Genomic DNA, 56,894 nt, shown 5'->3' with positions numbered 1-56,894 from the left:
TCGACGCCCACGTTCTCCAGGATGAAGTAGACGGTGATTCCGAGGAACCCGCTCAGGTAGAGCTGCCGCCGCTGCCGCGCGTCCGGCCGGGCCGGGCGACGCCGGCTCAGCCGGACCATGACGCCGAGCAGCACGGCCGCCAGGGTGAACCGGATCGCGCCGATACTGAGCGGCCCGACGTCGTCCAGCAGTTGTTTCGTCACCGCGTACGAACTGCTCCAGAACAGCGCGGCCGCCACGACCGCGACCACCGCCCGCACGCCGGGCCCTCGCTCACGCATCTGCATTCGCCCCTCTCTTCACCGGACACGCCGACTCCCGAACCAACGTCGGCTGACCACGGAGGAGGCTAACAAGATCATCAATGTTTGCGCGTAGAATCCGAATGAGATTCGGAATCCGACAGAGCGAGGCGAGCGTGGACGAACTAGATTCGGCATTGGTACGGATGCTCCAGGAGGACGGTCGGCGCACCAACCGGGACATGGCCCAAGCGCTCGGCATCGCGCCGTCCACGTGTCTGGAGCGCATCCGGTCGTTGCGGGAGCGCGGGATCCTGACGGGGTTTCACGCCGAGGCCGACCTCGCGGCTATCGGCCGGGGGCTGGAGGCGGTCATCGCCGTACGGGTCCGCCCGCCGACGCGCGCGGTGATCGAGGCCTTCCAGGCCTTCCTGGAGCGGATGCCGGAGGTGATCTCGCTCTTCGTCCTCACCGGGAACGACGACTTCCTGGTGCACGTCGCCGTCCGGGACACCGACCATCTGCACGCGGTGGTCCTGGACAAGCTGACGAAGCGTCCGGAACTCGCCGACGTACGGACATCGGTGGTCTACGCGCACAAGCGCAAGACGGTCGTCGGGCCGATGTGAGGAAGCCCCGCGCCGGGAGGCCGGTCCGGCTCAGCCCGGTCCGGCCACGGCCTGTGCGCCGTGCTCGACGGCCTCCTCGCGGGAGGCGAAGCGCGGCAGGTCCTGGCCGGTCCGCTCCCGGACCAGGTCCGGCGGGCCCAGCCGGTCACCCGGGTCGACGACGGCCGCGCGCCACCCCTCCCGGGCGAGCCGGGACAGGCCGGCGTGCAGCAGTGCGAGGGCGAGGGAGTCGGCGCCGGTCACCTCCCGCAGGTCGAGCACCACCGCACCGGCCCCCTCCCGGCCCGACTCGTCCATGGCGTACAGCACGCGCTCGGCGGCGGTGAAGTCGAGCGCCCCCTGGGCGGCGACGACACCCACGCGCTCGTGCAGCGCGCGCTCCCGCCTGCCGGAGGGCGCCGAGGGGAGCACATCCGCGGTGGTGACCAGCGTGACGGTGGAACCGGGTAGCGCCGGGTTCCTCATGAGGTGGAGTCCGAGGCGTTCGGAGAGTTCGCCGAGCGCCGCCCGGCCGCGCACCGACGTGCCCGCCGCGTCGAGCGGGGGGCTGTAGGCGGCCAGGCCGAAGCGGGCCGGTCCGGCTGCGATCAGCCCGCCGGACACGCCGCTCTTGGCGGGCAGCCCGACCCTCAGCAGCCAGTCGCCGGAGCCGTCGTACATCCCGCAGGTGGCCATGACCGCGAGGACCTGCGCCGCGACCTCCGGGGACACGACCCTCTCCCCGGTGACCGGGTTGACACCGCCGTGCGCCAGCGTGGCGGCCATCACGGCCAGGTCGAGGGCGGTGACCCGCACCGCGCACTGCCGGAAGTAGGTGTCCGCCGCGGCCACCGGGTCGACGGGCAGGGTCCCCGTGCTGCGGATGAGGTAGGCGAGCGCCCGGTTGCGGTCCCCGGTCGCGGCCTCGGAGCCGTACACGTCCTCGTCGACGTCCAGCCTCCGTCCGGCGAACCGGCTCAGGCAGGTCAGGATGCGCTGGAAGGCGGGAGCCTCGCGGCTGTCGGGGACCAGGGCGGTGGTGACGATGGCTCCGGCGTTGACCATCGCGTTGGCCGGCCGGCCGGTGCCGGGTTCCAGGCTGATGGCGTTGAACGCCTCGCCGCTCGGTTCCGCACCCACCCAGCGGCCCACCTCGTCGAGGCCGAGGGAGGCGAGGGCGAGGGCGTAGACGAAGGGTTTGGAGACCGACTGCAGGGTGAAAGGGGTGCCGGCCGCGCCCGCGCTGTAGGAGTGCCCGTCCATGCTGACGAGGGCGAGACCGAAGTCGTCGGGATCGGACCTGGCCAACTCCGGGATATAGGTGGCGCACCGCCCTTCGCGTACGCCGGCGAATCGTTCGTGGAGCTCGCGCAGCGCGTCCGTGACGGCCTCGGAGGCACTCATCGGGGGCCCGCCGGATGCCGCCCGGGGCGTCCGGCGGGGGGCCTGAGGAGCAGCCCCCGCGCCGTCATTCCGCTTCGTCGCCGAAGATCTCGCGGAGCTTGGCCTCACGCTCCGCGTCGAGGTTGCTGTGCAGCAGTTCGGCGCCGCCGCCGGGCAGCGATTCGCTGATGCGGCTGGGCACCTCGTCCATGGTGAGCAGGAAGAGCGCCGAGGTCCCCGGCGTCACCTTCTGCTTGACCTCGGCGATGAACTCGTCGTCGATGCCCACGTCCGCGAGCCTTCCGCCGAGCGCACCCGCGGCGGCTCCGACGGCTGCCCCCAGCAGGGGCATCAGAAAGATGAGCCCGAAGAGCATGCCCCAGAAGGTGCCGCTCAGCGCGCCCGCGCCGACGAGGTTGATCAACTGCTTGGTCTTCGGCTTGGAACGCCCGGCCGGCCAGGTCACGACCGCGGCGTCGAGGATCTTGACCAGCCCCTCCTTCTGGAGGGACTTCAGAGCGGTCTCCACACTCTCCGCGGCTTCTGCCGTCCGGAACTTCCACACCGTGAGCGTGGACATCGCATCTACCTCCGAAAACGCAGGGAACGATTCGCCCATATTAGGATCAAAAGGTATGAATTGACTCGTTGAACGACCGCTCCGCACCGAGGGGCGGCTCCAGCACCGCGGACCCCGAACCCTCCGGGAGGGAACGATGGATACGGACGCCCTGACGCCCGGCCTGCTGCAGGAACTTCGCGCGACCAGGCCCTATCCGGCTGTGTCGCTGACGATGCCGACCCACCGACGCGCGCCGGACAACACCCAGGACGCCGTACGGCTGCGGAACCTCGTGACCGAGGCCGGCAACCGGCTGGACGCGGACCCCCGGGTGACACACGAGACACGGAAGGCCGTGAAGGCGCAGCTGGACCGCGCCGCCGCCGACGTCGACCAGCGACGCGCCCTGGAGTCACTGGTCATCCTGGCCGACACGGACGGATACCAGATCTGGCAGCTGCCGCGCACGGCCCCCGAGCGGGTCGTCCTGAGCGATTCCTACCTCACCCGCAACCTCGTCGCGGCGAAGGCCGGGGCGGACCTGTTCTGGGTACTCACCGTCTCCGCCGACCACGCCGCGCTCTGGTCCGGGACGAACGAGGTGCTGCGCGCGGAGGACCGGCACGGATTCCCGTTGAGCCCTCCGCACGAGAACTTCGACCCGGAGCGCCAGGCCCGGAGCGGCGGCGCCCCGAGCCTCTACTCCAGCGAGGACACGCGCAGCTTCTTCCGCACGGTCGACGGCAAGCTGCGCGGCGTGCTGGCGGCGGATCCCCGGCCGCTGTTCCTGGTCGGACTGCCGCAGGCGCTCTCCTTGCTGGAGGACGTGGGCGAGTGCGCGAAGTCGGCCGCCTGCAAGGTCCCGAAGGGGACAACGGCGGAAACGACCGCGCCCGAGCTGGCCGGCGAGCTGAAGGGCGCACTGGACGACTGGCGAGCGCAGTCCGACGCCGCCGTCCGGAACAGGCTCGACACGGCTCGCGGCGCCAAGTCCTTCACAAGCGGCCTCGACGAGGTCTGGACAGCCGCCGGGGAGAGCCGCGTGGCCCTCGTGGCGGTCGAGGAGCACTTCCAGCAGACGGTCAGGGTCACCGACAGCCACCTGCTGCCCGTGGACCCCGCGGAGGTCGCACCCGAGGACGACGGGGTCCGCGAGGACATCGTGGACGAGCTCATCGAGACGGTGCTGGACAACGGCGGCGAAGTGGTGTTCGTGGCCGACGACTCCCTCGCCGGCCACGGCCGGATCGCGGCGGCTCTGCGCTTCTGACCGCGTGTCCCTGCGTGATGATTGTGTGAATTTTGTCTAGGTTTGGCGCTCCGAAGTCGATCTCACCGCGTTGATCGCTCTGGTCACGTCGTGCACGAAGGAGAGCCATTCATGGACCGATTCAGGCGCGCGTCGGCGGCGGCCCTGCTCACAGCGGTGGCACTGGCCGGCGCGGTGGGCGGGGCCGTGGCGTCGTCCGGGGTCCCCGCCCCGCCGTCCGGGGAGCGCGCGCACGACCTGGCGGCGCGTCCGGCCCTCTCCGCACACGCGACCGCCCGCACCGTGACGGCGTGGGAGGAGTTCCGCGTCCACGGCTCCGCCCGCAACGTCGGCGCCGGAACCCCGGTCACCCTCCAGCAGAAGCAGGGCGAGCGCTGGGTGTCCCTGCCCGCCACGATGAGGACCGCCCGCAGCGGCGAGTACACCCTCCGCGTGAAACTGGGCATCAAGGGCGAGAACGCCCTCCGGATCGTCGGCGGCGGCGCTGTCTCGCCCGTCGTCCGCACGATCGTGCACTGAGCCCGCGCGTGAACGCACTCCGGCCGGCCCGCGAGGAAGCGGGCCGGCCGAAGTGCGTCGCCGGGGCGCACCGCCCCAACGCGGTCAGCCCTCCCAGGTCCAGTCGGCCACCTCGGGCAGGTCCGTTCCGTGCTCCCGGATCCAGTCGTGGTGGCGGGTGCGTACGTCCGCCATCGCCTGCCGGACGGCGACCGCGCGGACCCCCAGACCGGGCACCCGGTCGACCACGTCCATGACGAGCCGGTAGCGGTCCAGGTCGTTGCGGACCACCATGTCGAACGGCGTCGTGGTGGTCCCCTCCTCCTTGTAGCCCCGGACATGCAGATGAGCGTGGCCCGCTCGCCGGTAGGCGAGCCGGTGCACCAGCCAGGGATAGCCGTGATAGGCGAAGATCACGGGCTTGTCACGGGTGAAGAGGGCGTCGTACTCCGCGTCCGGCATGCCGTGCGGGTGCTCCTCGTGAGGCAGCAGCCGCGTCATGTCGACCACGTTGACCACACGCACGGCGAGCTCGGGGAGGTGGCGCCGCAGCAGTCCGGCCGCGGCCATCGTCTCCAGCGTGGGTACGTCCCCGGCGCAGGCCAGCACGACGTCGGGCTCGCGGCTGCCGTCCTCGGTGCCCGCCCATTCCCACACCCCGGCCCCCCGGGCGCAGTGCGCGCGCGCCTCGTCCAGGGTGAGCCAGTCGAAGCCGGGCTGCTTGCCGGCGACGATCACGTTGACGTAGTCGCGGCTGCGCAGCACATGGTCGGCGGTGGACAGCAGGGTGTTGGCGTCCGGCGGCAGATAGACCCGGACGACCTCGGGGCTCTTGTTGAGGATGTGGTCGACGAACCCCGGGTCCTGGTGGGAGAAGCCGTTGTGGTCCTGACGCCAGACGTGCGAGGTGAGCAGGTAGTTCAGGGAGGCGATGGGCGCCCGCCAGTGCAGCCTGCGGGAGGTGCGCAGCCACTTGATGTGCTGGTTGACCATCGAGTCGACGATGTGCGCGAAGGCCTCGTACGAGGAGAACAGCCCGTGCCGCCCGGTGAGGAGGTATCCCTCCAGCCAGCCCTGGCAGAGGTGTTCCGAGAGGACTTCCATCACCCGGCCGTCGCGGGCCAGATGCTCGTCGGTCGGGAGGACCTCCGCCTGCCAGGCCTTGCCGGTGGCCTCGTAGAGCGCGCCCAGGCGGTTGGACTCGGTCTCGTCGGGGCCCACCACGCGGAAGTTCCTGCGGCCGGCGGTGGCCGTCATGACGTCTTCGAGGAGCCCGCCCAGGACCCGGGTGGGCTCGTGCAGGACGGTTCCCGGCTTGTCGACACGCACCGCGTGGTCCTCGAGCGGAGGGAGCGGCAGATCGCGCAGCAGCAGCCCGCCGTTGGCGTACGGCGTCGAGCCGAGCCGGGCGGCGCCCTCGGGGATGCACTCCAGGACCTGGGCGGTGGGCCGGCCCTCGGAGTCGAACAGCTCCTCGGGCCGGTAGGAGCGCATCCACTCCTCCAGCTGGCGCAGGTGGGCGGGGTTTTCCCGGACCCCGGGAAGCGGGACCTGGTGAGCGCGCCAGGTGTTCTCGACGGGGAGGCCGTCCACGGCCTCGGGCCCGGTCCAGCCCTTGGGCGTGCGCAGCACGATCATCGGCCAGCGGGGCCGCGCGGAGACACCCCCGGCGCGGGCCGCTCGCTGGTACTCCCCGATGCGGTCCACCGCGAGGTCCATGGCGGCGGCCAGCGCGCGGTGGACGGCGGCGGGGTCGTCGCCCTCGACGTGGACCGGGTCGTGGCCGTACCCGCGCAGGAGCGCGTCGAGTTCGTCCTCGGGCAGCCGGGCGAGCACCGTCGGGTTCGCGATCTTGTATCCGTTGAGATGGAGGATCGGCAGGACGGCACCGTCGTGGACGGGGTCGAGGAACTTGTTCGAGTGCCAGGACGCGGCCAGCGGCCCGGTCTCCGCCTCCCCGTCCCCGATGACGCAGGCGACCAGCAGCTCCGGGTGGTCGAAGGCGGCTCCGTAGGCGTGGGTGAGGGCGTATCCCAGCTCGCCGCCCTCGTGGATGGAGCCCGGGGTCTCCGGGGCGATGTGGCTGGGCACACCGCCGGGGAAGGAGAACTGCTTGAACAGGGCTCCCATTCCGGCGCGGTCGCGGCTGACATCGGGGTACGTCTCCGAGTAGCTGCCCTCCAGCCAGGAGTTGGCGAGGACGGCGGGGCCGCCGTGGCCCGGCCCCCAGACGCAGAGCGCCTCCCGGTTCCGCGCCTTGACGATCCTGTTGAGATGGGTGTGGACCAGGTTCAGCCCCGGCGAGGTGCCCCAGTGGCCGAGCAGCCTCGGTTTGATGTGCTCGGGGGCCAGCGGCTCCTCGAGGAGGGGGTTGTCCATCAGGTAGATCTGGCCGACCGCGAGATAGTTGGCGGCGCGCCAGTGTGCGTCGAGTGCGGCGGTCTCGGTGTCGGACAGGGTGGTCGCCCCGGCCGGCGTTCGGGCTTCGGTCATCAGGCGTCTCCCTGGGGCGTGGCTGGACGGCGTCCGGGCTACCGGGCGTCCGGTACGTCGGGGGCCGAGCCGGGCCCGTACCAGACGGTCTTGGCGTTGCAGAACTCCCGGATGCCGTGCCCGGCGAGCTCCCGCCCGTAGCCGGAGCGCTTCACTCCGCCGAACGGGAGCGCGGGGTGGGAGGCCGTCATACCGTTGAAGAACACCCCGCCGGCCTCGATGTCGCGCACACAGCGCTCCATCTCCCCCTGGTCACGCGTCCAGACGTTGGAACTGAGCCCGAAGGGTGTGTCGTTGGCGAGTTCCACGGCCTCGTCGAGGCCGGCCACCCGGTAGAGGGTGGCGACCGGTCCGAACGTCTCCTCGCGGTGGATGCGCATGTCCGGGGTGATCCCGGTGAGGACGGTGGGCTCGTAGAACCAGCCGTGGTCCAGTCCCTCGGGCCGGCCGCCGCCGCACAGTGCGGTGGCGCCCTTGCCGAGGGCGTCCTCGACGAGCTCCTCCAGATCGGTGCGGCCCTGTTCGCTGGAGAGGGGTCCGACGTCGGTGGACTCCTCCAGCGGGTCGCCGACGGTCAGCGCGCGCATCCCCGCGGTGAACCGCTCGGTGAAGGCGTCGTAGACGTCCGTGTGGACGATGAAGCGCTTGGCGGCGATGCACGACTGGCCGTTGTTCTGGACGCGTGCGGTCACCGCGGTCCCGGCGGCCTTCTCGACGTCCGCGGAGGAGAGGACGACGTAGGGATCGCTTCCTCCGAGTTCCAGCACGGTCTTCTTCACCTCGTCGCCTGCGACGGAGGCGACCGAGCGGCCCGCCGGTTCGCTGCCGGTGAGTGTCGCGGCGGCGACCCGCGGGTCGCGCAGGACGGCCTCGACGGCGCCCGAGCCGATGAGGAGCGTCTGGAAGCAGCCGGCGGGGAACCCCGCCCTGGTGAACAGGTCCTCGATGTACAGGGCGGTCTGCGGCACGTTCGAGGCGTGCTTCAGGAGGCCGGTGTTACCCGCCATGAGGGCCGGCGCGGCGAAGCGCATGACCTGCCAGAGCGGGAAGTTCCACGGCATCACGGCAAGCACGACGCCCAGCGGCCGGTAGTGGACCCGCGCGCCGGAGGCACCGGAGTCCTCGACGTCGGTGTCGTCGGGGTACTCGTCGGCGAGCAGACGTTCGGCGTTGGCCGCGTACCAGCGCATCGCCTTGGCGCACTTCGCGGCCTCGGCGCGTGCGGCCTTGACCGGCTTGCCCATCTCTGTGGTCATGGTGCGGGCGATGTCCCGCTGGTCCTCGTCGAGGAGATCGGCGGCCCGGTTCAGCAAGCGGGCGCGCTCGGCGAAGTCCGTGGTGCGGTAGCTGCGGAACGCGCGGTGGGCGGCGGCGAGCCTGCGCTCGGTCTCCCGCTCGTCCAGCGCGTCGAATGTCCTGAGCGTCTCGCCGTTCGCGGGATTGACCGTCGCGATGGGCATGGCAGTGCCTCCTTGCGTTGTTCTTCGACCGTGCCGCGCCACGCCGCAGCGCGCAACGCGGCCCCCCACGCACACGTACCCGGCCGGCGCGGATCATGCGTGCCTCGGGCACGCCGTCCGCGCCGGCCGGGCCGGCACCGGGCTGTCACACGAGTTCGGCGACCGGACCGCTTTCGACCGCCGGGCTGCCTTCGGTCACCGGGCCGGCTTCGTCCACCGGGCCGCCGAGGAACGTACGTCCGCCGGGGAGGGGCGTACGCGGCAGCAGTCCGGTGGTGCGCGGCGTCTCGGCGTAGCGCGTGAACCACACGACCTTGCCGTCGGTGGTCCGGCAGGTGCCCCAGCTGTCGCTGAGGGCCATGACGCGGCTGAGGCCGCCGCCACCGCCGTCGAGCAGCCGGGGCATCCGCGAATCGTTGTCGGCCACGGACACCGTCAGGTGCCGGCCGCTCCAGCGGAGCTCGACGACGCAGTGGTTGTCGTCGCCGACGTGTCGCTGGACGTTCGTCAGGAGCTCCTCCGCGGCCCGGCACACCGGCCGGACGTGCAGGTCGAGACTCCAGTGACGAAGGTGTGCGGCGACTATGCGCCGCAGCTGGGAAATGCGCTCTGCCGACACCTGCAGTTCGACCAGATAGTGCCGGTCGAGTGGAACGGTCATCGTCGAGGCTCCTCACCGCGAGGCTCACGTGCTTCACCCCGTTCGAACCAACGACCCCCGAACACGAAGCGTGAGCAGTAATCACTTCTGGGTCACTCATCAGGGTGACCCGAGGGGGCCTCTTGCGCAACCGAGGGAGCCGGGCACCGGGCGTCACGGCAGGTAGGGCAGCAGTTTGTCGGGGGTGAGGGGGAGTTCGCGCACCCGGGCGCCGGTGGCGTGGCGCACGGCGTTCCCGATCGCGGCCGCGGTTCCGACGATGCCGATCTCGCCGATGCCCTTGCTGCCCATGGGGTTGAGGTGCGGGTCGTCCTCGTCGATCCAGTGCGCCTGGATGTCGGGGACGTCGGCGCAGGAGGGCACGTGGTAGGAGGCCAGGTCGCGCTCGGTGAAGTCACCGAAGGCGGGGTCCATGGTGCTGCCCTCGGTGAGGGCCATACCGAGGCCCATGACCATGCCGCCGATGAACTGGGAGCGTGCGGTACGGGAGTTGAGGATGCGTCCGGCGGCGAAGACGCCGAGCATTCTGCGCACCCGCACCTCGCCGGTGAGGGAGTCGACCGCCACTTCGGCGAAGTGGGCGCCGAAGGCGTGGCGTGCGTACGGGGATTCCCGCGCCGTCTCCTCGCCGGTGTCGGCGGTGACGGTGACGCCCTCCGGCGGGAGCGGCCCGGTGCGCTCTTCGCGGCGGCGCACCAGCGCGGTGGCCGCCTTGTGGACCGCGGAGCCCCAGGAGGCCGTGCCCGAGGAGCCGCCCGCGACGGGTCCGGCGGGCAGATCGCTGCAGCCGATGTCGATCGTCACGTTCTCCTGAGGGGTGTCCAGCACGGAGGCGGCGATCTGTGCCAGGACGGTGCGGGCGCCGGTGCCGATGTCGGTGGCGTTGACCCCGACGCGGTAGGAACCGTCGGGAGCGGCCTGGGCGAAGGCCGCGGACTTCGAGACCATGACGGGGTACGTCGCCGAGGCGACCCCCGTGCCGAGCAGCCAGGGCCCGTCCTCACGGGTGGCGGGCTGCGGGTCCCGGTCGTGCCAGCCGAAGCGCCGGGCACCCTCGTTCAGACAGGCGGCGAGGTTGCGGCTGCTGAACGGGCGCCCGCTGTCGGGCTCGGTCTGCGGTTCGTTGCGCAGCCGCAGCTCGACGGGGTCGAGGCCGAGGGCGTTGGCCAGTTCGTCCATGGCCGACTCCAGGGCGTACATCCCCGAGGCCTCCCCCGGTGCGCGCATCCAGGAGGGGCTGGGCACGTCGAGGGCCGCCACCCGGTGCTCCGTACGGCTGTGGGGCGAGGCGTACATGATGCGGGCGGGGACGGCGGCCTGCTCGACGAACTCCTTGATCCGCGAGGTGTGCGTGACGATCTCGTGGGAGACGCTGGAGAGGACGCCGTCGCGGTCGGCCCCCAGCCGGACCCGCTGCAGGGTGGGTGCGCGGTGCCCGACGATCGCCGGCATGTACCGCCGGGGCACGGCGAGCTGGACCGGGAGACCGGTGTGCCGCGCGGCCATCGCGGCGAGGACGGCCTGGGGGCGTGGGGTGCCCTTGGACCCGAACCCGCCACCGACGTGTTCGGAGACGACGGTGATGCGTTCCGGGTCGAGCCCTAGGGCCGTGGCGAGGCTCTCGCGGACGGCGGACGATCCCTGGCTGGAGTCGTGGACGGTCAGATGTCCGTCGGCCCACCGCGCGGTGGAGGCGTGCGGCTCCATGGGGTGGTTGTGCAGCCCCCGCAGTGTGTACGTGGCGTCGACCCGCACAGGCGCCGCGTCGAACGCGCGCATGGCGTCGCCGCGTTCGCGAAGAGCCGGAAAGCCGCCGTTCGCCTCCTCGGGGGTGTAGAGGCCGGGGTGGTCCCCGGTGAGGACGACGTCGTGCCCGGTGGAGGCGTATTCGACGTGCACGGCCTCCGCGCCGGCCCGCGCGGATTCCAGACTCTCCGCGAGGACCAGGGCGACGGGCCAGCCGCGGTGCGGCACCCGGTCGTCCTGGAGCACGGCGAGGATCGGGTCGTCGGGTTCCTTCAGCCGCGGCGCGTTGTCCTGGGTCAGGACGGTGTGCACCCCCGGCACCGCGAGCGCGTCGGCGGTACGGATCGCGGTGACGCGGCCGCTCGCGACGGTGGCGGGGACGATCCAGCCGTACAGACAGCCCGGAGCGGTGTGCTCGGCGGCGTAGAGGGCGGTGCCGGTGACCTTGTCCCGGCCCTCGCGGCGGACGACGGGCGCGCCCAGCGCCCGGGGGGAGTCGCTCATGACGGAAGTCCTCGGTTCGTGGGGGTGTGCGGGGCGGCGGCGGGTCAGCCGGCCGCGGCCTCGGTGGTGAGTTCGGCCAGGGTGCCGACGGCCAGCCGCCGGGCCAGCTCCACCTTGAAGCCGTTGTCGCGCAGGGGTCTGGCCGCCGCGAGTTCGGCGTCCACCGCGCGCGTGAAGGTGTCCCCGTTCGCGGGGGCCCCGCGCAGCACGTCCTCGGCCACCCGGGCACGCCACGGCCGGTGCGCGAGCCCGCCGAAGGCGAGCGAAGCACGGTCGACGCGGCCGTCGCGCACACTCAGCACGGCCGCGACGGAGGCCAGGGCGAAGGCGTACGAGGCGCGGTCCCGGGCCTTGCGGTAGAGGGAGACGGCACCGGCGGGAGGCGGCGGCAGCACCACTTCGGTGATCAGCTCGCCCGGACGGATCACCGTGTCCTGGTCCGGGTTGTCGCCCGGCAGCCGGTGGAAGTCGGTCACGGGCACGGTCCGCTCCCCCTCGGGCCCGTGCAGCAGGACGGCGGCGTCGAGGGCGGCGAGGGCGACCGCCATGTCGGAGGGGTTGGTGGCCACGCAGTCCTGCGAGTGGCCCAGCACCGCGAGATCGCGGTGCACTCCCTCCCGGGCCGGGCACCCCGAGCCGGGGGTCCGTTTGTTGCAGGGCTTGGAGACGTCCTGGAAGTACGGGCACCGGGTGCGCTGGAGCAGGTTCCCGCCGGTGGTCGCGGTGTTGCGGAGCTGCCCTGACGCACCGGCCAGCAGGGCCTGCGAGAGGGCGGGATAGCCGCTCCGTACGTCGGGGTGGGCGGCGAGGTCGCTGTTGCGCACGGTCGCGCCGATCCGGAGACCGCCGTCGTCCGTCCGTGTGACGCGGTCCAGCGGCAGCCGGCTGACGTCGACGAGCAGGCCGGGCGACTCCACGCCGAGCTTCATCAGGTCGACGAGGTTGGTTCCGCCCCCGAGGAACCGTGCGCCGGGGTGTCCGGCGCCCGCTCGGACGGCTTCGGTCACGGTGGCGGGGCGCAGATAGGCGAAGGGTTTCACGGGGCCACGTCCTTGATCGCCTCGACGATGTGCGGGTAGGCGCCGCACCGGCAGAGGTTGCCGCTCATCCGCTCGCGGATCTCGTCCGCGTCGAGCGTGGCCGGCCCTCCGGCGGCGATCGCCGGCCGCGGGGTGGCGTGGGAGGGGAAGCCGTCCTCGGCCTCCCGGAGCATGCCGGCCGCCGAGCAGATCTGCCCGGGGGTGCAGTAGCCGCACTGGAGGGCGTCCCTCTCCAGGAATGCCGACTGCAGGGGGTGCAGCCTGTCGCCCTCGGCCAGCCCTTCGACCGTGGTGATGCGGGTGTCCTCCTGGGCGACGGCCAGCAGGAGACAGCTGTTGGCGCGCCGGCCGTCGACGAGCACGGTGCAGGCCCCGCACTGGCCGTGGTCACAGCCCTTCTTCGCGCCCATGAGCCCGAGGTGCTCCCTCAGGGCGTCCAGCAGGGTGGTGCGGTGATCGAGCGTCAGCGTCCGTGCCGTGCCGTTGACGTGCAGGGTGTAGGTGGAACAGTCGGCGGGGGTCGGCACCTGGGCCGCATCCGCGTCGACGGTCCCCGGGGTGGCATCCATGTAGGCGTTACCTTCCAGGTTCGGTTCGTGCGGGCGTCACGCGGGCCGGTGGCTCTCTAGCCGCAGGCGGATCTCCTGCTCCTGGTCGCCCGCCGCTGTTCCCACGAGCCGGACGGTGAACGCGTCCGCCAACTGCTTGCGGAGCCGGTCGACCGCCCAGTAGCCGCCCTGCGCCTCGACCGTCACGGGCTCGGAGAGCCGCGCGGGCCCGGGGCCGGCCTTCGTCTCCGTGACGTCGACGGTCGCCGTCCACACCGTGGGCCGTGTGTCCGACGCGTCCTGCGGGGCGTCGCCCGCCGGACGGTCGGAGACGAAGGAACGGCGCAGCACGTCGAAGACGGTGCGCGCGTCCTCCTTGGGGCAGCCGGTCACCGCCACCACGACATCGCCGCTCTCCTGGTGTTCCTGTGTCTGTTCCTGCGTGCTGTTCACCCTGGATTCCTTTCACTGGGAGGGCTGTGAGCGCTGCTCGGCGGCCTCACGCTGGGGGCCGACCGTGTGTACGGGGTCCTCGGCGGAGGCGATGCCCGCCGCGAAGACCCCGAAGCGTGTGCAGGCCGAGCCCGCGAGCAGCGCGAGTCCCGCGCCTGCGGCGACGGGCCGGCTGCGGTGTCCGAGCACGAGCGCCGCCGCCGCGCCTGCCGCGGTCAGTCCGCGCGCGGCGCGCATCAGCGTCCCGGCACGGCCCTCCCGGCAGGTCACCGCGACGGTGCCGAGGCGGCGTTCCATGGCCCGGCTCGCCGCGCCGTCGGCGACGGCCGCGAGTACGCAGGCGTAACGGGCCGGGGCGTTCTCGTGGACGGGCCCGGCGACCAGGGCCATTCCGGCCGCCGCGGCGGTGGCCGAGGCCGCGAAGAGATAGGGGAGCTCGCGGTGTGCGCCGTGCCAGGCCGGTACGGCGGTGTCGGCGGCCAGGACCGCGGTGTACGTCGCCAGGACGGGTCCCAGGACGGCGGCGGCCGCGGTGGCCGCCGCACCGGTCCTGGGCAGCCGGCCGGTGACTGCGGTGAGGGCGGCCGCGCCCGCCGCCGGGCCGTAGCCGGAGAGCAGCCAGGAGCCCATGCTCATCGGGGAGGTCGGCTTGAAGACGCGGAGCATGTGGGGGAACCGTGACGGGCGGCCCAGGTCGTGGACGAGCGCCGCCGCGGAGAGGCTGACGGCCGCGAGGGAGGACACCTTCAGGGCCTTGGCGGTGGTGTCACGGCCGGTCAGCTGGGCTCCGGCGGCGACGACGGAACCGGCACCGGCGAGTCCGCCGAGGAAGAAGTATCCGGCGATGTCCCGGGCGGACCACGACGGTGCCTTGATGACGGGCCTGCCGTAGTAGGAGGTGGGCCGGGCGCGGTCCGCCCCCTTGCCGGCCGTGCTGCTGGTCATGTCCGGCCGCTCCTTGGGGTGAGTGCGGGAAGGGCGTAGGAGAGGGCGGCTCCCGCGGCCAGCGACAGTGCGGCGATCCCCGCGTGACGCCACATGGCCGGCAGGTCCCGGGTGGTGACCACGGGGTCCGGGGGCAGGCCGTACACCTCGGGCTCGTCCATGAGGAGGAAGAACGCCCCGTCTCCCCCGACCCCGTTGTCCGGTTCGTGGCCGTACAGCCGTGCCTCGGTGACTCCGGCCCCGTGCAGCTGCTCCACCCGCAGGGCTGCGCGTTCCCTGAGTTCGTCGAGCGGCCCGAACTGGATGGACTCGGTGGGGCAGGCCTTGGCACAGGCCGGCTCCTGCCCGGCGCCGAGCCGGTCGTAGCACATGGTGCACTTGAACGCCCGGCCGTCCGCGGGCCGTTGCTCGATCACGCCGTAGGGGCAGGCGGGCACGCAGTAGCCGCAGCCGTTGCAGATGTCCTCCTGGACGACGACCGTGCCGAACTCCGTGCGGAACAGTGATCCGGTCGGGCAGACGTCCAGGCAGGCGGCGTGGGTGCAGTGTTTGCAGACGTCCGAGGACATCAGCCACCGGACGCCGGACGTGTCGTCGGGCTTTCCGGGGTCCGGCTCGACGAGCGGCAGTTCCGTACGTCCGGCGGGCACGGGCTGTTCGATGAAGGCGACGTGGCGCCAGGTGGAGGCGCCCAGGCCGCCCGTGTTGTCGTACGACATGCCGGTCAGCGACAGCCCGTCCTCGGGGAGGGCGTTCCACTCCTTGCAGGCGACCTCGCACGCCTTGCAGCCGATGCAGACGGAGGTGTCGGTGAAGAACCCCACGCGTGGCGGGGCGTTCTCGTGTCCGGCGTCGCCCGCCGGGTCGGGCTCGGGCCCGCTGAAGAGGTTGTTCCTCACGGCGTCTCCTGCGTTCCGGTGGTCTCCGTGATCCCGGCCCGGCGGCGGTACTCCGCGACGAGCTCGGGCAGTGCGGGTCCCCTGGGCCTGCGTCCGGGCCGGATGTCGGCGGTGAGCGCCTTGTCCTCCTGGATCAGGGCGTTGGGGTCGAGTGCGATGGCCACCAGTTCGTTGGCCGCGTCACCGGTGGAGACGCCGTTGGGTCCCCAGTGGAAGGGGAGGCCGATCTGGTGCACGGTCCGGCCGCGAACGGTCAGGGGCGTGATCCGGCGGGTCACCATGACGCGGGCCTCGACGGCGTTGCGCGCCGTGACGATCGTGGCCCAGCCGCCGTGCTCCAGCCCTCTCTCCGAGGCGAGGAGCGGCGACACCTCGCAGAAGAACTCCGGCTGCAGCTCGGACAGATAGGGCGACCAGCGGCTCATCCCGCCCGCCGTGAAGTGTTCGGTGAGGCGGTGGGTGGTGACGACGTACGGATAGACGTCCGCACCCGGTTCGTCGCCGCTCGGGTGGTAGCGGTTGCCCTCGCGGGGGTGCAGGTGCCTGACCGGCGAGCGGGAGTGCGCGGGGTGGAGCGCGTTGACGAAGGGCGAGTCCTGCGGTTCGTAGTGCGTGGGCAGCGGGCCGTCCTCCAGGCCGGAGGGGGCGTAGAGCCAGCCCTTGCCGTCGGCCTGCATGATGAACGGGTCGTCGCCGCGCAGCGCGTCGGGCCCTTCGGCGCCGGGCGGGGGTACGTGGCCGGGGGCGCGGTCGGGGACGAAGTCCGGGACGTCGTACCCGGTCCAGCGGCCTTCGACGTCGTCCCACCAGACGTAGGCCTTGCGGTCGCTCCACGGGCTGCCGTCGGGTGCCGCCGAGGCCCGGTTGTAGAGGATGCGCCGGTTGGCGGGCCAGGCCCAGGCCCATTCGGCCGCCACCCAGTCCTGTTCCGTGTGGGGCTTGCGGCGGGCGGCCTGGTTGACACCGTCGGCGTACACCCCGCAGTAGATCCAGCATCCGCACCGGGTCGAACCGTCGTCCTTGAGCTCGGTGTAGGCGGAGAGCGGGGCGCCGTCCGGGCCGTGCCCGTTGATCTCGGCCAGGACCGCTGCCGACACCGGCTCGTCGAGCGCCCCGTCGACGGGGTAGTCCCAGGTCAGGTCCTGGACGGCGCGGTCCATCGGATCGGCGGACGCCGCGAGGCGCTCCTTGATGCGCCGGCCCAGGTGGTAGGTGAACCAGAGGTCGCTGCGCGCGTCGCCCTCGGGCTCGACGGCCGCGTGGTGCCACTGGAGCCACCGGTTGGTGTTGGTGAAGGAGCCGGACTTCTCGGTGTGCGCGGCCGCCGGGAAGAAGAAGACCTCGGTGCCGATCTCCCCGGTGGTCATCTCGCCGGTCTCGGTCTCCGGGCCGTCCTGCCACCAGGTGGCGGACTCGATGAGGGAGAAGTCGCGGACGACCAGCCATTCGAGCTGGGCCATGCCGAGCCGCTGCAGGCGTGTGTTGGCGGAGCCGACGGCAGGGTTCTCCCCCATGAGGAAGTAGCCCTTGCACTCCCCCGCCAGTTGCGCCATCACCGTCTCGTACGTCCCGTGGGAGCCGGTGAGCCGGGGCAGGTGGTCGAAGCAGAAGTCGTTCTCGGCCGTGGCCGCGTCGCCGTAGTAGGCCTTGAGCAGGCTGACGAAGTAGGCGCGCGTGTTGCCCCAGAAGCCCTTGTCGGTGCGGGTCGCCCGGATCAACGCGTCGAGGTCCTCGTGGGCGTGGGCGTGCGGCATCGGCAGATAGCCCGGCAGCAGGTTGAAGAGGGTCGGGATGTCGCTTGACCCCTGGATCGACGCGTGGCCGCGCAGGGCCTGGATGCCGCCGCCCGGCCGTCCGATGTTGCCGAGGAGCAGCTGGAGGACGCTCGCCGCCCGGATGCACTGGGCGCCGGTGGTGTGCTGGGTCCAGCCCACGGCGTACGCGAAGGCGGTGGTCCGCTCCCGTCCGGAGTTGGAGGTCAGCGCGTCGCAGACCTCCAGGAAGACGTCGCGCCTCACCCCGGTGATCTCCTCGACCATCTCAGGGGTGTAGCGGGCGTAGTGACGCTTGAGGATCTGGTAGACGCAACGGGGATCCTGAAGGGTTTCGTCACGTGGGGGCCATGCGTGGGCCTGGGGTCCTCCCGAGCCGTGGGTCTCCGACCCGGCCGCGGAGTGCACCCGTTCGTGCGCGTCGTCGGCGCCGGCGCGGTCCCCGTACTGCTCGTCCACGTCGCCGGAGGGCGCCTGCACCTCGGTGTCCCGGTACTGCCAGGTGCGGGGGTCGTAGTGGCCCCGTTCCTCGTCCAGGCCGGAGAAGACTCCGTCGAGGTCCTCGGTGTCCCTGAAGTCGTCGCCGACCAGTGTGGCGGCGTTGGTGTAGTTGAGGACGTACTCCCGGAAGTCCTTCTCCTCGCTGAGGACGTGGTTGATGATGCCGCCGAGGAACGCGATGTCGCTGCCGGCCCTGATGGGCACGAAAAGGTCGGAGAGTGCGCTCGTGCGGGTGAAGCGCGGGTCCACATGGATGATCCGGGCCCCGCGCGCCTTCGCCTCCATCACCCACTGGAAGCCGACCGGGTGGGCTTCTGCGAAGTTCGACCCCTGGATGATGATGCAGTCCGCGTGCTGGAGGTCCTGCATGAAGGTGGTCGCTCCGCCGCGGCCGAACGAGGTGCCGAGGCCGGACACGGTGGAGCTGTGGCAGACCCGCGCCTGGTTCTCGACCTGCACGATGCCGAGCCCGGTGAAGAGCTTCTTGATCAGGTAGTTCTCTTCGTTGTCCAGGGTGGCGCCGCCGAGGCTGGCGATGCCCAGGGTCCGGGCCGTACGGAGTCCCTCGTGCTCCCACTGCCAGGTCCTGCGACGGGTCTCGACGACACGGTCCGCGACCATGTCCATCGCCGTCTCCAGGTCGAGCGGCTCCCAGTCGGCCGCGTAGGGGCGCCGGTACAGCACCTGGTGGCGGCGGGCCGGGCCGGTGGTGAGCTGGAGCGTCGAGGAGCCCTTCGGGCACAGCCTGCCGCGGCTGACCGGTGAGTCCGGATCGCCCTCGATCTGGACGACCCGGTCGTCCTTGACGTACACCTGCTGGCCGCAGCCCACCGCACAGTAAGGGCAGACGGACCGGACGACGCGGTCCGCCGTGGCCGTGCGGGGCCGGGTCTCCTCCGTCTCCCGCGACACCACCGCCCTGCCTCTGCCCAGCGGGTCACCGCCGGTCAGCTGCCGGAACACGGGCCAGCGGCCGAGCGGGTTGCCTGCTCCCATCGCATTTCCTCCAGCGGTCCGGGGACTGACTCCAGGCTCGCCCCACGGCTCCGTGTCGGCGACACGAGCGGCGGTCCGACGGGCAGGCCCGCGAAAGATCTCGTACCCGGTGTGCGGCGGGGAAACGTGATCGCCCCGCCCGCGTCGTGTGCCGCCCCCCGGCGCCTACAGCTCGCGGAGCGCCGGCAGGAGCGTGCTCCGGGCCCATTCGATGAAGGGCTGCTGGTGGTCCCCGCCGATCTGGACGAGGGCGACCTCGGTGAATCCGGCCTCGCGGTAGGGGCGTACGGCCTCGACGAACGCCTCGACGTCCGAGCCGCACGGGATCGCTCCGGCGATGTCGTCCTTGCGGACGAACTTGGTCGCCTGTTCGAAGGCGGAGGGGCCGGGGAGCTCCGAGTTGACCTTCCAGCCGCCCAGCGACCAGCGGAACTGGTCGTGGGCGCGGGCGACGGCCGCGTCCCTGTCGGTGTCGTAGCAGACGGGCACCTGTCCCACGCGGGGCTTGCCGGCCCCGCCGTGCCGGTCGAACGAGCTCAGGAGTTCGCTCTTGGGCTCGGTCGCGATGACCAGGTCGCCCAGGGTGCCCGCGATTTCGCAGGACCTCTCCCCGGAGACCGCGATGCCGATGGGGACACGCTCGTCGGGCAGGTCCCAGAGGGTGGCGTTCTCCACGTCGAAGTGGGTGCCGTGGTGGTTGACGTAGCCACCGTCGAACAGGGCGCGGATGATCTGTACGGCCTCTTCGAGCATCTCCAGCCGGACGTGGGCGGAGGGCCGGCCCGCCCCCACGACGTGTTCGTTGAGGTCCTCTCCGGAACCGAGCCCGAGACGGAAACGGCCCTCGGCGAGCAGTTGGAGCGTCGCCGCCTTCTGCGCGACCACCGCGGGGTGGTAGCGGGTGGTCGGGCAGGTCACGTACGTCATCAACGGGATCCGGGAGGTTGCCTGCGCGGCGGCTCCCAGGACCGACCAGGCATAAGGCGCGTGTCCCTGGGAAGCCAGCCAGGGGAAGTAGTGGTCGGAGGTGACGGAGAAGTCGAAGCCGGCCTCCTCCGCCGCGACCACGTCCCGCACGAGGGCGCGGGGGCCTGCCTGCTCGGTCATCATCGTGTAGCCGATCTGAACCATACGAAACTCATTTACGGTGACATCGCCATAAAACATGAATTCATGTCAATGGCTGTCTGTGATCGACTCCCCGGGGTATGCGCCATGCATGGACGTAACGAACGGAGTATGGGAATCGCTCGCCAGCACCAGCGACGGCGAGGGGCCGGGAGCAGTAGGCGTGATCGTCGGCGTCGTCGGCCTGTTCGTGGTGCTGCTGTTGATCGGCGGGTTCTGGCTCGGGATGAGGCGCCGCGACAAGGAGTCACGGCCGCCGCTCCCCGAGGAACAGCCGCCGCGTCCGGAGCACCGGACGGAGATCCAGGAGACCGGACAGCACAGCTCGGACCGGTTCCCCGACAACGGCCGGGCCATGACGCCGTACGAACTCAGTGACCGCGGTAACGAGGTGATCCCGCCCGACAACGCCCCGGACACCGGCCCCGACCCCGAGCGCCCGCGCGACTGACGGCGTCGCCGACGAAGGGGGGGACATGAACCGGTCGAAGTCCGACCGCAGGACCCGGATAACGGTCCTGGTGGCACTGGCCGCCAACCTCGTCATCGCTGTGGCCAAGGGGGTGGGGGGACTCCTGTCGGGATCCCCCGCCCTCCTGTCCGAGGCCGCCCACTCCGTGGCGGACAGCGTGAACGAGGTCTTCCTGCTGGCCGCGCTCAGGCGCAGCCGCCGCCCGCCCGACGCCCATCACCCCTTCGGGTACGGCAAGGAGCGCTACTTCTGGTCGCTGCTCGCGGCGGTCGGAATCTTCGTCGTGGGAGGCTGTTTCTCGTTCTTCCAGGGCTTCGAGGCACTGGGCCGGGACGAGCAGGAGTCACCCGAGGGGTACACCGTGGGCCTGATCGTCCTCGGGGTCGCTTTCCTCGCGGAGGGCGGTTCCCTGGTCCGCGCCCTGCTCCAGCTCCGCGGGGAGAAGGGCGCGGCCCATGACCCCGCGCTGAGGACGGTGATCGCCGAGGACAGCACGGCGGTGCTGGGTGTGCTGCTCGCCATGGCGGGCATGGTGCTGCACCTGGTCACGGGCGACGTCGTGTGGGAGGCGTCGGCCTCGCTGGGGATCGGCCTGCTGCTGGTCTACGTAGCCTTCCGGCTCGGCCGGGACGCGCGCGACCGGCTGATCGGGGAGTCCGCCGAGCCGGAGCTGCGCCGGGGCGTGGAGGAGCTCCTCGCGTCCCAGGCCGAGATCGACAACGTCGCGGCCCTGTTCACCATGGGCCTCGGTCTCGACTCGGTGCTGGTGGCGGCCAGGATCGACCTGGCGCCCGGCATCGACAGCGAGGAGGTCGAGCGGGTCGCCGTCCGGATCAAGCGGTCGATAGCCCGGACCTGGCCGGAGGCGGAGCACGTGTTCCTCGACATCACGAACGCGCCACCCCGGGGCGGGGTGTGACCGCGGCCGTCGCGTGTTGCGGGAGTCGCCCGGGCGGTTGAGGCTGGTCCTGGCCGCGCGGCACCGAAGAAGTCATGCCGCAGAACCGATAAGGCAGTGGACCATGACTCCTAGCGATCCGCGGGGCGCGCCGGAACCGGCAGTGCTGAGCGGTGCGAGCGCCCCCTGCTGGGTCCATCTGGTGACCCGCGATCTCGAGGACGCGCGGCGCTTCTACGGCGCCGTTCTCGGCTGGACCTTCCGTCCCGGCCCGCTGGGCCGGGACTTCCTGATGGCGCGCTCCGACGGGGTGCCGGTGGCCGGCATCGGCGCGGTCGCGTCCGCCTATCAGGTGGGCGTGGCCTGGATGCCCTACTTCTCGGTCCGGGACGCCGGTGTCGTCTCGGGCCGCATCCGGGAGCGCAGCGGCACCGTGGCCGTGGGCCCGCTGACGGTCGGGCAGGGACGCGCGGTCCTGGCCGCCGACCGGGACGGGGCGTCCTTCGGCGTCTGGGAGTGGACGGGCCGCGCGGCCACCCTCGCGCCGTCCGGGAACCGGGCGCACGCCTGGCTGCGGCTGCGCACCAGGGACGCCTTCGACGCCGCGATCTTCTACGGCGAGGTCCTCGGCTGGGAGAGCGGGGAGCCCGGCGGCTGCGAGGTGGCATACGTGAAGGAAGAGGTGCTCGTACGCTGCAACGGCCGCCCGCTGGCCCGGATCAGCTCCGGCGCGGTGGAGGCCGCTCCCGACCCCCAGGTGCGTCCTCACTGGCAGGTGCAGTTCCCGGTCCCCGACGTGGACGCGACCGTCCGGGCGGCGGAGCGGAACGGCGGGACCGTCGTGGAACGGCGGGACGTGCGGTACGGCGACGAGGCGACGCTGAGGGACCCGGACGGCGGGCTCTTCACCGTGACGGACGTACGCGGCCCCGCCGGCGTGGACGAGGACTGAGGAGGTCAGGCACGCGGGTCGTCCCCGCGGCCCTGCTCCCGGGGGTCCGGGGCCTCTCCCCCGGCGGGCCGGTGGCCGTTGTCCCGGGCGATGGCCCAGAGCGGGAACACGAACCAGCAGACCAGGAACCACAAAGCCATTCCGCCGACCAGCCACAGTGCCGCCACGTTGTGCAGCGCCACCCTCAGGATGAGCAGCAGCGTGCTGCACATCGTGCAGAAGAGCAGGCCGAGCCCCAGCTTCGTGATGCGGGAGGCCCAGGTGACCGTCTGCGGCTTCATCCGGCGGCCGGTGAGCAGCCGGTGGTACGACACGGGCCCTATCAGCGTGGCTGCGGTCGCGGACCCCAGCATGACGGTCACGACATAGATGTTCCGGTCGACGGTGGGCAGATCGGCGAAGCGGGGCTGGAAGACCACCGCGAGCAGGAAGCCGAACAGGATCTGCACCCCGGTCTGCGCGACCCGGAGTTCCTGGAGCAGGTCGCTCCACTGCCGGTCCGCCCGCTCCTCGTCGCTCTCGTGGCGTCCGCTGCGGGGGTTCGTACCGCTCCCGCCGCCCACCGGTCCCTGTCCCATGGATGCCTCCCCACCTCGTAGAGGTGGTACTGGTGCCCCGCGGCGCGGCCGTGAATCCTGGCCCACCCGCCCTGCCCGGGCGGCCGGTCAGGGCGGCCGGCGGCTCGCCCGGCCGGTGCTCTCCATGGTGGCAGCCGCCCGGGAAACCACCACATAAGCGACGGGAAGGGCGGCAAGAGCGCAGCCGAAGGGCCAGACCTCGACGCAGAGTGACTGCTCGCTTAGGATCGTCGTACGGCATCGCGCGTCGGTCACCGGCCGGGTGAGGCGTGGAGGTAGCCCGTGAGATGCCTGTTGGAGGCATTCCACAGTGTCTGTCGAGTTGAATCACACCATCGTCCACAGCCGGGACAACCGCGAGTCCGCCGAGTTCCTGGCGCACATCCTGGGTCTCACCGTCGGGACGGAATGGGGACCCTTCATCCCGGTCGTCCTCGCGAACGGCGTCACGCTGGACTTCGCGACCGTTCCCTCTGAATCGATCACGGTGCAGCACTACGCGTTCCTGATCTCGGAGGCGGAGTTCGACACGGCCTTCGAGCGCATCCAGGCGCGGGGGATCACGTACTACGCCGACCCCCACAAGAAGCACCCCGGCGAGATCAACCACAACGACGGCGGGCGCGGGGTGTACTTCCCCGATCCGAGCGGTCACGGGATGGAGATCATCACCCGTCCGTACGGCGGCTGGTCGTAACCGTCTCCGCCGCCCGCCGCGGGTGAGCGGCCCGGCCCCGGTCCGTGACCGGGGCCGGGCCGTCCGGCTCAGGGACCGCCGTCGGTCCTCAGCGTCAGCTCGGGCCGGTCCCACATCACCGCGGGAGGGCGGGCCGCGACGGTGCCGGTGCGTTCGGCGCCGACGCTGCGGTAGAAGCCCTCGGCCGGCGGGTGGGCGACCACACGCACGGCGGCGACACCGGCACGGCGCGCCTCGTCGCACAGGTGGGCGACGAGAAGGCGCCCCACACCCCGTCCCTGGGCGTCGTCGGCGACGAACATCAGGTCGAGCTCGGGAGGGGAGAGGACCAAGGCGTAGAAGCCGAGCACGCGGCCGTCCGCGTCCACGGCGACATGGACGACGTTCGCCTCGATGTAGTCGGGGCCGACTTTGTACCCCGCGACCATGGGCGCGTACGGGCCCTCGTAGGCGCGTGACCTGGTGACCAGACGGGTGAGCCGCTTGGCGTCCCGCGCGACGGCTCGTCTGACGCGGACGGTGGCGGACCAGTCCGTAGTACTCGGTCTCATGTGGTGAGTATTACGCACTTCGGGCGCCGGGAGTTTGCGTGATGGTCAGCGCACGCTTCGTCCCGCGTGCCACTCGGCCACGATCGCGTCGATGTCGAACGGCTCGAGGTTCAGCGGCGGCCCCTCCGGAGGCCTGGCGAGCGCCTCGCGGATCCTCTCGTTCGTCTCGGCCAGGATGCGCCGGACCTCGGCCTCCGACCGCGCCTGCGACGCCTCCAGCCGGGCGTCCTCGGCCGCCTTCCGCAGCGTCAGCGAGGGCGGGAGCGCCGACAGTCCCTCACGCTCCATCTTCGCCTTGATCCACCACATCGGGTCGTACGGCCTCTCCAGGCCGGGGATCGGCTTGCCGGCACCCGGGAGGTCGGTGAAGGCCCCCCGCTCCTCGGCCTCGCGAATCTGCCGGTCGACCCAGGTCTCGAAGCTGACCCCTGCTGGTTTGCGCTCGGTCACCGCACGCCCCTCTCGCAACTCGTCCCGGACGGAACCGCGTCGGCCGGACACGTCCAGGTCCGCCGGGTTCCAGGATACCGGTGGCGTTTCCGCATGAACGGCTCCCAGGGGGTACACGCCTGTTGCACCCAGCCCGGGCACCACACCGAACCGGGCCCGAACCGGAAGGGGTTGACGAGAGTGAAACAGCACGACGCACCGACCGCGAACCGACGGGAGCGTCGGCCATGACGACCGTGGTGATCATCGTTGCCGTCGTCCTCGTGGCCGCGCTCGCCTTCTTCTTCGTCGTCCGTGGCCGTAGGACCGGCGGGCGTGGGCTGCGGCACCGCTTCGGACCCGAGTACGACCGGACGGTCGCCCGTCACGACGGCGACACCGCTGCGGCCGAGCACGAGCTCTCCGAGCGGGTGAAGCTGCACGGCTCGCTGTCCGAGCGGCCCCTGCGGCCGGAAGCCCGTGAGGCGTACGCCCGCCGCTGGACAGAGGTACAGGAACAGTTCATCGACTCCCCCAGGGAGGCGGTCGTCGAAGCCGACGCGCTCCTGGCACAGCTGGCGCACGACCGGGGCTTCCCGGGCGGCGACAGCTTCGAGGAGCAGACGGCCGCCCTCTCCGTCCACCACGCCGAGCAGGTCGACGGCTACCGCAGGGTGCACACGGCCGTGCGGGGCCAGGGCGGTACGGAGGAGATGAGGAAGGCCCTGATCGAGTCCCGGGCCCTCTTCGACGTCCTTCTCGGGGACGCACCGGCCGAGCCGGCCCGGACGGGCCGGCACGAGGCGAAAGGCAGTACAGCAGCATGACGAACCGCACCGAGCACACGACCGATCCCGTCTCCGCCACGGAGCCCCCGCCCGTCGACGCCCCGGGGACCACGTCCGCGAGGACGCCCGGATCCGCACGGGACGCAGCCCCGGCGACGGCGGCCGGGCTCACGGCCGGGGAGAACGTGAACCGTGAGCCGCGGGGCGGAGGCCCGGGGGATCTCAGCGTTCCGCCCGCTCCGCGGGCGGCCCCCGCCGTGCCACGGCCCGAGCGGACCGGCCACCCCGGGACCGCCGCCACCGGACCGCTGGTCCCCCGGGACGACCAGGACAGGCTGGCGCTGCGCATGCAGCAGGCGGTCACGGACTTCGTCGAGAGCCCCCGCCGGGCGGTCGAGGAGGCGGACGCCACGTTCGACCGGATCGTCTCCGGCCTGACCGAGGCCCTCGCGGAACGCCGGCGCCTCCTGCGCGCGAGCTGGCAGGAGCAGGACACCGAGGCCCAGACGGAGGAGCTGCGCATAGCGCTGCAGCGCTACCGGGACATCGGCGAGCAACTGCTGAAGATCTGAGCGGCGCGGCTACCGCGCACCGGCCCGGCCCCACGTCCCCCGGACGCGGCGCCGGGCCGCCCCATGTCCGGGGCAGGTCCGCCGTGCCGGGCGCGGGGGGAACGGTCAGGCCGGGACGGCCAGCTCGGCGCGCAGCCGCTCGGCCACTGCCGGGGGCAGGCGCAGCGCCTTGCCCAGATAGCCGTCGAGTCCGCCCCAGCGCTCGTCCATCGCGTCCAGGGCCGCCTCGAGATAGCGGGGCCTGGCCTCGATCACGGCGGAGGCGATGTCCGGGTCGCCGCCCTCGTCGAGAAAGCGCCGCACCGCGGGCCCGAAGGCGGCGCGCACCGCGCGGTTCACCGCGAGGAACTCGGCGCGTACGACGTCACGGGAGGCGCCCGCCATCATCAGCAGCAGCGCGGTGGCCCAGCCCGTCCTGTCCTTCCCGGTCGCGCAGTGGAAGAGCAGTGGTCTCGCGCGCGGATCCGCGACGGTGTCCAGGAAGGCACGGTAGGCGGCCGCCGCGCCCGGCGAGAGGACCATCCTGCGGTAGGTCCCGGCGAACAGTTCCTCCGCCTTCCCGCCGCCGAGCAGACCGGCTGCTCCGACCGGGTCACTGAGCAGCGCCTTGAGCCGCGCGGGCGTCACGCCCGGGTCGTCGCCGAGGACGTCGGCGACGAAGAGCCTCGCACCCGTCGGCAGCCGGTCCGGCGCCCATCGGCGTTCGTCGGCGGTACGCAGATCGACGACGGTGCGGATGCCGAGCGCGGCCACGGCCATGTCGTGCTCCGCGTCGAATTCGCTCAGCTGGCCCGAGCGCAGCAGGATTCCCTGGCGCAGGCGGCGGTGGCGCCCCAGGGCGATGCCGCCCAGATCGCGCAGGTTGACAACGGTGGAGGCGGGGACGGCCCGGGCGGTCTGCACGATGAACTGCCTCTTTCCCGACAGACTGCAGGTCGGAATCAACGTCGCACGGCGTGCGAATATCGACAAAGGGACGTGAGGTACCGGGACACCGGTGGGGAGTTCAGTCGGCGAGGATCCTTGTCTTCTGTGCCGCGAATTCCGCGTCGGTGAGGACGCCCCGCTGCTTCAGATCGGCGAGCCTCTCGAGCAGCGTGATGACATCGTCCCCGCCGTCCGCCGGCACGCGCTCGTGCGCCAGGAGAAGGCCACCCGCCTCCTGGACCGCCCGGGTGAGGGGCACCGACCAGAGGTCCTCCCACACGATCAGCGCGGCGGAACTCTCCTCGGGCAGACGCCGGAGCACATCGAGATCCGTGATCCGTGGCAGCCCGCCATCCCGGTCGCCCGGTGGTGCGAACGGCACGAGCCCCTGGGGGTCCATCTCCCGCAGCTCGACGTACTCGAGGGTTCCGCCCGCGCCTCTGCGGGCGAAGGCCAGGTCGAGGATGCGTACCGCCTCGGATCCGACGGCGTCGGCCAGTACGGGCGCGATCGCGTCGGAGAAACGGCCGCCGGGAAAGGTGACGACGAGATACTCCACGGGTCCCACGGCCATGGTGCGTCCTTCCCCTGCGGTTCTGGATCGACAGCAGCTTAACTTCGGGCAATCCGTTACGCACTGTGAAAAGAGATGGCAGAGCGGACACGGGGCTCCGGCGGGGCGACCTCACGGTGACGGAGGTCTGCTTCGCGGTCGGCTGTACGTCGCCGGGGTCGTTCAGCTCGGGCTTCACCGAGCTCGTCGGTGAGAGCCCGAGCGCCTCCCGGGCCCGCCCCCATGACGCGGGCGCCGCCGTACCGGCCTGTGTCGCCAAGATCCTCACGAGACCGGTCAGGAATGGAGAAGCGGCAGCTTTCCGCCGCCCGTAGCGTTGTTCGCATGGAAATCAGCCTTTCGACCTGCTTCATCGCCGTCGACGACCACGACAAGGCGCTACGCCTCCTGTGCCGACAGGGCGGCATGCTGCGCTTCAACCAGCCCCGCAGCTGATTCCGCTCCGGGACGGGACCGTCCTCTGATAGACAACGACCGTTGCCGCGACGCGCCGGTGACGCCGCCGGGGACCGCGCAGGCGGCCCGCGTGACAGATGGAGAAACCACAAGCATGGCCACGAGGACGGACAGGCAGCCGCCCGCGCCGCATGTTGCCGACAACCACGACCTGATCCGCGTGCACGGCGCGCGCGTGAACAACCTCAAGGACGTCAGCGTCGAGATCCCGAAGCGCCGGCTGACGGTGTTCACGGGCGTCTCCGGCTCGGGCAAAAGTTCCCTGGTGTTCAGCACGATCGCCGCCGAGTCGCAGCGGATGATCAACGAGACCTACAGCGCGTTCGTACAGGGCTTCATGCCGACGCTGGCGCGTCCCGAGGTCGACGTGCTGGAAGGGCTCACCACCGCGATCATCGTCGACCAGCAGCGGATGGGGGCCGACCCGCGGTCCACGGTCGGTACCGCCACCGACGCCAACGCGATGCTGCGCATCCTCTTCAGCCGGCTCGGCAAGCCGCACATCGGCCCGCCCGGTGCGTACTCCTTCAACACCGCCTCGGTCCGGGCGAGCGGTGGGATCACCGTCGAACGCGGTGCCGCGAAGACCAAGACCGTGAAGGCGACCTTCCACCGCACGGGCGGCATGTGTACGCGCTGCGAGGGCCGCGGCTCGGTCTCCGACATCGACCTCAGCCAGCTCTACGACGACTCCAAGTCGCTCTCCGAGGGTGCGTTCACCATCCCCGGCTGGAAGTCGGACAGCCAGTGGACCGTGCAGGTCTACGCCCAGTCGGGCTTCGTCGACCCGGACAAGCCGATCCGCGAGTACACCGAGAAGGAACTGCGGGCCTTCCTGTACGGAGAGCCGGTCAAGGTCAAGGTCAGCGGCGTCAACCTCACCTACGAGGGGCTGATCCCCAAGATCCAGAAGTCGTTCCTGTCCAAGGACAAGGAGGCGATGCAGCCGCACATCCGGGCGTTCGTGGAGCGCGCGGTCACCTTCACCACCTGCCCCGAGTGCGACGGCACCCGGCTCAGCGAAGCCGCCCGGTCGTCGAAGATCGAGCGGATCAGCATCGCCGACGCCTGCGCGATGCAGATCAGCGATCTGGCCACCTGGGTGAGCGAGCTCGACGAGCCGTCGGTAGCGCCCCTGCTCGCGGCGCTGCGGCACACCCTCGACTCCTTCGTGCAGATCGGTCTCGGCTACCTCTCGCTCGACCGTCCGGCGGGCACGCTCTCGGGGGGTGAGTCGCAGCGGGTCAAGATGATCCGTCACCTCGGCTCCTCCCTCACGGACGTCACCTACGTCTTCGACGAGCCCACCATCGGCCTGCACCCCCATGACATCCAGCGGATGAACGACCTGCTGCTGCGCCTTCGGGACAAGGGCAACACGGTGCTCGTCGTGGAGCACAAGCCGGAGACGATCGCGATCGCCGACCATGTCGTCGACCTGGGCCCCGGCGCCGGTACGGCGGGGGGCACCGTCTGCTTCGAGGGGACCGTCGAGGGCCTGCGTAAGAGTGACACCGTCACGGGCCGCCACTTCGACGACCGGGCCGCCGTCAAGGAGTCGGTGCGCGAGCCCACCGGCGCGCTGGAGATCCGCGGGGCGTCGCTTCACAACCTGCGGGACGTCGACGTCGACATCCCGCTCGGGGTGCTGACCGTCCTCACCGGCGTGGCCGGTTCCGGCAAGAGTTCACTGGTGCACGGCTCGGTCCCCGCCGGCGAGAACGTGGTGTCGGTCGACCAGAGCCCGATCAAGGGCTCGCGGCGCAGCAACCCGGCCACGTACACCGGACTGCTCGACCCCATCCGCAAGGCGTTCGCCAAGGCCAACGGCGTGAAGCCGGCGCTGTTCAGCGCCAATTCCGAGGGTGCCTGCCCCACGTGCAACGGCGCGGGCGTCATCTACACCGACCTGGGGATGATGGCCGGCACCACGTCGACCTGCGAGGACTGCGAGGGCAAGAGGTTCGACGCGTCGGTCCTCGAATACCGCTTCGGCGGCCGGGACATCAGCGAGGTGCTGGCGATGTCGGTGGCCGAGGCCGAGGAGTTCTTCGGCACCGGGGAGGCGCGCACGCCGGCCGCGCACCGCGTCCTCGTCCGGCTCGCCGACGTGGGGCTCGGCTACCTGACCCTCGGCCAGCCGCTCACCACGCTCTCCGGCGGCGAGCGGCAACGGCTCAAGCTCGCCACCCACATGGCCGAGAAGGGCGGTGTCTACGTCCTCGACGAGCCGACGGCGGGTCTGCACCTCGCCGATGTCCAGCAGTTGCTCGGTCTGCTCGACCGGCTCGTCGACTCCGGCAAGTCGGTCATCGTCGTCGAGCACCATCAGGCCGTCATGGCGCACGCGGACTGGATCATCGACCTCGGGCCGGGCGCGGGCCACGACGGGGGCCGGATCGTCTTCGAGGGCACACCGGCCGACCTCGTGGCCGGCCGCTCCACCCTCACCGGCGAGCACCTGGCCGCCTACGTCGGGGCCTGACCTGCGCGCCCCCGCGCCGGCCGGGGTGCCGGCGGGGGGCCGCTCCTCGGGTCCGGGATCCCCGGACAAGGCAGCACCACCCAGCGGATCCGGCACATTTCGGAGAGTGCAAGGTCACAGCAAGTAGCCCTGCTGCTCTCCGGAGTGCTGACCTAGCATCTGAGCATGACGGTCCTGCCTGCTGACGGGCTTTCCCGGGCCGCCGAGTTCCCCGACCCTTCCCACGACCAGTGGCAGAGCCTTGTCGAAGGCGTACTGCGCAAGTCGGGCAAGGAAGTCACGGGCTCGGCCGCCGAGGAAGCGCTGTCCACCGCGCTCGGGGACGGGCTCACAGTCCGCCCCCTGTACACCTCCACCGATGCGTCGGCGGACCCCGGTCTGCCAGGCTTCGCGCCCTTCACCCGGGGCAGCAGGCCGACGGGGAACACCACGGACGGCTGGGACGTGCGCCAGCGCCACGCGCTGGCCGACCCGGTGCGCCTCAACGAGGCCGTGCTCGGCGACCTGGAGAACGGCGTCACGTCGCTCTGGCTGGCCGTCGGCGGGACGGGTGGGGTTCCGGTGTCCGGCCTCGCCCGCGCACTCGATGGCGTCCATCTCGACCTGGCTCCCGTCGTACTCGACGCGGGCGCCGATCCCGGGCCCGCCGTCCGTGAGTTGCTCGGGCTCTACGAGGTCCGGGGCACGGCGAAGGAGACGGCACGGGGCAGCCTCGGGGTGGACCCGCTCGGGCAGGCCGCGCGCACGGGCGCGGACCCGGAGCTGAGCGACGCCGTCCACTGGGCGCGGCTGTGCTCCCATGAGTATCCCGGGCTGCGGTCCCTGGCCGTGGACGCGCTGCCGTACCACGAGGCCGGCGGTTCGGCCGCCGAGGAGCTCGGGCTCTCGCTGGCCACCGGTGTCGCCTACCTCCGGGCGCTGACGGCGTCGGGACTCTCCGTCGAGGAGGCCTGCGCGCAGCTGGAGTTCCGGTACGCGGCCACGGCCGACCAGTTCCTGACGATCGCGAAACTGCGCGCCGCCCGCAGGCTGTGGGCCCGGGTCGCCGAGGTCTGCGGGGCCCCGGACGCGGGGGCTCAGCGGCAGCACGCCGTGACCTCGTCGGTGATGATGACGCGCCGCGATCCGTGGGTGAACATGCTGCGGACGACGCTGGCCTGCCTGGGCGCGGGCGTCGGCGGAGCCGAATCCGTCACCGTACTGCCGTTCGATCACGCACTGGGGCTGCCGGACGCGTTCGCCCGGCGGATCGCCCGCAACACCTCGACGATCCTGATGGAGGAGTCGCATCTGGCCCGGGTCACGGACCCCGCGGGCGGTTCCTGGTACGTCGAGCGGCTGACCGATGAACTCGCCTCTGCCGCCTGGGCGTTCTTCCAGGATGTCGAGCGGGCCGGCGGCCAGGCCGCCGCTCTCCGGTCCGGCATGGTGCGGGAGCGGCTGGCGGCCACGTGGGCGGCCAGGAGCAGGGATCTGGCCCGGCGCAAGGAGCCGGTGACCGGGGTCAGTGAATTCCCGTCCCTCGACGAGCGTCCCGTGGAGCGTGAGCCCCTGCCCGCCGCACAGCGGGGCGGCGGGCTGCCCGAGGTCAGGCGCGATGAGGCGTTCGAGGTGCTGCGTTCCAGGTCGGACGCCCACCTCGCGGCCACCGGCAGCCGGCCGAAGGTGTTCATCGCCGCACTCGGGCCCGCCTCGGTGCACACCGCCCGGGCCTCCTTCGCCGCGAACCTCTTCCTGTCGGGTGGCATCCAGCCGGTCCACGAACCGGCTTCGGTGGACGCGTCCACCGCCGCCGAGGCCTTCACGGCCAGCGGGGCGACGATCGCCTGTCTGTGCTCGGCCGACCCGCTCTACGCCGAACAGGGCGAGGCCGTCGCCTCGGCTCTCAGGGCCGCCGGCGCCGAACAGATCTTCCTCGCGGGACGGCCCGGCGAGTACACCGGGGCCGATGTGCAGGTGTTCGCCGGCTGCGACGTGGTCTCCGTCCTCTCCTCCGAACTCGACCGCATGGGAGTGGCGTGATGCAGACCCCCAAGACCCGCACGGTCTCCGCCGGGACCCCCGTACCGGACTTCTCCGGCATCGCACTGAACGGCGAGCCCCCCGCCGAGGTCTCCGAGGACCGGTGGCGGGCCGCGGTGAAGGAGTCGGCCGACCGGTCCGAGGACGAGCTGCTCTGGGAGACCCCGGAGGGCATCGAGGTCAAGCCGCTGTACACCGGACGGGACCTGGAGGGGCTCGACTTCCTCGGGACCTATCCGGGTGTCGCGCCGTACGTACGCGGCCCGTACCCGACGATGTACGTCAACCAGCCCTGGACGATCCGGCAGTACGCCGGGTTCTCGACGGCCGAGGAGTCCAACGCCTTCTACCGGCGCAACCTCGCGGCCGGGCAGAAGGGCCTGTCCATCGCGTTCGACCTGCCCACCCACCGCGGCTACGACAGCGACCACCCCCGGGTGACGGGTGACGTCGGCATGGCGGGCGTGGCGATCGACTCGATCTACGACATGCGCCAGCTCTTCGACGGCATCCCGCTGGACCGGATGTCGGTGTCGATGACGATGAACGGCGCGGTGCTGCCCGTACTCGCCCTGTACATCGTGGCCGCGGAGGAGCAGGGGGTCGCCCCCGAGAAGCTGGCCGGGACCATCCAGAACGACATCCTCAAGGAGTTCATGGTCCGCAACACCTACATCTATCCGCCCGGCCCCTCGATGCGGATCATCTCCGACATCTTCGCGTTCACCTCCCAGAAGATGCCCCGCTACAACTCCATCTCCATCTCCGGCTACCACATCCAGGAAGCCGGCGCGACGGCCGATCTGGAGCTGGCGTACACCCTGGCCGACGGGGTGGAGTACCTGCGGGCCGGACAGGCTGCGGGCCTGGACGTGGACGCGTTCGCGCCGCGCCTCTCGTTCTTCTGGGCGATCGGCATGAACTTCTTCATGGAGATCGCGAAGCTGCGGGCGGCCCGGCTGCTCTGGGCGAGGCTCGTCAGGGAGTTCGGCCCGAAGAACCCCAAGTCCCTCTCACTGCGCACCCATTCACAGACCTCCGGCTGGTCCCTCACAGCCCAGGACGTCTTCAACAACGTGACGCGCACCTGCGTCGAGGCGATGGCGGCGACCCAGGGGCACACGCAGTCACTGCACACCAACGCGCTCGACGAGGCACTCGCCCTCCCGACGGACTTCTCGGCGCGGATCGCCCGCAACACCCAGCTGCTGCTCCAGCAGGAGTCCGGCACCTGCCGGGTCATCGACCCGTGGGGCGGCAGCGCGTACGTGGAGAAGCTGACCCACGACCTCGCGGCGCGGGCCTGGCAGCACATCGAGGAGGTCGAGGCGGCCGGCGGCATGGCCAAGGCCATCGACGCCGGCATCCCCAAGCTCCGGATCGAGGAGGCCGCGGCCCGCACGCAGGCCCGGATCGACGCCGGGCGCCAGCCCGTCATCGGCGTGAACAAGTACCGGGTGGAGACCGACGAGAAGATCGACGTGCTCAAGGTCGACAACTCCTCGGTGCGCACCCAGCAGATCGAGAAGCTGCGCCGGCTGCGCGAGGAGCGCGACGAGACGGCCTGTCAGGCCGCCCTGCGCGCCCTGACGGCCGCGGCGGAGCGGGATCCGGGGCCGGGCCTCGAAGGCAATCTGCTGGCGCTGGCCGTGGACGCCGCCCGGGCCATGGCCACGGTCGGCGAGATCTCCGACGCGCTGGAGAAGGTGTACGGCAGGCACGCGGGCCAGATCCGTACGATCTCCGGGGTGTACCGCAAAGAGGCAGGAGAGTCCCCGTCCGTGGACCGCACCCGCACACTGGTCGACGCCTTCGAGGAGGCGGAGGGGCGGCGTCCGCGCATCCTCGTCGCCAAGATGGGCCAGGACGGTCACGACCGCGGACAGAAGGTGATCGCGACGGCCTTCGCCGACCTGGGCTTCGACGTCGATGTCGGCCCGCTCTTCCAGACGCCCGGTGAGGTCGCCCGGCAGGCGGTCGAGGCGGACGTGCACGTCGTGGGCGTCTCGTCGCTCGCCGCCGGTCACCTCACGCTCGTGCCCGCACTGCGCGAGGAGCTGGCCGCCGAGGGCCGGGAGGACATCATGATCGTGGTCGGCGGGGTGATACCGCCGCAGGACGTCGAGGCGCTGCACGAGGCCGGTGCCGCCGCGGTTTTCCCGCCCGGCACCGTGATCCCGGACGCCGCCCACGATCTGGTCACGCGGCTCGGTGCCGCGCTCGGCCACGAGCTGTGAGCCGCTGACGGATGGCGCGGATCATCGACACCGACGCATACGTCAAGGGTGTGCTCGCCGGGAAGCGCGCGTTCGTGGCGCGCGCGATCACCCTGGTCGAGTCCACCCGCCCCGATCACCGGACGGCGGCGCAACGGCTGCTGAGCGAGTTGCTGCCGCATTCGGGCCGGGCCAGGCGCATCGGGATCAGCGGGGTGCCGGGCGTGGGGAAGTCCACGTTCATCGACGCGCTCGGCACCATGCTGACGGGACTCGGGCACCGGGTCGCCGTGCTGGCCGTGGACCCGTCGTCCAGCCGTACGGGCGGTTCCATCCTGGGCGACAAGACGCGGATGGAGCGGCTGGCCGTGGACGAGCGGGCGTTCGTACGCCCCTCCCCCACCGCGGGGACCCTCGGCGGGGTGGCCAAGGCGACCCGCGAGTCCATCGTGGTGATGGAGGCCGCCGGCTACGACGTGGTGCTGGTCGAGACGGTCGGCGTAGGACAGTCGGAGACGGCGGTCGCCAACATGGTCGACACCTTCCTGCTGCTCACCCTGGCGCGTACGGGCGACCAGCTGCAGGGCATCAAGAAGGGTGTCCTGGAGCTGGCGGACGCCATCGCGGTCAACAAGGCCGACGGCCCGCACGAGCGCGACGCCCGCTCCGCGGCACGTGAACTGGCGGGCGCGCTTCGCCTGATGCACCCCGTGGACGCCGTCTGGACTCCCCCGGTGCTGACGTGCAGCGCCAGGGAATCGACCGGCCTGGACGCGTTGTGGGAGCGGCTGGAGCAGCACCGAACGCTCCTGGAGTCCACGGGGAGGCTGTCGGCCAAGCGCCGTGAGCAGCAGGTGGACTGGACCTGGGTGATGGTCCGCGACGAACTGCTGGACAGTCTGCGCAGCCATCCCGCGGTGCGTACGCTCGCGCCGGAGCTGGAACAGCGCGTCCGTGGGGGCGAGTTGACGGCGACTCTGGCTGCCGGGCAGCTCCTGCGGGCGTTCCGCGGGGAAGTCTGAGAGCCGGGCCCCGGGCCGCCTCCATCGCTCGGAGGCGGCCCGGCCGGGTCCGCCCGCCGGGCGTCCGCCCTCGCTGGTGCTCCGACCGGGAAGATTCGCCGGGGGCAGTCGTCCGGGAGGTCGGATGCGCTGGCGCAACGCCAACGCCCACCACCCGGACCTCCGCGCAGCTCAACCCCGTGAACGTGCCCGAATCCGCGGCGAGAAGGGCAGCCGCTGGGGCGGCAGGCCCCTCCAGGTCGCAGCCTGACCCAGCCCGGCGAAACCCAAGCGCTCACAGCCCTAGCTTCGGTTGCGCAGCATCGACATCAGCAGTGCGTGGGTCCTGGCGTCGGCGGCCACCACAAGCCCACGACCGGCCTCGCCGACCGGGTCACCGTCGATCCCGGTGACAACGCAGCCAGCAGCCCGGCACAGAGCAATGCCGGCCGCGAAGTGCACGCTCCTGGAGAGGTCACCGCCATCGGTGACGTACGCGGCACGCTTGCCGGCGGCGACCCAGGCCAACGCCAGGGTCGTGGACACGACCCGAGGCCGGAAGCGCTCCACGAATCCAGGGTGGGCCAGCAGATCCACAGCCCGGAATCCGGGTGCACCGGGGAACGGCGGATCCAGGTTGACATCTACCAAGCGGGTAGCGGGCGAGGGCGTCAGCAGGGCATCGTCGGTTCCGTCATGCCGCACCCAGGCGGTCTCCCCGTCGGTGAAGAAGACCTCGCCGCTGAAAGGGTCGGCCACCGCCGCCGCTCCGTCGCGCAGCGCTACGTTGACGGCCACCAGCATATTACCGACGGCGTAGTTCAGCGTGCCGCACAGGGGATCCACCAACCACTGGCGCACAGCGTCGGCGGCGCCCTGCTGCCCGCCTTCCTCGCCGAGCACCGCGTCACCGGGCCGTGCGGCACGGATGACGCCAAGGATCGCCTGCTCGGCCTCCACGTCGGCAGCGGTGGCAAAGTCCCCAGCACCCTTGTCGATGCGGTTGAGCCGCTGCCCGTACATCTTGCGGACCACGTCCGCGCCAGCCCGGGCCCCAGCTATCGCGACGGCAGCATCGTCGGAACGTGCGTATGAGTTGATCACGCCGTGCAGACTATCGAGACGAAGCTGCCGCCTCGGCGAACCTTCCCGGTCAGAGCGCCAGCCGGGCCCTGTCGGTCCCCGGGGCCGAGGAGACCTCCGGGGCCGTCCCTTCCCCCTCATCGGCCCGGCATGGTACGTTTCCGTCAGCACACGTGAACGCCCGCATCGGGCGCCGGTGCTTCTCTCCCGCTGTCGCGCCCGTCCTTCGACGACCGGCGATCCAGCTTCTCGCACCATCTCTTCCGTCCGGTCCGGGCTTCTCATGCCCGTCGTACGAGGCGTGATTCCGCCGCCTCGCCTTCGCCGGACCCCTCATTCGCCATGTCCGCGAAAGGACCCGCCATGACCAGCACACTCGAACGCCCCGTGATCCGGCAGGATCAGCCCGTCCGCACCGTCGGTGTCCTCGACACCACGAACAACGGACACGGCGTACTGCGCACCGACGGTGGCCATCCCTCACCTCACGACGTCCAGGTGCCGCCCGCCCTGATCCGGCGGTACGGCCTGCGCAAGGGCGATGTGGTCGACGGGACGTGCGAACGCCCTCGCGCCCTGTCCTGCGTCGACACCGTCAACGGCCGTGCGGCGCACGAACTCCGGGACCGGCCGCACTTCCGTGACCTCACCCCGCTCCACCCCCGGGAGCGCCTGCGCCTGGAGAGGCCGGACGGGGGCCCGGCTCCGCGGATCATCGATCTCGTCTCCCCCGTCGGCAAGGGGCAGCGCGGCCTGATCGTCGCGCCTCCGAAGACCGGCAAGACCGTGCTCCTGCAGCAGATCGCCGCGTCGGTCGCCGTCAACCACCCCGAGTGCCACCTGATGGTGGTCCTCCTGGACGAGCGGCCCGAAGAGGTCACGGACATGCGCCGCTCCGTGCGCGGAGAGGTGTACGCCTCCACCTTCGACCGGCCCGCCAAGGAGCACATCGCGCTCGCGGACCTCGCCGTGGAGCGCGCCAAGCGACTCGTCGAGCAGGGCCGCGACGTCGTGATCCTCCTCGACTCCCTCACCCGGCTGTGCCGCGCCCACAACAACAGCGCCGGGGCGGGCGGGCGCACGCTGAGCGGCGGCGTGGACGCGTCGGCGCTCACCGGCCCCAAGAAGCTGTTCGGGGCGGCCCGGCTCGCCGAGGAAGGCGGTTCGCTCACCATTCTGGCGACCGTGCTGGTGGACACCGGCTCCCGCGCCGACGACTACTTCTTCGAGGAACTCAAGAGCACCGGCAACATGGAGCTCCGCCTCGACCGGGCGTCCGCGGACCGGCGGGTCTTCCCCGCGGTCGACATCACCCCTTCGGGCACCCGCCGGGAGGAACTCCTGCTGCCCCAGGGAGAACTGGCCGCCCTACGGGGGCTGCGGCGGGCGCTGCGGTCGAGGGACGCACAGTCCACGCTCGAAGCGCTGCTGGACAAGATCCGCCGGACGCCCGACAACGCCGCCTTCCTCCGCCAGGTCCAGCACACCGTCCCGGACGCGTGAGAGACACAGGCGCCCGCGCCGGCCGAGGAGGCGGGCGCGCCGGGCACGCCCGCCCGGCCGCTCAGCCCTTGGCACCCAACGCGTCGGAGACCAGGGCCCGTGCCTCGTCCTGGACCCTGGCAAGGTGTTCGGCGCCCTGGAAGCTTTCCGCGTACACCTTGTAGACGTCCTCCGTGCCGGACGGGCGGGCCGCGAACCACGCGCTGTCGGTGCAGACCTTGAGCCCGCCGATGGCCGCGCCGTTGCCGGGCGCCTCGGTGAGCACGGCGGTGATCGGCTCACCGGCCAGTGTGCCCGCGGTGACCTGTTCCGGGGAGAGCCTGGCCAGCACCGCCTTCTGCTCACGGGTCGCGGGGGCGTCGATCCGGGCGTAGGCCGGATCGCCGAACCGGGCGGTGAGTTCACCGTAGTGCTGGGAGGGGGTCGAGCCGGTGACAGCCGTGATCTCCGAGGCGAGGAGTGCGAGCAGGATCCCGTCCTTGTCCGTCGTCCACACGCTGCCGTCGCGACGCAGGAAGGACGCCCCGGCGGACTCCTCTCCGCCGAATCCCAGGGTGCCGCCGAACAGCCCGTCGACGAACCACTTGAAGCCCACGGGAACCTCCACGAGTTGCCGGCCCAGGTCGGAGGCGACCCGGTCGATCATGGAGGAGGAGACCAGGGTCTTGCCGATGCCCGTGGCGGCCGGCCAGTTCTCCCGGTGGGAGTAGAGGTAGCGGATGGCCACGGCCAGATAGTGGTTCGGGTTCATCAGCCCGCCGTCCGGCGTGACGATGCCGTGCCGGTCGGCGTCCGCGTCGTTGCCGGTGGCGATGGTGTACGCGTCGCGCCGCTCGATCAGCGAGGCCATGGCGTGGGGCGAGGAGCAGTCCATGCGGATCTTGCCGTCCCAGTCCAGCGTCATGAAGCGCCAGGTGGGATCGGCGAGCGGGTTGACCACCGTGAGATCGAGCCGGTGGCGCTCGGCGATCCGCCCCCAGTACGCGACCGAGGCTCCGCCGAGGGGGTCGGCGCCGATCCGGATTCCGGCGTCGCGTACGGCGTCCAGGTCGAGGACGGCCGGGAGATCGTCGACGTAACCGGTCAGGAAGTCGTGCCGTCCGGTGGTGTCGGCGGCGAGTGCCCGGGCGTAGGGGATCCGCCGGACCTCCTTCAGCCCGCCCTCGATCAGGGCGTTGGCCCGGTCCTGGATCCAGGAGGTGGCGTCCGAGCCGGCAGGGCCGCCGTGCGGCGGGTTGTACTTGAAGCCGCCGTCGGCGGGCGGGTTGTGCGAGGGCGTGACGACGATGCCGTCCGCGAGGCCGCTCCCGCGGTCCCGGTTGTACGTGAGGATCGCGTGCGAGACGGCGGGGGTGGGGGTGTAGCCGTCGTCGCTGTCGATCAGGACGGTGACACCGTTGGCGGCCAGCACCTCGACGGCCGTGATCCGGGCGGGTTCGGAGAGCGCGTGGGTGTCGGCCCCGAGGTACACCGGCCCGTCCGTGCCCTGCCGCTCCCGGTAGTCGCAGATGGCCTGGGTGGTGGCGGCGATGTGGTCCTCGTTGAACGCGGCCGCGAGCGCCGATCCCCGGTGCCCCGACGTCCCGAAGGCCACCCGCTGGCCGGGCTCACCCGGGTCCGGGTGGAGCGTGTAGTAGGCCGTCACCAGCCGTGCCACGTCCACCAGGTCTCCGGGCTGCGCCGGCTGACCGGCCCGTTCGTGAACCATCGATTCTCCTCTGTCCTCATCGGCCGTTCGCGGACCGCCACCGGGCGGACGATCATCACGAGTTGTACCCGATACTGCCTCCTCGGCCGCACACCCGGGTACACGGCCTACCCGGCAGTGGACACGGCACACGGCGGATCCCGGGACCGTTCCGCCATGGCCGGCCGGTTCGCGGGGAAAAGACGCCGGGCCCGGAGAATGCCGCGCCGGACAGCCGGAACACGGGCGTCCGGAATTCCGGGACCAACGGGACGGTAATTGAGGCGCTTTAACGACTGACGCATCCGGAACCCCCGGGGATACGCCGTCGGAATACTCCCTGGGGAGCGAAGACGCACAGCTCGGCCATCATGCGGCACAGCGGTGGGCAGGGACAGTCATAGCCGTCTGACACGCCGCGGAAATCGAGGAACAGATGGCCGGAGTCGTGACCGGGGGTAATCCACCCCGACACGAGCGCGAGTCATACGTGTTTTCCCACGCATGGTCTGCCACAGTGCAGTTCGGTTTTACCCACTTGATCTCCGCCGCCATATTCCTTGCCGCCGGTGTTTACCCGAACCGGCTCTTCGGGGGCATGTGAAAGAGAGCCGTGCGTGCTGCAGAAGAGTTGCACCGAGGAACGTCGACTGACAGTCCTCCACCTGGTCCAGCCGGTGGAGGGAGGAGTCGCACGGGTCGTGACCGACCTCGTCGCGGCACAAGTGCGGGCGGGACTGCGGCCCGTCGTGGCCTGCCCGCCGGACGGCGCCCTGGCGGCCGGCGCGTCCACCGCCGGGGCACGGGTGTGTTCCTGGCCCGCGGACCGGGGCCCCGGCCCCCGGCTCGGCCGGGAGGTCCTCACCGCCGGCCGTCTGATCCGTGCCTGCGCTCCCGACGTGGTCCATGCCCACAGCGCCAAGGCGGGACTCGCCGGGCGGCTGGCCGTGCGCGGCCGGGTCCCGACGGTCTTCCAGCCGCACGCCTGGTCGTTCGAGGCCCTGGAAGGCCGGGCCGCCGGACTGGCGGCGGCGTGGGAGCGGTTCGGGGCGCGGTGGAGCGACCGCATCCTCTGCGTCAGCGAGTCCGAGCGCGTGTCCGGGCAGCGCGCGGGCATCACGGCACGCTGGTCGGTCATCCACAACGGCATCGATCTGGGCCGCTTCCGGCCTGTCTGCGGGGATGCCGCCGCGTCGGCCCGTGGATCGCTCGCGCTGCTGGACGGGACGCCGGCCGACGTGCCGCTGGTCGTGTGCGTCGGACGTCTGAGCCGGCAGAAGGGCCAGGACGTGCTGCTGCGGGCCTGGCGCACGGCGGCGACGGGTGGCGCGCGGCTGGTCCTGGTAGGCGACGGGCCCCACGGGGACGAGCTGCGCCGCACCGCACCCCCCGGTGTTCTGTTCGCGGGCGAGAGCGCGGATGTGCGGCCCTGGATCCACGCGGCCGACCTGCTGGTCCTCCCGTCACGCTGGGAGGGCATGGCGCTGGCGCCCCTCGAGGCGATGGCCTGCGGCACCCCGGTCCTGCTGACCGATGTCGACGGCGCCAGGGAGAGCCTGCCACCCGGCCACCTCCCCCACTGCCTGGTACCGCCCGGGGACCCCGCGGCTCTCGCGGTGGCGCTCACCACGCTGCTGGGCGACCCGGCGCTGCGGGCGCGACTGGGCCGCACCGCGCAGAGCCGCACCCGGGCGGTCTTCGACGTGACGAAGACCGCCGGAGCGGTCCTGCGCCTCTACGAGGAACTTGTCGGCCAGCCCCGCCCCACGACGAGGAAGCGCACCGAGCGATGACGACGGAGAGTGCACCTGTCCCCCGAGCCGCCCAGGCAACCGCCGTACGGCGCGCCGCTACCGCGATCCGCCCGCCGCGCAGCGGCGGGGAGGACACCCCGGCCCCACGGGTCGCGGGAGGCCGGCGAGGCCGGGCCCCGGCCGCGCTCCTGGCCTCCGACGTGCTCGCGCTCGGCCTGGCCGTGGCCCTGATCGCACCCGGGCCCTGGCCGCCGGCCGTCGCCCTTCTGCAGGCGGCCACGCAACTGCTCCTCAACGCGTACCGGGGGCTGTACCGGACCGGGCTCTCCCCCTCGGCCCTGGCCGAACTGCCCGCCCTGGCGGGGCTGTCCGTGGTGCAGTGGTACGTCGTCGCCGAGGCGACGTCCGCGTACGACCCGGGCCTCACCGCCGGGTGGACGGCGCTCGGCTGCGCCGCCGGCCTCCAGACCGTGGTGAGCTGCGGGGCACGCGCCGTGGTCCACCGGTCCCGGCTGTGGTCGGCCGCGCGTAATCCGCGGTCCGCCCTGGTGGTGGGCGACGGTCCGCTGGCGGACCGGGTCGTCGCCGTGCTGCAGGAGCACACGCGGTACGGGATGCGGCCCGTCGGCCGGGTGGCGGGAACCGGTCCGGCCGGGGACGGGACGGCGGACACGCCCGCTGGCGGAGCCCCGCTGCCCGTCCTGACGTCGGTGCAGGACGCCGGCCGCGCGGTCGTGCAGAACTCCGTGCGGCATGCCGTCTTCACGGCCCCTCCGGAGGCCGCTCCCGACGGGGCGGAGCTCTTCGCCCTGTTCGCGCGGCACGGCTGCCGGATGTGGCTGATCACCGATCAGGCGACCGCGGTCCGGTACCGGACGACGCCCCGGCCGGACCATGTGTGGGGTTTCGCGGCCCACGCGCTCCACGCCGGACCGCACCGCCCGGTGGCTCACCGGGTGAAGCGGGTCATGGACGCCGTCCTGGCCATGGTGGCCCTGGTCGTGGCGTCCCCGGTGATGGCCGCCTGCGCGCTGGCCGTGCGTCTGTGCGACGGCCCCGGCGTCCTCTTCCGCCAGGAACGGATCGGCGGATACGGGCGGCCGTTCGTCCTGCTGAAGTTCCGCACGCTGCGCCCGGCCGACGCCCACGAGTCGGCCACCCGGTGGAACGTCTCGTCGGACCGGCGCATGAGCCGCGTAGGGAGGCTGCTGCGCCGGACGTCGCTCGATGAGCTGCCGCAGCTGTGGAACGTCGTACGCGGCGACATGAGCCTGGTCGGGCCGCGCCCCGAACGCCCTTATTTCGTCCAGCAGTTCAGCCGCGCGCATCCCCATTACCGGTCCCGGCACCGGATGCCCGTCGGCATCACGGGACTGGCCCAGGTGCACGGCCTGCGCGGCGACACCTCGATCGAGGACCGGGCGCGCTTCGACAACCGGTACATCGAGACCTGGTCGCTCTGGCAGGACCTGTGCGTGCTGGTGCGCACGGCCGGCTCGGTGTTCCGGCTCGGAGGCAGCTGACCCGTGACCCTCATCGTGGCCTCACCGCCCGTCGTAGCGGCCGACCGGCAGCAGGCGCCCCCGCGCGGGTGGCGCGACCGCCGGCCGTTGCTGCCGCTGATCGCGACCGTCCTGCTCGTGGCCCTCCCGGCCGACGAGGCGTCACCCTGGACGGTGGCGGGCGTGCCCGCGGCCGATCTCGTGTCGGGGGTGGCCGTCCTCGTCTGTGTGGGCCGTCTGCTGTTCCTGCGGCGGCGCCCGCTCACGCCGGCCGCGGCGGTCGTACTGGGGCTGCCGGCCGTCGGCCTCGCCCTGGCCACGGTCACCGCCACGGACCCGGCGGCGGCCCTGCCGGGGTACGTGCGGTACCTGCAGATCTTCGTCCTCGTGCCGGCCGCCGTCCTTCTGCTGGTCAGGGACGCCGCGGGGTTCCGGGCCGTCACGGGCGCACTCGTCCTGCTGGCGGTCGTCCAGGGTGCGACGGGGGTGCACCAGTACGTCACCGGCACCGGCGCCTCCTACATGGGGGAGGACATCCGCGCTGTGGGCACGTTCGGCCCCAGCGATGTGATGGGGATGGCCACGGTCGTCGGCTACGGCCTGGTGGCGGCAGCCGCGTACGCGCTCCGCACCCCCGTCGGCACACCGCGCCGGCTGAGGTCGTACGCTCCCGTGACCGCCGCGCTGCTGCTCGTCCCGCTCACGCTCTCCTTCAGCCGGGGAGCGTGGATCGCGACGGCCGCCGGGACCCTCGCCGTGATCGTGCTGACCGGGCTCCGGCAGGCCGTCCGCGCGCTGGCGGTGCTGGTCGCCGCCGGAGTCGTCCTGGTGGGCGGTTTCGGCGTCGGGTCCGAGATGATCTCGCAGCGGCTCACCAGCATCACCGAGGTGACCAGCGCCCCCGACCGGTCGGTCAACGACCGCTACGCCATGTGGGCCGCCGCGGCGGGGATGTGGCGGGAGCGGCCCGCGACCGGTGTCGGTCTGAAGGGCTTTCCCGCCCACCGTGACGGGCACGCCTCGATCGGGCTCTCGGCCGGCAGCGACACCGCGGGGGCCGGCCAGGAGTTCCGTAAGCAGCCGCTGCTCTCCCCTCACAACATGTATCTGCTGGTGCTCAGCGAGCAGGGGCTTATCGGCTTCACCGCGCTGGTGGGCTCCTGGGCGGCGCTCCTGGCCGGCGGGGTGCGCAGGCTGGTGCTCGCGCGGGCCCGGGGGGCCGCGGCCGTCGACTGCGGTCTCGCCGCCGTCGGGCTGATGACCTGGCAGACGGTCGACTTCCTGTACGCGGACATCGGCGGCCCCTCGACCGTCCTGACCGGGATCGTGCTGGGCCTCGCCGCATGGTGGGCGCTGGCCGGGCCGGAGAGGACGACCGACGCGTGAGCGGGACCGCCACGGAGGCGACGGCCACGGGAACGTCCACGCGGGAGGTGCCGGTACGGCCCGGGCGCTTCCTCGCCCGGGCGGCGGGCGGTGCCGCCGGACTCACCGTGATCGCCGCGCTGCTGGGGCTGTTCCGCGACCAGGCCCTGGCCCGGCTCTTCGGCGCCAGCCACGCCAGCGACGCCTTTCTGATCGCCTGGACGGTCCCGGAGATGGCGGCCACGCTGCTGATCGAGGACGGCATGGCGCTGCTGCTCGTGCCGGCGTTCAGCCTGGCCCTGACCCGGCGTGCGGCCGGCGGCCACGCCCAGGACCCGGTCCGCGCCCTGGTGGCCGACACACTGCCCCGCCTGTTCGCCGCACTGGCCTGCGCCGCGGGGCTGCTGGTCTGGGGGGCGCCGTGGGCCGTCGCCGTCCTGGCTCCCGGGCTGGACGACCCCCGGCTCGCGGTGGACTGCACGCGCCTGACGGCCGTCACGGTCCTGACCTTCGGCGTCACGGGGTACTTCAGCGCGGCGCTGCGGGCGCACAACAGGTTCCTGGCGCCGGCCGGTGTCTACATCGCGTACAACGCCGGCATCATCGGCATGACGCTGGCGCTGCACTCCGTCTGGGGGGTGCGCGCCGCGGCCGCGGGGGTCGCCGTCGGCAGCCTGCTGATGGTCCTGACCCTGCTGCCCACGTTCCTGCGGCTGGTTCCCGCGCGGCGCGGGAAGCGCGCGGCCAGGGAGCGGGGTTCCGGTACCGCCCTTCTCGGGGCGACGGTCCTGGCACCGGTCGTCCTGTTCGTGGTGAGCCGTCAGTCGCAGGTATTCGTCGAGCGGTTCCTCGCGTCGTCCCTGCCGGAGGGGGCCATCTCCCATCTGAACTACGCGCAGAAGGTCGCGCAGTTGCCGATGGTGCTCTCCATGATGATCTGCACGGTGACCTTCCCCGTCGTCGCGCGGGCCATGGCGGCCGGGGACCGAGAGGGTGCCCGGCAGCGGGTCGAACGCGATCTGGCGCTGGCCGGAACCGTGGTGCTGCTGGGCACGGCGGCAGTGCTCGGCTGCGCGCCCCGTATCGTCGAAGTCCTCTTCCAGCGCGGGGCCTTCGACGCGGCGGACACCGCCGCCACGGCCGGTGTCATGCGGGTCTACGCGCTGGGCCTGCTCGGCCACACACTGGTCGGCGCCCTGTGCCGGCCGTTCTTCTCGGCCGGCCGGCCGACCTGGTACCCGCTCGGCGCGATGGGTGCGGGACTCCTGGTCACCACCGTCGCCGGGGTGCTGCTGACCGGCCCCTTCGGTGTCGACGGCATCGCCGCCGCCAATGCCGTCGGCATCAGCACGGCTGCCCTGCTGATGCTGCTGGGGCTCGGCTCCCGGGCGGTGGCCGTTCGGCCCGGTGCCGTCGCCCTCTCCCTCGCCCGGCCGGCGGTCGCGGCGGCGGTCGCGGCGGCCGGCGGCCGGCTGGCCACGGAGCTGGTGCCGGGACCGCTGCCGGGTCTGGCGGCCGGCTGTCTGCTCGTCCCCGTGGCGTTCCTGCTCACCGGGCTCGTTCTCCGGGCCCCGGAAGCCGTTCACCTGCTGGCACTCATCCGACAGAGGTTCCCTCATGACCGCTGACACCTCGGCGCCCCCCGCCCGGACGCTCCCGGCCGGGTCCCGGCCGTGGATCCTGACCTATCACTCGGTGAGCGACCCCACGGACGATCCGTACGGCATCACCGTCTCCGCCGCCCGTCTGGACGAGCAGCTCACCTGGCTGCGGCGCCGGGGGCTGACCGGCGTGGGGATCGCGGCGCTGCTGCGCGCACGGGCCGCCGGGAAGCAGGGGCTGGTCGGGCTCACCTTCGACGACGGGTACGCCGACTTCCTCGACGAGGCGCTCCCGGTACTGCGCGCCCACGGCTGCACCGCGACCGTGTTCGTCCTGCCCGGACGGCCCGGCGGCTCCAACGACTGGGATCCGCTCGGCCCGCGCAGGCCACTGCTGACCGAGGAGGACGTCCGTACCGTCGCCGCGGCGGGTATGGAGATCGGCTCGCACGGAATGCTCCACCGGGATCTGACGGCGCTCTCGGACGCCGAACTCCGCGAGGAGACGCACGGCAGCCGGGAGGCGTTGCGGCGCGTCACCGGGCAGGCGCCGTCCGGCTTCTGCTATCCGTACGGCACGGCCGACCGCCGGGTGGCCGAGTCCGTGCGGAAGGCTGGATACGCGTACGGATGCGCCCTCGTCCCCGGCTCCCTGTCGGGACCCTTCGCCCTTCCCCGCACGCATGTCAGCCACGCCGACCGGGGCGCCCGTCTGCTGGCCAAGGAGGTACGGCACCGGCTGCGGCACCGCTCCCCCCGCGCCGGCCGGCCGGGTGACGCCGGGTGAGGGCACTGCACGTCATCACGGGCCTCGGCATCGGCGGTGCCGAGCAGCAGCTGCGGCTGCTGCTGCGGCATCTGCCGGTGCGCTGCGACGTCGTGACGCTCACCAATCCGGGTGCGGTCGCGGAAGGGCTCCGGGCCGACGGTGTCCGTGTCCGGGACCTGGGGATGCGGAGCAACCGGGACCTCGGCGCCGTACCCCGGCTCGCCCGGCTCATCCGCCGCGGCTCGTACGACCTCGTGCACACGCACCTCTACCGGGCCTGTGTCTACGGACGGATCGCGGCTCGCCTCGCCGGGACCACCGTGGTGTCGACGGAGCACTCGCTGGGCCGCGCGGAGATCGAGGGGCGGCCGCTCACCCGCTCCACCAGGGAGCTCTATCTGCGCACCGAGCGGCTCGGGGCGGCGACGGTCGCGGTCTCCGACACCGTCGCGGGCAGGCTGCGCGACTGGGGGGTGCCGGCCGCCCGGATCCACACCGTCCCCAACGGCGTCGATGTGGCCGCCTTCCGCTTCGACAGCGCTCGACGGCACGCCACCCGGGCCCTGCTGGGCCTTCCCGACGCGGCGTTCGTGGTGGGGGGCGTGGGCAGGCTGGTTCCCGGCAAATGCTTCGACGTGCTGATCCGTGCGGTCGCCGCCCTCCCCGGTGCCTGGCTGGTCCTGGCCGGGGACGGGCCGGAGGCCGAGGCGCTGCGCGCTCTCGCCGCCCGGCTCGGGGTGGCCGGCCGCGTCAGGTTCCTCGGCGAGTGCGGCACCTCGGGGGCCGGCCCCGGCATCCCGGCGGTGCTCAGTGCCGTCGACGCGTTCGTCTCGGCGTCCCGCGAGGAGTCCTTCGGTCTCGCCGTCGTCGAGGCCCTGGCGGCCGGGCTGCCGGTCGTGTACGCGGCCTGCCCCGCGATCGAGGACCTCCCGGCGGACCGGGTGCCGGGCGCCACCCGTATCGGATCCGGCGATCCCGCGGAGGAACTGACGGCCGCGCTCCGGCGCCGCCTGCAGAGCGGTGCCCGGAGGCTGCCGCCACCCCCCGCCGTGGACCACTACGACATCAGGCTCAGCAGCCGGCGCCTCATGGACGTCTACGCACAGGCCATCGACACCACAGCAGTCCCACCGACCGAGAGAGCACCATCATGACCGACTCGCCCGAGCAGCAGCCGGCCGTCCGCGGACGGTTCCGCAGGCTCCGCCCCGCATTCGTACGTACCGGGTGGTGGTTGCCGCTGCCCGCCGGTGTCCTGCTCGGAGCGGCCTGCGGACTCTCGTACGGTCTGCTCGCCACGCCCGAGTACGCGGCCACCAGTTACGCCATGGTCACCGCCGGAAAGGACATCGACCCGGCCGCCGCGCTGGGGTACGCGCAGTCCTACGGCCGCCTGGCCACCAGTGACGCCACCCTCTCGTACGCCAAGGGCGCCGCCGGAGAGCCCGTGCGCGAACTGCGCACACATGTACGGTCCGAGACCTCCCCCGACTCGCCCATGATCTCGGTCACCGGCACGTCGGCCGACCCGGACCGTGCCGCGGACATCGCCAACGCGGTGACGGAGGCGGTGGTCGTCAGCAGCGGGCACGTCGCGAAGGAGACCGGTGTGAAGCTGGTCAAGTTCTCCCACGCCGTGCCTCCCGTCGACCCCGTGTCCCCGTCCGCGCCGCTCGGTACGGCCGTGGGCGCGAGCGCTGGAGGGCTGGCCGGCGGACTGGTCCTGCTCGTCCGCCCCCGCACCGGACGCCGGGGCGTCACGGCCCAGGTGCCGGGCCCCGCCCAGGGCGGGACAACCGTCGAGAGGGAGCTCGCGCGATGAACACCGACCGACACGGGCGGCTCACCGTCACCCTCTGCAGGGACCTGCCGGACTTCGCGGACCTCGCGGCGGAGTGGGACGCGCTGCACCGCCGTTGCCCCACCGCGACGCCGTTCCAGAGCCATGCGTGGCTCCATTCGTGGTGGCTCTCCTACGGGGTTCCCGGCCGGCTCCGGGTCCTCCTGGCGCGCCGGGGAGGGCGGCTGATCGGGGCGGCGCCGCTGATGCTCGCGCACCGCCCGATGCCCCTGCTGGTGCCGATGGGCGGCGCGATCTCCGACTTCTTCGACATCCTGGTGGACGGCGAGGACACCCGGGCCGCGGTCACCGCCCTGGAGCGCGGGCTCCACCGGGCCGCCGCGCACACGGTCGTCGACCTGCGGGAGGTGCGGCCCGACGCCTCGGCCCATCTGCTGTTCGAGGCATGGGGCGGTGCCCGGAGCAGCCGCGCGGACTCGACCTGCATGGAGTTGCCCGCCGAGCCGGTCGACGCCCTCATCGGCCGGATGACCGGTTCCCGCGCCCAGCGCGCGCGGGCCAAGCTGCGCAGGATCGACGCGCTCGGCATCGAGTGCCGCACGGCGCCCGTACACCGGGTGGCGGGCGCCGTCGGCACCCTGCTGCGGCTGCACGAGCTCCAGTGGCTCGGCAGAGGGGTCAACCCGGAGCATCTGCGGCCCCGGTTCTGCGCGCATCTGGTGCGCTCCACCCGTCGTATGGTGCGCGACGGCGAGGCCTCGGTCAGGGAGTTCCTCCTCGACGGGGAGGTGGTGGCCGCGGATCTGTCGTTCCGGACGGCGCGGCTGACGGGCGGTTATCTCTACGGGGCGGATCCGCGGCTCAGGGAGACGAAGGTGGATGTCTCCGCGATGCTGCTGCGTGAGATCGCCCGCGAGGCCGGGGGCGCGGACCGCGGTGTGCTGAGCCTGCTGCGCGGGTCGGAGCAGTACAAGAACCACTGGTGTCCCGTGCCGGTCGTCAACCGGCGCCTGATGCTGGCCCGCCCGGCGCTGGAACCGTTGCTGCGGCTGCGCGAGACACAGGTGGACGTGCGGGACCGGGCGGCGGAGACGGTGAGATCCCGCTTTCCCGCAGCACGGGACTGGCGCGGCCGGCTCAGCGGGCTGCCGGCGGCCGGGGCCGCCTTCATCGGTCTGAGTTGAGCCGTGATGGTGAGTTTTGCGGCGATCCGTTACCGTCTGTCGAATATCGCGTTGATCAGGGCATACCGGCCGCACGCTCGGCGGCCGGCTCCGACCCTCTCAAGGAGAACTGATGTCGCGTATCTCGAAGGTGGCCGCCGTCATGGCAGGTACCGGTGCCCTGATCGCCGGCGGTGCCGGCATGGCTGCCGCCGACGCCGGGGCGGAGGCCGTCGCGGCCCACTCCCCCGGTGTCCTTTCGGGCAACGCCGTCCAGGTGCCGGTTCACATCCCGGTCAACGTGTGCGGCAACACGGTGAACGTGATCGCCCTGCTGAACCCGGCGTTCGGCAACACCTGCGCCAACGTGTCGGACAGCCACGAGGACAACGGCGAGTACGGCTACGGCCACTGATCGCCCCAGGCTCCGTCCGGGCCTCCTCCCTCCGCGTCGTGTGCGCGGAGGGAGGAGGCCCGGCCCCGTTTCGGGAGGCAGCGCTCAGGCGTACCGGTAGATCCGGGTGTGGTCCATGAGCTCGGAGGGCGCCACGTCCCACGGCGGCATGGGCCGGTCGTACGCGAAGATCCGGTCGTGCTGCGGGTCGTCGGCGGGGAGCGCGCGGGCCGGCAGGTAGCGGGAGCGCGGATGCGCCTTCTGCCAGCGGGCCCACAGCAGGTCGATGAACGCGTGGTGCAGCCAGAAGACGGGATCGTCGGGCGAGGCGGCGCCCGCCATCGAGCCGCCGATCCACCGGTGCACCTGGTTGTGGTTGGACACGCCGCGGCCGCCCCTGATGCCCCACCCCTCGATCCTGTTACGGAAACCCGTGGTGCTGACGCTGTTCCAGGGCGCGGCGTCGTACACCGGATCGCGCAGCGCACGTTCCACGTCCGCCGGCCGGGGCAGTGCGACGGGCGCGGAGGGCCAGCCGAAGTTGCGGCGCAGGAAGGGGTCGTCGGTCACTCCGGCGCGGATCCGCCAGTTCCCCTGCCGGTAGGCGAACGGTCCGGTCATGACCTGCCGGTCACCCGGTCTGCCGTTGCCGCCGAGGAAGTCCTCCGCCCAGAGGGACGCCTTCGCCGTGTTGTCCCGCGTCCAGTCCCAGTAGGGGATCGACACACGGGGGTCGACCGCCCGTAGCGCCTTCTCGAACTCCAGGAGGTATCTGCGGTGCCAGGGGAAGAAGGACGGGGTCATGTGGGCGGGCCGTGGCCTGCTCTCGGCGTCGGTGACGTAGAACTCCCGGTGCATGCTGACGAAGTCGTCGTAGCGACCCGATCGTTTGAGCTCCAGGATCGCGTCGACCAGGCGCTTCTTCTCGGTGCGCGTGAGATCACGCTGATTCTTGCGGCTGTACACGCGTGCTCGTCCTCAAGGGCTCAGATGGTGTGCGGGGAGGCTGCCGACAGCTGGGCGGTGCCGAGTTCGTCCACCGCGGCGCGGGCCGTCTCGAGGAGTGTGGGGAACGACTCGTAGTGGTTGACGGCGCTCAGATAGCTCCCGTCGGCGCGCCTCATCACGTGCAGCCTCCTCCCGTCGACACTGACCTCGGTGCCGGACACCGCGGCGACGGCTCCGGCCTCACCGGCGTGCGGCTGGGCGCCGGCCGGCACGACGGCCGTGGCCGTGCCCCGGATCTCGCGGCCCCTGTACAGCTCGGAGAAGCGCTCGGGCCCCACGGCGCCGCGTTCCCTGGCAGGGCCTCCGGGCTCCGGGGCGTCGAGGAGCACCGGGGCGAGCGCGCCGCCGGTGCCCGCGACAACGGCCGCGGTGAAGGCGGTGCGCAGCACCGCCCGGCGGGCCGGCCGGGGGGCGCCGGGCGGCTGCCCGGCCGTGGCGTCGGTCGGATTCATGGTGGGTCGGCCTCCTTCTCGTCCGCTCCTGTGAGATGTCCCGCCCGAGTGGCAACGAGACGGAGCGTGAACGGTTCTCGTCACCAGGGCATCACGCGACCGTGGGAATTCCGTGGTGCGGTACGGCCGTGTCGGCCGCGCGGCGTCGCCCGCCGGGTCAGCATGGCCGTCCGAACTCCCGGAGGTTGTGCATGAACGCGCCGACGCAGGTGCCCGTGGTCCGCGTGCGAGGAACGGCCGGTGCCGATCTGGCGGATCCGGCGTTCTGGCGGCTGCCACGGTCCGAGCGGCTCGCGGAGTTCGCCCGGCTGAGGGAGCTCGACGCACCGGCCCGCTTCACCCCTCGTACGGGGTCGCGTACGCCGTTCTACGCGCTGGTGAAGCACGCGGACGTGAGGGCGGCGAGCCGGCAGCCGCAGGTCTTCGCCAGTGCCCCCGGGGTCACCACTCCCGAACCGGCGGCGTGGGCCAAGGCGTTGTTCGGCAACTCCATGGTCAACATGGACGGTGCCGAGCACGCGGGGCTGCGCAGGACGATCTCCCGGGCCTTCACACCGAGGTTGCTCGCCGCCGCCGAGGAGAACATCGGCGCCGTCGCCCGGCGGCTGGTGGACGAGCTGATCACGGAAGGACCGGGCGACTTCATGCGCTCGGCGCCCGCGCGCATGCCCTTCGAGGTGATCTGCGACCTCATGGGCGTCCCCGCGCGACACCGGGCCCGCATCGCGGCGCGCGTCGACCAAGCGTCGGAGTACGTCGGTGTCCAGAGGCGTGGCCGTGCGCGGATCCGCGTCCCGGGGCGCGGGCTGCGTTCCCTGGCCCGCATGCAGCTGGAGATGGCGGGCATCGCCCGTGAGCGGCGGCGTGTCCCGCAGGACGACGTGATCTCGGCGCTGGTCCGCGCCGACGTGGGCGGGCAGTCCCTGTCCTCGCGTCAGCTCGGCGCGTTCTTCTCGCTGCTGCTCGTGGCGGGTGTGGAGACCACCCGGAACGCGATCGCGCACGGTCTGGTCCTGCTCTCGGCACATCCCGAGCAGCGGGCCCTCCTGGAGTCCGACTTCGACCGCCACGCCGACGGGGCGGTGGACGAGATCGTCCGCCACTCGACGCCGATCATCCAGTTCCGCCGGACCGTGGCGGCCGAACACACGCTCGGCGGTCACACCTTTCTGCCCGGGGAGAAGGTCCTGCTCCTCTACGCGTCCGCCAACCGCGACGCGTCCGTCTTCGACGACCCCGCTGCTTTCGACATCACCCGGTCGCCCAATCCACACCTCGGATACGGCGGCGGAGGCCCACACCACTGTCTGGGTGCCCATCTGGCGAAACTGGAGATGAAGGCGCTCTTCCGCGAAATGCTCACCCGCCTGGGAGGTGTCCGGACTTCGGGCGAACCAGGCCTGGTCCATTCGAATTTCGACAATCGCGTCCGCTCCCTGCCTTTCACCTTCTAAATGAGTCACCCGAACGGCCCGCTCTGAATCTGCGCGTGTCGCGAATGGTCTATTCACGGGCGTCCCCACCGCCCATTGTTGAATCTTTCTCCTTAGGGTCGACAGGGTCGGACAGGACGCTATCCAAGGAGAAGCCGTGGCCGTACAGCGCCGTCTCATCACATTCGGTGTCGGGGCGACCGCGCTCTGCCTCCTCGTCGGCGGCGCGGTCCTCGCCGACCGGGACGCCGCGGACATCCAGGCCGGCAAGGGCGCGGCGCAGCGGGCTCCGGAGCCTGGGACGACGACCGCGATCGGCGCCTATCTGGACTACGGGCCGAGGGGCGTACAGCGGATGGAGGAGCTGTCGCGCTGGCTCGGCGGGACGGAGCTGCGCGTCGGTCACAGCTATCTGCCGGGCGACCTGTGGGAGAACATCGAGGGCCGCCCCGGCTTCCTCGCCTCGTGGGCGGCCTGGCGGAAGGCGTCCGAGGACCGGATGTTCGTGCTCAACACGCCGATGCTGGAGCGGAACGAGGAGCATGTCCCCGACGAGGAGGTCCGCGGGCTGCTGCGGGCGGGAGCCGAGGGGCGGTTCGACGAGCACTTCCGCCGGCTGGCCGAGCGTCTGGTCCTGCTGGGCGTCCCCGACACGGTGATCGTCCTCGGCTGGGAGATGAACGGGACGACGTACACGCACCGGTGCGGTCCTGATCCCGTCGCGTGGAAGGCGTACTGGAACCGCATCGTCACGGCGATGCGGTCCGTGCCCGGCCAGAAGTTCCGCTTCGACTTCGCTCCGAGCAGGGGGCGGGACGCCGTGCCCTGGACGGAGTGCTATCCGGGCGACGACGTGGTGGACATCATCGGCATGGACTCCTACGACCAGCCTCCGGCGCGGACCTTCGACGAGCAGGTGAACGAGCCGTACGGTCTGCAGAAGCAGGTCGACTTCGCGGCCGAGCACGGCAAGCCGATCTCGTTCCCGGAGTGGGGGCTCTTCCGCAACGGCGACAACCCGGAGTACATGCGGCGCATGCTGGAGTGGATGGAGCGGCACAAGCCGGTGTACCAGACGATCACGGACTACTGCCCGCACGGGGTGTGGCAGTGCGCCGACAACCCCGAGTCCTCCCGGGTGTTCCGCGAGATGCTGAGCGGGCTCCCGGACGCGACCGGGCCCTCGGCGCCCGCGCCGGACCCGACCGGGACGCCGCAGACGCCCGAGCCCGGAGCGCCGACGACGCCCGCGCCGGGCACGAACGACCCGGGCTGGTGCTTCGACGTCCCGCTGAGCGACTGGTTCGGCCAGTGGCTGAGTGACCGCGAGCTCTGCGTGCGCGGCTGAGGGCGTCGCGGGTGGCGCCCTCTCCCGAAGCCCTCACCACCCGGTCCACAGCAGGTGGTTGACGAGCAGGGCGACGGCCGCCTGGGCGGCGAGCCAGCCGCGTCCGCCGGTGTCCGGGAGCAGCGCGGCGGCAGGCATCAGCCACACGACGAACGGCTGCCAGATGCGTTCGGTCTCCGCCTTGCTCATCCCGGACAGGTCCGCGGCGGCGACGGCCAGGAGCGCGGCCAGGGTGAGCAGCGCCAGTCGCTGAGCGGCCGTCATGGTGCCCGGGAGCAGTCCTCGTACGGCGGCGGGGGCGGACCCTGCCGCGCGGCGCAGACCGGCGACGGTGGCGAGCCCCGCGGCGAGTGTGGTGCAGGCGAGGTTCGCCCAGACCCAGTAGGAGTAGGGGCGGGTCCCCCCGGCGCCCTGGTAGTAGCGCTCGACGAGCAGGTGGTAGGCCTCCCACCAGTCGAAGCCCGCCAGGGTGAAGGCCACGGGGACGACCAGTGCGCCGAGCACGAGAGGGCCGAGCGGGCGTGCCGTCCGGGTCAGCACGAGGACGGCCGCCAGCAGGACCACGATGAGCGTCAGACCGTAACTGAGGTAGCAGGTCAGCCCGAACAGCAGTCCGGAGCCCAGCGCGGCGGCTGCCGGGTGCCGGGTGGTGCGGGCCCCGGCGAGGGCCAGCAGTGCCACGGACCACGCCGCGACGGCCATGAAGTAGCCGTCCGCCGAGGTGCCGGTCCAGACGGCGAAGGGGGCGAGGACGAGGAACGGAGCCGCGCGCCGGGCGAGGTGTTCACCCGTCAGGGCGCGCAGCGTGACCATGACGGCCACCGCGGCCGATCCGCCGAGCACGATGCACCACATGCCCGCCCAGGCGCCGCCCCCGAGTCCCGCGCGGTCCAGGCCGACGAAGGTGAGCGTGGCGCCCGGGGGGTGGCCTGCGACGTGGGCGGGCCAGTTGCCCGGCGGACCGATGACGATGTGGTCGGTGAAACCGCGCAGAGCGGCGCCGATGTCGTCGAAGCGGTCGATCACCCGCAGGTATTCGTGCTTGGTGGTCAGCCGGCGCGCGATCCCCCGGTACCAGCCCTCGATGAGGGCGAGCGAGAGGATCCACGCCACCGACGCGGCCCAGCAGGTGAGCAGCAGCCGACGCCAGGGAAGCCGGGCCGCGATCCGTGGCCCGTAGGCGACGGCCCCCACCGACACCGCCACCGCGGCCGGTGTACCGGGGCCGACGTGCGGATCCCAGGAGGCCAGGAGTGGCGGCCAGTGGACCTGCAGGCTGCCGTCGCCCTCCTGGATCACCCATCCGGCCGCCATGGCCACCGCCACCAGCAGGACTCCCGCCGCGGCGGCCGTGAGGTCCCGACGGCGGGGGCCGGGCCCGGTGGCGGGGGCGGGCACGGCGGGTCCGGCGGCCCGGATGCGGTCACTGCGTTCCTCGGTCGTCACGCAGGCACGCTACGCAGCGGAGAGGCGAGGCGGGCGGTACGACGCCGCCGCGTCACACAACCGTCAGATCCTGCGGCGGGGAACCGTCCCCCTCCGCCGACGTCAGACTTTCGTCAGGAGTCGTACGCCCCTGGGAGCGTCGTCCCCGGCATAACGTCGGCACATGCGCGACAGACTCCGGCCAACCCGTGCACTCCCCTCCCCCGGCTTCCCTCCGCCCACGGAACCGGCCTTCTGGCGCAGTCCTGTACGCGGGGTCCGGTTCACGGCCGTGCTCGGCCTGGTGCTCCTCGCCGGCATCACCCTGCTGTTCGTCACGGGCCTCCTGTCGTACGCGGCGTACAACCCGGATCTCGCGGCCGTGAACGACAAGACACCGGCCAAGGGGTGGCTGGGCTTCTACCTGTTCGACTGGCCCACCGGGCCTCACTGGCTGTACCGGCTGACCCAGGGGGTCCACGTCACCCTCGGCATCGTCCTCGTGCCCGTGCTCCTGGCCAAGCTGTGGTCGGTGATCCCTAAGCTCTTCGCACTGCCGCCGGCGCGGTCGGCCGGGCATGCCCTGGAGCGCCTGTCGCTGCTGCTGCTCGTGGGCGGGGCGCTCTTCGAATTCGTCACGGGACTGCTCAACATCCAGTTGGAGTACCTGTTCCCCGGGTCCTTCTACCCCCTGCACTTCTACGGGGCGTGGGTCTTCTTCGCCGCCTTCCTCACCCATGCCGGTCTGAAGCTCCCCCGGGCACTGCGGGTCCTGCGCCACGGTCTCCCCACGGCGGAGAACGACGAACTCGCCTCGCCGCGTCCCGCGCCGCCGACCGTCTCCCGGCGCGGCGCCCTCGCCGTCGTGGGGGCGGGCTCGCTGCTTCTCCTGGTGACCTCCGCCGGCCGGAGCTTCGACGGAGGGCTGCGGCGGACCGCCCTGCTGACCCCGCGCGGGGGCGCCGAGCCCGGCCGGGGGCCCAACGGCTTCCAGATCAACAAGACGGCCGCGAAGGTGGGCATCGCCCCGGCCGAGACGGGGGAACGCTGGCGGCTCACCGTCGTCGGGCCGGCCGGGGAGACCCGGCTGTCCCTCACGGATCTCCTGGCCATGGAACAGCACAGCGCGGCGCTGCCCATCGCCTGCGTGGAGGGCTGGTCGACATCCGACCAGTGGTGGCGCGGGGTCCCTCTGCGCGATCTGGCCGCGCTCGCGGGCTTCCCGGCCGGCCCGCCGGGGGTGCTGGTGGAGTCCCTCCAGCGCAGCGGGCCGTTCCGG

General features: G+C 72.0%; 50 protein-coding genes and 2 pseudogenes (2 of these 52 only partly in view). 28 read left to right on the top strand and 24 right to left on the bottom strand.

Translation table 11 applies throughout. The features are described from left to right. Positions 1–281, bottom strand: the 5' portion of a protein-coding gene (locus AB0P41_RS13250) for a DMT family transporter (RefSeq protein ID WP_365931887.1). It extends 679 nt beyond the left edge of the window; 281 of the gene's 960 nt are visible here — the first part of the coding sequence; its start codon is at positions 279–281; its stop codon lies off the left edge, out of view. Positions 282–418: 137 nt separating this feature from the next. Between AB0P41_RS13250 and AB0P41_RS13245 the strand changes: the two genes are divergently transcribed. Next, entirely contained in the window at positions 419–871 is a 453-nt protein-coding gene (locus tag AB0P41_RS13245; RefSeq protein ID WP_356707269.1) for an Lrp/AsnC family transcriptional regulator, read from the top strand. A gap of 30 nt (positions 872–901) precedes the next feature. Here AB0P41_RS13245 and glsA read toward each other — a convergent pair whose 3' ends face one another. Together glsA and AB0P41_RS13235 are read right to left on the bottom strand one after the other, a co-directional pair. Beyond that, positions 902–2,254, bottom strand: a complete 1,353-nt coding sequence (glsA, locus tag AB0P41_RS13240) for a glutaminase A (RefSeq protein ID WP_365931885.1) — start codon at positions 2,252–2,254, stop codon at positions 902–904. Positions 2,255–2,318: 64 nt separating this feature from the next. After that, complete coding sequence (locus AB0P41_RS13235) at positions 2,319–2,813, bottom strand: DUF1269 domain-containing protein (protein WP_356706983.1); 495 nt, start codon at positions 2,811–2,813, stop codon at positions 2,319–2,321. A 136-nt stretch (positions 2,814–2,949) separates the two neighbouring features. Here AB0P41_RS13235 and AB0P41_RS13230 point away from each other — a divergent pair, with 136 nt between their 5' ends. Both AB0P41_RS13230 and AB0P41_RS13225 read left to right on the top strand, forming a co-directional pair. Then, entirely contained in the window at positions 2,950–4,065 is a 1,116-nt protein-coding gene (locus tag AB0P41_RS13230; RefSeq protein ID WP_365931881.1) for a chemotaxis protein, read from the top strand. A 111-nt stretch (positions 4,066–4,176) separates the two neighbouring features. Beyond that, complete coding sequence (locus tag AB0P41_RS13225; protein ID WP_356706985.1) at positions 4,177–4,584, top strand: hypothetical protein; 408 nt, start codon at positions 4,177–4,179, stop codon at positions 4,582–4,584. A gap of 84 nt (positions 4,585–4,668) precedes the next feature. Here AB0P41_RS13225 and AB0P41_RS13220 read toward each other — a convergent pair whose 3' ends face one another. From AB0P41_RS13220 to AB0P41_RS13170, 11 genes are all read right to left on the bottom strand, one after another. Continuing rightward, positions 4,669–7,056, bottom strand: a complete 2,388-nt coding sequence (locus AB0P41_RS13220; protein WP_365931879.1) for a phosphoketolase family protein — start codon at positions 7,054–7,056, stop codon at positions 4,669–4,671. A 38-nt stretch (positions 7,057–7,094) separates the two neighbouring features. Next, positions 7,095–8,516: an NADP-dependent succinic semialdehyde dehydrogenase gene (locus AB0P41_RS13215; RefSeq protein ID WP_365931877.1), complete on the bottom strand. Its 1,422-nt coding sequence runs from the start codon at positions 8,514–8,516 to the stop codon at positions 7,095–7,097. A gap of 145 nt (positions 8,517–8,661) precedes the next feature. Then, a complete protein-coding gene (locus AB0P41_RS13210) occupies positions 8,662–9,177 on the bottom strand; it encodes an ATP-binding protein (protein WP_356706988.1) in 516 nt (171 codons plus the stop codon). A gap of 153 nt (positions 9,178–9,330) precedes the next feature. Beyond that, positions 9,331–11,427, bottom strand: a complete 2,097-nt coding sequence (locus tag AB0P41_RS13205; RefSeq protein ID WP_365931875.1) for a xanthine dehydrogenase family protein molybdopterin-binding subunit — start codon at positions 11,425–11,427, stop codon at positions 9,331–9,333. 44 nt (positions 11,428–11,471) lie between these two features. After that, positions 11,472–12,467 (bottom strand): xanthine dehydrogenase family protein subunit M, encoded by a 996-nt coding sequence (locus tag AB0P41_RS13200; RefSeq protein ID WP_356706990.1) that lies wholly within the window; start codon positions 12,465–12,467, stop codon positions 11,472–11,474. After that, positions 12,464–13,036, bottom strand: a complete 573-nt coding sequence (locus AB0P41_RS13195; RefSeq protein WP_365931872.1) for a 2Fe-2S iron-sulfur cluster-binding protein — start codon at positions 13,034–13,036, stop codon at positions 12,464–12,466. Before AB0P41_RS13195 ends, AB0P41_RS13200 begins: the two co-directional genes overlap by 4 nt. Before the next feature lie 36 nt (positions 13,037–13,072). Next, on the bottom strand, positions 13,073–13,468 hold the full coding sequence (locus tag AB0P41_RS13190) for a hypothetical protein (RefSeq protein ID WP_356706992.1): 396 nt from the start codon (positions 13,466–13,468) through the stop codon (positions 13,073–13,075). Positions 13,469–13,480: 12 nt separating this feature from the next. Further along, the gene (gene nrfD / locus AB0P41_RS13185; RefSeq protein WP_365931870.1) at positions 13,481–14,413 is read right to left on the bottom strand and encodes an NrfD/PsrC family molybdoenzyme membrane anchor subunit; all 933 of its coding nucleotides are present in this window, start codon (positions 14,411–14,413) and stop codon (positions 13,481–13,483) included. After that, positions 14,410–15,312, bottom strand: coding sequence for a 4Fe-4S dicluster domain-containing protein (locus tag AB0P41_RS13180; RefSeq protein WP_365931868.1), 903 nt, complete (start codon positions 15,310–15,312; stop codon positions 14,410–14,412). Before AB0P41_RS13180 ends, nrfD begins: the two co-directional genes overlap by 4 nt. Next, complete coding sequence (fdh, locus tag AB0P41_RS13175; protein WP_365931866.1) at positions 15,309–18,581, bottom strand: formate dehydrogenase; 3,273 nt, start codon at positions 18,579–18,581, stop codon at positions 15,309–15,311. The genes AB0P41_RS13180 and fdh overlap by 4 nt, the downstream gene beginning before the upstream one ends. Positions 18,582–18,746: 165 nt before the next feature. Beyond that, the gene (locus AB0P41_RS13170) at positions 18,747–19,712 is read right to left on the bottom strand and encodes an LLM class F420-dependent oxidoreductase (protein WP_365931864.1); all 966 of its coding nucleotides are present in this window, start codon (positions 19,710–19,712) and stop codon (positions 18,747–18,749) included. 88 nt (positions 19,713–19,800) lie between these two features. Here AB0P41_RS13170 and AB0P41_RS13165 point away from each other — a divergent pair, with 88 nt between their 5' ends. The 3 genes from AB0P41_RS13165 (at position 19,801) to AB0P41_RS13155 (ending at position 22,031) form a co-directional block, all read left to right on the top strand. Next, positions 19,801–20,160 carry a DUF6479 family protein gene (locus tag AB0P41_RS13165; RefSeq protein ID WP_356706997.1) on the top strand — a complete coding sequence of 120 codons (360 nt, stop codon included), beginning with the start codon at positions 19,801–19,803 and terminating at the stop codon, positions 20,158–20,160. Positions 20,161–20,185: 25 nt separating this feature from the next. Beyond that, positions 20,186–21,100, top strand: coding sequence for a cation diffusion facilitator family transporter (locus tag AB0P41_RS13160; protein WP_365931862.1), 915 nt, complete (start codon positions 20,186–20,188; stop codon positions 21,098–21,100). A gap of 103 nt (positions 21,101–21,203) precedes the next feature. Then, positions 21,204–22,031, top strand: a complete 828-nt coding sequence (locus AB0P41_RS13155) for a VOC family protein (protein ID WP_356706999.1) — start codon at positions 21,204–21,206, stop codon at positions 22,029–22,031. Positions 22,032–22,036: 5 nt separating this feature from the next. Here AB0P41_RS13155 and AB0P41_RS13150 read toward each other — a convergent pair whose 3' ends face one another. Further along, positions 22,037–22,609, bottom strand: a complete 573-nt coding sequence (locus AB0P41_RS13150) for a DUF6328 family protein (RefSeq protein ID WP_365931859.1) — start codon at positions 22,607–22,609, stop codon at positions 22,037–22,039. 310 nt (positions 22,610–22,919) lie between these two features. Here AB0P41_RS13150 and AB0P41_RS13145 point away from each other — a divergent pair, with 310 nt between their 5' ends. After that, the gene (locus tag AB0P41_RS13145) at positions 22,920–23,306 is read left to right on the top strand and encodes a VOC family protein (RefSeq protein WP_356707001.1); all 387 of its coding nucleotides are present in this window, start codon (positions 22,920–22,922) and stop codon (positions 23,304–23,306) included. A gap of 68 nt (positions 23,307–23,374) precedes the next feature. On the opposite strand, the gene AB0P41_RS13140 is transcribed toward AB0P41_RS13145, so the two are convergent. After that, positions 23,375–23,857: a GNAT family N-acetyltransferase gene (locus tag AB0P41_RS13140; protein WP_365931857.1), complete on the bottom strand. Its 483-nt coding sequence runs from the start codon at positions 23,855–23,857 to the stop codon at positions 23,375–23,377. Between the two features lie 45 nt (positions 23,858–23,902). Continuing rightward, positions 23,903–24,307, bottom strand: coding sequence for a DUF1992 domain-containing protein (locus tag AB0P41_RS13135; RefSeq protein WP_356707003.1), 405 nt, complete (start codon positions 24,305–24,307; stop codon positions 23,903–23,905). Between the two features lie 227 nt (positions 24,308–24,534). Here AB0P41_RS13135 and AB0P41_RS13130 point away from each other — a divergent pair, with 227 nt between their 5' ends. Together AB0P41_RS13130 and AB0P41_RS13125 are read left to right on the top strand one after the other, a co-directional pair. After that, complete coding sequence (locus tag AB0P41_RS13130) at positions 24,535–25,113, top strand: hypothetical protein (RefSeq protein ID WP_356707004.1); 579 nt, start codon at positions 24,535–24,537, stop codon at positions 25,111–25,113. Beyond that, a complete protein-coding gene (locus AB0P41_RS13125; RefSeq protein WP_356707005.1) occupies positions 25,110–25,646 on the top strand; it encodes a hypothetical protein in 537 nt (178 codons plus the stop codon). Before AB0P41_RS13130 ends, AB0P41_RS13125 begins: the two co-directional genes overlap by 4 nt. Positions 25,647–25,751: 105 nt before the next feature. On the opposite strand, the gene AB0P41_RS13120 is transcribed toward AB0P41_RS13125, so the two are convergent. Both AB0P41_RS13120 and AB0P41_RS13115 read right to left on the bottom strand, forming a co-directional pair. Then, on the bottom strand, positions 25,752–26,549 hold the full coding sequence (locus AB0P41_RS13120) for a tyrosine-protein phosphatase (protein ID WP_356707006.1): 798 nt from the start codon (positions 26,547–26,549) through the stop codon (positions 25,752–25,754). 103 nt (positions 26,550–26,652) lie between these two features. Then, positions 26,653–27,147 (bottom strand): DUF6325 family protein, encoded by a 495-nt coding sequence (locus AB0P41_RS13115; RefSeq protein WP_356707007.1) that lies wholly within the window; start codon positions 27,145–27,147, stop codon positions 26,653–26,655. A 95-nt stretch (positions 27,148–27,242) separates the two neighbouring features. Here AB0P41_RS13115 and AB0P41_RS13110 point away from each other — a divergent pair. The 6 genes and pseudogenes from AB0P41_RS13110 to AB0P41_RS13085 form a co-directional block, all read left to right on the top strand. Beyond that, a pseudogene (locus tag AB0P41_RS13110) lies at positions 27,243–27,461 on the top strand (AraC family transcriptional regulator); the annotation flags it as partial. Between the two features lie 236 nt (positions 27,462–27,697). Beyond that, on the top strand, positions 27,698–30,088 hold the full coding sequence (locus AB0P41_RS13105; protein ID WP_365931853.1) for an excinuclease ABC subunit UvrA: 2,391 nt from the start codon (positions 27,698–27,700) through the stop codon (positions 30,086–30,088). A 165-nt stretch (positions 30,089–30,253) separates the two neighbouring features. Next, complete coding sequence (gene mutA, locus AB0P41_RS13100; protein ID WP_356707009.1) at positions 30,254–32,110, top strand: methylmalonyl-CoA mutase small subunit; 1,857 nt, start codon at positions 30,254–30,256, stop codon at positions 32,108–32,110. Next, a complete protein-coding gene (gene scpA / locus AB0P41_RS13095; RefSeq protein WP_365931851.1) occupies positions 32,110–34,347 on the top strand; it encodes a methylmalonyl-CoA mutase in 2,238 nt (745 codons plus the stop codon). The genes mutA and scpA overlap by 1 nt, the downstream gene beginning before the upstream one ends. 11 nt (positions 34,348–34,358) lie before the next feature. Further along, positions 34,359–35,348 (top strand): methylmalonyl Co-A mutase-associated GTPase MeaB, encoded by a 990-nt coding sequence (gene meaB, locus AB0P41_RS13090; protein WP_356707011.1) that lies wholly within the window; start codon positions 34,359–34,361, stop codon positions 35,346–35,348. Between the two features lie 124 nt (positions 35,349–35,472). Next, positions 35,473–35,598, top strand: a pseudogene (locus AB0P41_RS13085) (IS630 family transposase); the annotation flags it as partial. A 32-nt stretch (positions 35,599–35,630) separates the two neighbouring features. On the opposite strand, the gene AB0P41_RS13080 reads toward AB0P41_RS13085, so the two are convergent. Beyond that, positions 35,631–36,431, bottom strand: a complete 801-nt coding sequence (locus tag AB0P41_RS13080; RefSeq protein WP_365931849.1) for an inositol monophosphatase family protein — start codon at positions 36,429–36,431, stop codon at positions 35,631–35,633. A 342-nt stretch (positions 36,432–36,773) separates the two neighbouring features. Between AB0P41_RS13080 and rho the strand changes: the two genes are divergently transcribed. Continuing rightward, positions 36,774–37,913, top strand: a complete 1,140-nt coding sequence (gene rho / locus AB0P41_RS13075) for a transcription termination factor Rho (protein ID WP_365931847.1) — start codon at positions 36,774–36,776, stop codon at positions 37,911–37,913. A 61-nt stretch (positions 37,914–37,974) separates the two neighbouring features. Here the strand turns inward: rho and pgm are convergent, their stop codons facing one another. Then, complete coding sequence (pgm, locus tag AB0P41_RS13070) at positions 37,975–39,621, bottom strand: phosphoglucomutase (alpha-D-glucose-1,6-bisphosphate-dependent) (protein ID WP_365931845.1); 1,647 nt, start codon at positions 39,619–39,621, stop codon at positions 37,975–37,977. A 596-nt stretch (positions 39,622–40,217) separates the two neighbouring features. Here pgm and AB0P41_RS13065 point away from each other — a divergent pair. From AB0P41_RS13065 to AB0P41_RS13025, 9 genes are all read left to right on the top strand, one after another. Next, a complete protein-coding gene (locus AB0P41_RS13065) occupies positions 40,218–41,393 on the top strand; it encodes a glycosyltransferase family 4 protein (protein ID WP_356707015.1) in 1,176 nt (391 codons plus the stop codon). Further along, positions 41,390–42,877: a sugar transferase gene (locus AB0P41_RS13060; RefSeq protein WP_365931843.1), complete on the top strand. Its 1,488-nt coding sequence runs from the start codon at positions 41,390–41,392 to the stop codon at positions 42,875–42,877. Before AB0P41_RS13065 ends, AB0P41_RS13060 begins: the two co-directional genes overlap by 4 nt. Positions 42,878–42,880: 3 nt before the next feature. Then, on the top strand, positions 42,881–44,242 hold the full coding sequence (locus AB0P41_RS13055; RefSeq protein ID WP_365931841.1) for an O-antigen ligase family protein: 1,362 nt from the start codon (positions 42,881–42,883) through the stop codon (positions 44,240–44,242). Continuing rightward, positions 44,239–45,849: a lipid II flippase MurJ gene (locus AB0P41_RS13050; protein WP_365931839.1), complete on the top strand. Its 1,611-nt coding sequence runs from the start codon at positions 44,239–44,241 to the stop codon at positions 45,847–45,849. Before AB0P41_RS13055 ends, AB0P41_RS13050 begins: the two co-directional genes overlap by 4 nt. Then, a complete protein-coding gene (locus tag AB0P41_RS13045) occupies positions 45,839–46,609 on the top strand; it encodes a polysaccharide deacetylase family protein (RefSeq protein ID WP_365931837.1) in 771 nt (256 codons plus the stop codon). Before AB0P41_RS13050 ends, AB0P41_RS13045 begins: the two co-directional genes overlap by 11 nt. Then, on the top strand, positions 46,606–47,745 hold the full coding sequence (locus AB0P41_RS13040) for a glycosyltransferase (RefSeq protein WP_365931836.1): 1,140 nt from the start codon (positions 46,606–46,608) through the stop codon (positions 47,743–47,745). The genes AB0P41_RS13045 and AB0P41_RS13040 overlap by 4 nt, the downstream gene beginning before the upstream one ends. Further along, positions 47,742–48,413: a lipopolysaccharide biosynthesis protein gene (locus AB0P41_RS13035; RefSeq protein WP_365931835.1), complete on the top strand. Its 672-nt coding sequence runs from the start codon at positions 47,742–47,744 to the stop codon at positions 48,411–48,413. The genes AB0P41_RS13040 and AB0P41_RS13035 overlap by 4 nt, the downstream gene beginning before the upstream one ends. Next, a complete protein-coding gene (locus AB0P41_RS13030) occupies positions 48,410–49,576 on the top strand; it encodes a GNAT family N-acetyltransferase (RefSeq protein ID WP_365931833.1) in 1,167 nt (388 codons plus the stop codon). Before AB0P41_RS13035 ends, AB0P41_RS13030 begins: the two co-directional genes overlap by 4 nt. 112 nt (positions 49,577–49,688) lie before the next feature. Then, complete coding sequence (locus AB0P41_RS13025; RefSeq protein WP_356707023.1) at positions 49,689–49,970, top strand: chaplin; 282 nt, start codon at positions 49,689–49,691, stop codon at positions 49,968–49,970. Between the two features lie 84 nt (positions 49,971–50,054). On the opposite strand, the gene AB0P41_RS13020 is transcribed toward AB0P41_RS13025, so the two are convergent. Then, on the bottom strand, positions 50,055–50,915 hold the full coding sequence (locus tag AB0P41_RS13020; RefSeq protein ID WP_365931831.1) for a tyrosinase family protein: 861 nt from the start codon (positions 50,913–50,915) through the stop codon (positions 50,055–50,057). Positions 50,916–50,935: 20 nt separating this feature from the next. Continuing rightward, entirely contained in the window at positions 50,936–51,409 is a 474-nt protein-coding gene (locus AB0P41_RS13015; RefSeq protein WP_365931829.1) for a tyrosinase family oxidase copper chaperone, read from the bottom strand. 191 nt (positions 51,410–51,600) lie between these two features. On the opposite strand from AB0P41_RS13015, the gene AB0P41_RS13010 reads away from it, so the two are divergent. Further along, entirely contained in the window at positions 51,601–52,863 is a 1,263-nt protein-coding gene (locus AB0P41_RS13010) for a cytochrome P450 (RefSeq protein ID WP_365931828.1), read from the top strand. 136 nt (positions 52,864–52,999) lie between these two features. Further along, entirely contained in the window at positions 53,000–54,190 is a 1,191-nt protein-coding gene (locus AB0P41_RS13005; RefSeq protein ID WP_365931826.1) for a glycosyl hydrolase, read from the top strand. A gap of 33 nt (positions 54,191–54,223) precedes the next feature. Here the strand turns inward: AB0P41_RS13005 and AB0P41_RS13000 are convergent, their stop codons facing one another. After that, positions 54,224–55,636, bottom strand: coding sequence for a hypothetical protein (locus tag AB0P41_RS13000; protein WP_365931824.1), 1,413 nt, complete (start codon positions 55,634–55,636; stop codon positions 54,224–54,226). Between the two features lie 163 nt (positions 55,637–55,799). Between AB0P41_RS13000 and AB0P41_RS12995 the strand changes: the two genes are divergently transcribed. Continuing rightward, positions 55,800–56,894: the 5' portion of a molybdopterin-dependent oxidoreductase gene (locus tag AB0P41_RS12995; protein WP_365931822.1), read on the top strand. The gene runs 174 nt beyond the window's last position; 1,095 of the gene's 1,269 nt are visible here — the first part of the coding sequence; the start codon lies at positions 55,800–55,802; its stop codon lies off the right edge, out of view.

Origin of the sequence: Streptomyces sp. NPDC079167 (genome assembly GCF_040686735.1) — a bacterium.
In the GTDB taxonomy this organism is placed as follows: Bacteria; Actinomycetota; Actinomycetes; order Streptomycetales; family Streptomycetaceae; genus Streptomyces.
The sequence above is the reverse complement of the archived record's forward strand: the minus strand, read 5'-3'. Positions and strand labels throughout refer to the sequence as shown.

Bases quoted from the DNA above. Each gene is read 5' to 3' on its own strand.
- glsA (WP_365931885.1), bottom strand. From the start codon at position 2,254: ATGAGTGCCTCCGAGGCCGTCACGGACGCGCTGCGCGAGCTCCACGAA.
- AB0P41_RS13235 (WP_356706983.1), bottom strand. From the start codon at position 2,813: ATGTCCACGCTCACGGTGTGGAAGTTCCGGACGGCAGAAGCCGCGGAG.
- AB0P41_RS13230 (WP_365931881.1), top strand. From the start codon at position 2,950: ATGGATACGGACGCCCTGACGCCCGGCCTGCTGCAGGAACTTCGCGCG.
- AB0P41_RS13225 (WP_356706985.1), top strand. From the start codon at position 4,177: ATGGACCGATTCAGGCGCGCGTCGGCGGCGGCCCTGCTCACAGCGGTG.
- AB0P41_RS13220 (WP_365931879.1), bottom strand. From the start codon at position 7,056: ATGACCGAAGCCCGAACGCCGGCCGGGGCGACCACCCTGTCCGACACC.
- AB0P41_RS13215 (WP_365931877.1), bottom strand. From the start codon at position 8,516: ATGCCCATCGCGACGGTCAATCCCGCGAACGGCGAGACGCTCAGGACA.
- AB0P41_RS13210 (WP_356706988.1), bottom strand. From the start codon at position 9,177: ATGACCGTTCCACTCGACCGGCACTATCTGGTCGAACTGCAGGTGTCG.
- AB0P41_RS13205 (WP_365931875.1), bottom strand. From the start codon at position 11,427: ATGAGCGACTCCCCCCGGGCGCTGGGCGCGCCCGTCGTCCGCCGCGAG.
- AB0P41_RS13195 (WP_365931872.1), bottom strand. From the start codon at position 13,036: ATGGATGCCACCCCGGGGACCGTCGACGCGGATGCGGCCCAGGTGCCG.
- nrfD (WP_365931870.1), bottom strand. From the start codon at position 14,413: ATGACCAGCAGCACGGCCGGCAAGGGGGCGGACCGCGCCCGGCCCACC.
- fdh (WP_365931866.1), bottom strand. From the start codon at position 18,581: ATGGGAGCAGGCAACCCGCTCGGCCGCTGGCCCGTGTTCCGGCAGCTG.
- AB0P41_RS13170 (WP_365931864.1), bottom strand. From the start codon at position 19,712: ATGGTTCAGATCGGCTACACGATGATGACCGAGCAGGCAGGCCCCCGC.
- AB0P41_RS13165 (WP_356706997.1), top strand. From the start codon at position 19,801: ATGGACGTAACGAACGGAGTATGGGAATCGCTCGCCAGCACCAGCGAC.
- AB0P41_RS13160 (WP_365931862.1), top strand. From the start codon at position 20,186: ATGAACCGGTCGAAGTCCGACCGCAGGACCCGGATAACGGTCCTGGTG.
- AB0P41_RS13155 (WP_356706999.1), top strand. From the start codon at position 21,204: ATGACTCCTAGCGATCCGCGGGGCGCGCCGGAACCGGCAGTGCTGAGC.
- AB0P41_RS13150 (WP_365931859.1), bottom strand. From the start codon at position 22,609: ATGGGACAGGGACCGGTGGGCGGCGGGAGCGGTACGAACCCCCGCAGC.
- AB0P41_RS13140 (WP_365931857.1), bottom strand. From the start codon at position 23,857: ATGAGACCGAGTACTACGGACTGGTCCGCCACCGTCCGCGTCAGACGA.
- AB0P41_RS13130 (WP_356707004.1), top strand. From the start codon at position 24,535: ATGACGACCGTGGTGATCATCGTTGCCGTCGTCCTCGTGGCCGCGCTC.
- AB0P41_RS13125 (WP_356707005.1), top strand. From the start codon at position 25,110: ATGACGAACCGCACCGAGCACACGACCGATCCCGTCTCCGCCACGGAG.
- AB0P41_RS13115 (WP_356707007.1), bottom strand. From the start codon at position 27,147: ATGGCCGTGGGACCCGTGGAGTATCTCGTCGTCACCTTTCCCGGCGGC.
- AB0P41_RS13105 (WP_365931853.1), top strand. From the start codon at position 27,698: ATGGCCACGAGGACGGACAGGCAGCCGCCCGCGCCGCATGTTGCCGAC.
- mutA (WP_356707009.1), top strand. From the start codon at position 30,254: ATGACGGTCCTGCCTGCTGACGGGCTTTCCCGGGCCGCCGAGTTCCCC.
- scpA (WP_365931851.1), top strand. From the start codon at position 32,110: ATGCAGACCCCCAAGACCCGCACGGTCTCCGCCGGGACCCCCGTACCG.
- meaB (WP_356707011.1), top strand. From the start codon at position 34,359: ATGGCGCGGATCATCGACACCGACGCATACGTCAAGGGTGTGCTCGCC.
- rho (WP_365931847.1), top strand. From the start codon at position 36,774: ATGACCAGCACACTCGAACGCCCCGTGATCCGGCAGGATCAGCCCGTC.
- pgm (WP_365931845.1), bottom strand. From the start codon at position 39,621: ATGGTTCACGAACGGGCCGGTCAGCCGGCGCAGCCCGGAGACCTGGTG.
- AB0P41_RS13060 (WP_365931843.1), top strand. From the start codon at position 41,390: ATGACGACGGAGAGTGCACCTGTCCCCCGAGCCGCCCAGGCAACCGCC.
- AB0P41_RS13045 (WP_365931837.1), top strand. From the start codon at position 45,839: ATGACCGCTGACACCTCGGCGCCCCCCGCCCGGACGCTCCCGGCCGGG.
- AB0P41_RS13035 (WP_365931835.1), top strand. From the start codon at position 47,742: ATGACCGACTCGCCCGAGCAGCAGCCGGCCGTCCGCGGACGGTTCCGC.
- AB0P41_RS13030 (WP_365931833.1), top strand. From the start codon at position 48,410: ATGAACACCGACCGACACGGGCGGCTCACCGTCACCCTCTGCAGGGAC.
- AB0P41_RS13025 (WP_356707023.1), top strand. From the start codon at position 49,689: ATGTCGCGTATCTCGAAGGTGGCCGCCGTCATGGCAGGTACCGGTGCC.
- AB0P41_RS13015 (WP_365931829.1), bottom strand. From the start codon at position 51,409: ATGAATCCGACCGACGCCACGGCCGGGCAGCCGCCCGGCGCCCCCCGG.
- AB0P41_RS13010 (WP_365931828.1), top strand. From the start codon at position 51,601: ATGAACGCGCCGACGCAGGTGCCCGTGGTCCGCGTGCGAGGAACGGCC.